We start from the raw sequence: 56,562 nt of genomic DNA, 5'->3' as shown, positions 1-56,562 counted from the left end.
ACGAGCTGCGCGACCGCATCTCCCGCATCGTCGCCCGGGGCGCGCCGCCGGCGCCGCGGGCCGATCCGGCGCGCGGCGAGCTCCCGTTCCACGTCGAGCAGACGCCCGGCGGGCCGCTCTACGTGAGCCGCACCCGCTCGCTCGCGGCGGCCCGCGTCGGCCGCGCCCCGCTCGTCGCCGCGCGCGACGCCGATCCGGCGATGCTCGCGCTGCTCGCGCTCGATCCCGCGCTCGCCGGCTGCGACGTGCGGAAGGCGCTGTTCCTCGACACCGAGACCACGGGCCTCGCCGGCGGCACGGGCACCGTGCCGTTCCTGATCGGCCTCGCCTGGTTCGACCCCGGGGCGGCGAGCGCGGGGCCGCTCGGCGAGCCCTCGTCCGACGGCTTCGTCATGGAGCAGCTCCTCCTGCGCCGCCTCGGCGAGGAGGAGCCGATCCTGCGCCGCCTCGCCGAGCGCCTCGCCGGAGCCTCGATGATCATCACGTACAACGGCAAGGCGTTCGACCTGCCGCTCCTGCGCACGCGCTACGTGATGAACCGCCTGCCGCCGCCGCCGGAGCTGCCGCACCTCGACCTCGTCCACGTCGCCCGCCGCATCCACAAGGCCCGGCTGAAGACGCGCACGCTGATCGCCCTGGAGCACGACGTGCTCGGCCGGGTGCGCGTCGGGGACGTGCCCGGCGGCGAGATCGTCGCGTGCTACGCCCACTTCCTGCGCACGGGCGACGAGGAGGCGCTGCTCGGCGTCGTCGAGCACAACGCGGCCGACGTGCTCGCGATGGTCGCGCTGGTCGGCCTCTACGGCGAGCCCCTCGGCAGCCTCGCCGCCGGCGATCTCGCCGGCGTGGCGGCCACGCTGCGGAGGGCGGGCGCGCTCGAGCGCGCGGCCGAGCTCGCGGACGCGGCCGTCGAGCGCGGCGGCGGCGCGGCGGCGCGCCGCGCGCGCGGCGACATCGCGAAGGCGCGCGGGGACAAGGCGCGGGCGCTCTCGGACTACGAGGCGCTCGCCGCCGAGATCGACGACCCCGCGGTGCGCCTCGAGCTGGCGAAGCTCTACGAGCACCACGTGCGCGCCTTCGCCCGCGCCCTCGACCTGGCCGACCAGGGCACCGCCGAGCCCGAGCCCGCGCAGGCGCGCCGCCGAGCCCGGCTGCGGCGGAAGCTCGATCGCGCGACCGGCGGCGCCGCCGCGCTGGCGCTGCCGTTCGAGCGCGCCGAGGCCGGTGGAGCGGGCGGAGCGCGGCCGGGCGCCCAGCCCGCCGCCGCGCCCGAGCGCGAGGGGAAAGAGTGAGCGGGCCCCCCGCGGCCCCGCGGCTCGGGCTCGCCGGCGGGGGCCAGGCGGGGCCGATCGAGAAATCCATCGGTCCGGCTTCTCGCCGGCGCGCGCGTGGGCTAGGGTGGGGGCGATGATTACCGTCGGCTGCGCCGGTTTCCCCGTCCCAGCGACGCGCTATTTCCGCGAGTTCATGTTCGTGGAGGTGCAGGAGACCCATGTGTCCCTCCCGGGACCTGGAACGATCCGGCGCTGGCGGCGCGAAGCTCCGGTCGGCTTTCGCTTCGCCCTGCTCGGTCCGCGCGAGATCGGGCAGGAGGGCTTCAGGGACGGCAAGGTGATCGAGACGGCGCTGAAGAGCATCGAGGCCGTGGCGGACGAGCTCGAGGCGAAGAGCGCCGTCTTCGTCGGTCCCCCGGAGTTCGCGCCGACGCGCGCGAACAAGGCGATCCTGCGCGAGTTCCTGGTCAACGTGAAGAAGCGCTTCGAGCGCGTCGTCTTCGAGCCGCCCCCGGGGTGGGATCCGGACGAGAGCGACGAGCTCACCCAGGAGGTCGGCGCCCTGGCCGCGCGCGATCCGCTGACCGCGGGGCTCTCGCGGCTGAAGGTGGCCTACTACCGCCTGCACGGCCCGGCGGGTCACAAGTCGCGCTACGAGGATCCGGCGATCGAGCGGCTCGCGGAGATCGCGCGCGGCGCGAAGCACGACGACGCGACGTACGTGTTCACGAACGTCGACATGTTCGCCGACGCGAAGCGCTTCAAGAAGGCGATGAAGATCTGACGCGGGCGCGCCGCCCGCGGAGGTGAGGCTCAGCGCGGCGCGGCGCGGCCCAGCGCGCCGCGGAGGTGAGGCTCAGCGCGCGGCGCTGCGGAGGCGCCAGCGCTCCGGCCGCGTGAACAGCGCCATCGCGGCGCTCACGGCCGCGGCGACGTACCACGGGATGTCCTGCACGGTCCCGTAGACGGTCTGCGCGCGCATGAACCGCGCCTCGCCGAGCAGCGACTGCTCCTTGAAGGTGTCGCTGTGCGCGACGACCCGGCCGACCGGGTCGACGATCGCGGAGACGCCGCTGTTCGTGGCGCGCACGAGGTAGCGGCGGTGCTCGATGGAGCGCATCTTCGCGAGCGCGAGGTGGATCCACGGCTCCGTCGTGTTGCCGAACCAGGCGTCGTTCGTGAGGTTGACGAGCAGGTCGGGGTCGCCCGCGGCGACGAGCTTGTTCACGAAGTGCGGCAGGATGTCCTCGTAGCAGATCATCGCCGCGAGCCGGTGCCCGTCCCACTCGAGCGGGGCGAGCGACGTGCCGGGGCTGAAGCGGCCCGAGTTCGGCGACAGCGTGTAGAGGTACGGGACCGCCTCGCCGAGCGGGAGGTACTCCCCGAACGCGAGCAGGTACTGCTTGTCGTAGCGCCCGAGGATCTCGCCCTCGTCGCCGGCCATCAGCGCCGTGTTGAAGCTCACGCCGCGCTCGTTCCGATCGGCCGGGAGCCGGTGGATGACCGTGCCGACCACGGTGGGGACGCCGAGGCGGCTCGTGAGCGACCGCTGGACGTCGTTCTTGTACGACGACTCGCGGAAGGCCTGCGGCACGCCGGCCTCGCTCCACACGACGAGCCCCGCGCCCTGCTTCGCGAGCGCCCGGGTGCGGTCCACGTGGATCTTGAGCGCGTTCCGCCGGTCGAAGAGCGCGAGGTTCGGCTGGACGATCCCGATCTTGATCGGCTCGGCCGCGGCGGCGGCCGCGTCCACGGCGCGAATCCGGATCACGCCGTACACGGCCGCGAGGGCGGGGGCCGCGACGCCCACCGCGACGACCGCGCGGCGGAGCGGGCGGCCGGGTTGCGGGCCGGCGCCGCCGCCCGCGCGCGGCGCGCGATCGAGCCGGAAGCTCACCAGCTCGGCGATGGCGAGGTTGGCGGCGACAAGCACCAGCCCGACGAGGTAGGGGCCGCCGAGATCCGCGACCTGGCCCATGACCGGCGCGTTGTGGACCGAGGCGCCGTAGTACCAGGGGAAGAGCAGCGGATAGACGAGCTCGCTGGTCACGAACGCGAGCGCGAACGCCACGGCGCCCGGCCACCCGCGCGCCTCGGCCCGCCCGTAGAGCCAGCCGCAGAGGGCGATCCGTCCGGCCTGGTAGGCGCAGAGGATGGCCATGAAGAGCGCGCAGAGGATCGTGGGGAATCCGCTGAACACCCGCAGCATCTCGAGCAGCCAGTAGAAGCCGGTCATCGTCATGACGAAGCCGGCGATCCAGCCGAGCAGCGCCGCGCGCCCCGGCGTCTGCCCGCGCAGCGCCACGATCAGCGGGACGAGGCCGAAGAACGAGATCGGCCAGAGGTCCATCCCCGGAAACCCGAGGAAGTAGAACAGGCCGGAGAGCGCCGCGAGCCCGTAGGAGAGGCGCGCGGGCAGCGGCCGCGCCGCGGCGCCGGCGCCCTCGCGCGGCGCGCCCGCGCCGGGCGGCGCTTCCGGCCGAGGGAGGTGTTCGGCCTCTCCGCCGCCGACGCTTGCGCCGGCGGCCTCGCTCTCTTGCTGGTGCGTTGTCGTCATCGGGAGCGCCGGAGGAGCCGGGGGGACGAGAAGCAGCGCGCCGCCGTGACGGCGCGGTCGAACTTGAAGGAGCCGAGCATGGCGGCCCCCCGTATTGGATGGGCGCCGCCGCTCGTCAACCCGCTCGGCGCGAGCGTGGCAACCCGCTCGGCGCGCGTGGCAACCCGCTCGGCGCGCGTGGCAACCCGCTCGGCGCGCGCCGGGCACGAGCTCCGCGAGGGCCGCCGACGGGCTCAGCGAGCGCGGAGGAACAAGCTCGTTGCAAGCGAGCGCCCCAAGCGGACGAACCGGGGCCCGGATCGCGCCGGCGCGCCTGGTCAGGCGGTGGAAAGTAGCGCAGAACGTGCCTGAACCCCGCCGTTCGTGACTACTATCCGCACGCAGAGCCCATGTCGAAGATACTTCACATCGAGGACGATCCCGCGAACCGCCTGCTCGTCCGCAAGCTGCTCCAGAGCGCCGGCTACGAGGTCCTCGAGGCCGCCGACGGGCTCGAAGGGGTGCGCCTCGCCTGCGCGCACCGCCCGGATCTCGTCCTCGTCGATCTGAACATCCCCGGCCTCGACGGGTTCGAGGTCACCCTGCGCCTGCGCGGTGAGGCGTCGCTCGCCGGCGTCCCGATCGTGGCGATCACCGCCGAGGGCGACCGCGACACGAGCCTCGCCGTCGGCTGCGACGGCTTCCTCCAGAAGCCGATCGACGCGCGCTCCTTCTCGGCCGTCATCGCCCGCTACCTCAGCGGCGCGCGCGAGGAGCTCCCCGCGTCGCAGGGGCCGCTCCGGCTGCGCGAGCAGAGCCAGCGCATCGTCGCCCACCTCGAGCAGAAGGTGGCCGAGCTCTCGCGCGCCAACGCCCGGCTGCGCGAGCTCGACGCCGCGCGCACCGAGTTCTACCGCAACATCTCGCACGAGCTCGCGACCCCGATGACCCCGATCGTCGGGTACGTGAAGCTGCTCGCCGACGAGGAGCTCGGCCCGCTCAACAAGGCGCAGAAGAAGGCGCTGCTCGCGATGGAGGACTGCGTGCGCAGGCTCCGGTCGCTCATCGACAACCTGCTCGACGTGACCGGCATCGAGACGGGCCGGATGCGCTTCATGCACTCGGAGTACGACTTCCTCGACACCACGCGGCGCGCCCTCGCGCAGGTGGCCGACCGCTTCGCCGAGGGGAAGGTCCAGCTCGTCGAGGATCTCCCGCGCGGCCCGCTGCCCGCCTGGGGCGACGCGGGCCGGCTGCAGCGGGCGATGATCCAGCTGTTCGAGAACGCCGCGAAGTTCACGCCGGCCGGCGGCACCGCGGGCGTGCGGGTCAGCGTGCTCCAGTCGGGGCACTACGAGCTCTGCGTCGCGGACACCGGGCCCGGGGTCAAGCCCGACCGCCAGCCGCGCATCTTCGAGCCGTTCTACCAGGTCGACGGCTCGGCCACGCGCGCCTACGGCGGCGTCGGCGTCGGGCTCGCGATCGCGCGGCGCACCGCCCGCGGGCTCGGCGGCGACGTGCGCGTCGTCTCGCCCAGCAACGAGGTCATCGAGGGCGAGGCGCTCACCGGCTCCGCGTTCTACCTGACCGTCGCTCGGCGGGCGCCCTTCCAGGACGACGGCAGCTCGCCGGGCCGGCTCGGCCCGCCCTCGTCGCCGCCCATCGATTCGTCGGCCTGATGCGCCCTGCCTCCAGCGTCATCTACCTCGACTGGAACGCCACGACGCCGCCGCACCCCGAGGTCCTCGCGGCGATGCAGGCCGCCGCCGAGGTGGCCTGGGCCAACCCGGCGAGCGTGCACGGACCGGGGCGGCGGGCGCGCGCGTTCATCGAGCAGGCGCGGGAGGCGGTCGCCCGGCTCACCGGCTTCGACGCGCGCGACGTGACCCTCACCTCGGGCGGGACCGAGGCCAACAACCTGGCGCTGCTGCACGCCTTCGGCGACGAGGCTGCGGCAGGCGCGGCCGGTGCGGGCGCGGCCGGGGAGCCGGCCGCGGGAGCGGGTGCGTCCGGGGGGGCGGCCGCCGGGCGGCTCCACGGCGCGCTCGTGGTCTCGCGGATCGAGCACCCGTCGGTGACCCGCGCCGCGGAGGGGCTCGCCGGCCGCGGTGTGCACGTCGCCTGGGTCGATCCCGAGCCGTCCGGCCGGGTCGCGCCGGAGGCGATCGCCGCCGCCATCGACCGGGCGGCGGCGGTCGCGCCGGTGCGGCTCGTCAGCCTCCAGGCGGTCAACCATGAGACGGGCGTCGTCCAGCCGGTCGCCGAGGCGGCGGCGATCGTCCACGCCCGCGGGGCGCGGCTCCACGTGGACGCCGTCCAGGCGGTGGGGCGCCTGCCGCCCGAGGCGTGGGCCGGGGCGGATCTCGTGTCGGTCGCGGCCCACAAGATCCGCGGCCCGAAGGGGATCGGCGCCCTCGCGGCGCGGCCCGGCATCCGGCTCCGGCCCGTCCTGCTCGGCGGCGCCCAGGAGCGCGGGCTGCGGCCCGGCACGCAGGACCCGGTGGCCGCGGCCGGCTTCGCCGTCGCCGCCCGTCGAGCGCTCGGCGCCCCCGCCCGGTACGCGGCGCTCGCCCCGCTCCGCGATCGCCTCGAGGCCGAGCTCACCCAGGTTGGGCGCGCCGCCGGCGCTCCGCCGGTCCGCAACGGGGAGGGCGCGCGCGCCCCCCACGTCGCGAACCTCTCCTGGCCCGGCTGGCGCGGCGACGAGCTCTGCGCCGCGCTCGACCTGGAGGGCGTCGCCGTGTCCAGCGGCGCGGCCTGCAGCGCCGGGACCGCCGAGCCGTCCCCGGTCCTCACCGCGATGCTCGGACCCGAGCGCGCGGCCTCCGCCGTGCGCTTCTCGATCGGCGAGGACACGACCGAAGCCGACCTGGTCGAGGCCGCGCGCCGCGTGGCCCGCGTGCTCGCCCGCCTCCGGTCGCTTCCAGCCGGAAGCTGAGCCGATCCAGCCGCTTGCCGAGAGGCCGTCGATTCTTGAACCATCCCTCGAGCCATTCCGGATTACCGCGCAGAAAAGGGTGAGTCCACAGGGGTAACCCCTCGCAACGACTCAACTTTTCGAGGGGGGTGTGGATTCTTTTTGTCGATCCATTGAATGGATTCAATCGGCCGTCCTGCTGCGAACCTGTTCAGCGATGGCCCCTGTGCTCGAACCTACTTCAGATGCTGCGCGTATCTATGCAAATTTGTTGAGAATTTGTCCGAAATCAGGAATGGTCTTACGGCGCTTCCGGACGACCTCGGAGCGCGCGTTGCGCCGAGCCCGGTCCCATTGCGCGGGATCGATCGCTGGAGATCCCGGGGAGCCCTCGGGAATGGGCCTACGGCGCCGGCTGTGCGATCGCGCAGCGCGCGCGCCGCGCGTCCGCCGAGGCGGCGCGCGGGCGAGGCGACGAGCGCTCGCGCGGGCGAGGCGACGAGCGCTGGCGCGGGCGATGCGACGAGCGCCGGCGCGGGCGATGCGACGAGCGCTCGCGGACTCGGACTACGCGCGGGGCGCGCGGCGCTGCCGGACGACCTCGTAGAGCGCGATCGCGCCGGCGACCGAGGCGTTCAGCGAGGCGATGGGGCCGGTCATGGGGAGCCGGGCCACGTGCTGGCAGACGCGGCGGACCGAGCGGCGCGTGCCCTTGTCCTCGGCGCCGATGACGATCGCGACCGGGCCGGTCAGGGGCAGCTCGCCGAGCTCGACCGGGCCCTGGGCGTCGAGCGCGATCGCGGCGACACCCCGGGCGGCGAGCGACTCCAGCGCGTCGGGCAAGGAGCGGACACGGCAGAGCCTCGCGTGCTCGATCGCGCCTGCGGACGCGCGGAACGTCGCCGGCGTGAGCGGCGCCGAGCTGTGCTCGGGCCACAGGATCGCCCGCGCGCCGAGGGCGACGGCGCTGCGGATCACCGCGCCGAAATTCTGGGGGTCCATCACGCCGTCGAGCGCCACCGTGATGGTGCCGACGCCGGGCTGGCCCTCCTCGACGACCGGGATCGCGTCGACCCCGACGATCTGGAGCTCGGGCGCCGACGCGACGGCGCCCTGGTGGCGGCCGCCGGCGCTGCGGCGATCGAGCTCGCCGCGGGGCGCGCGCTCGGTCGGGATGCCCTGGCCCTCCGCGAGGCGCGCGAGCGCGTCGAGCTTCGGTCCGCCGTCGCGCTGGACGAGGACCCAGCCGACCCGGGCGCCGTGCGCGCGGATCGCCTCGCGGACCGGCTGGAGACCGTAGACGAGTCGGCTCACGTCAGCGCGGGGGGTGGAGCGTGTGCGCGATCTCCTGGACGATGGAGCGCGCCGTGGCGAGCGGATCGGCCGCGTCGCGGATCGGCCGGCCGACCACCAGGAGATCGGCGCCGGCCGAGATCGCGGCCGACGGCGTGGCGATGCGCTTCTGATCATCGGCGCGCGCGCCGTCCTGCCCGGGGCCGAGGCGGATGCCCGGCGTCACGATGAGCTCGCTCTGCCCGAGCGCCGCCCGCAGCGCCGGCACCTCCTGCGGCGAGGTGACGAACCCGTGGATGCCGGCGCCGCGCGCGAGCTGCGCCACCCGCACCACGTGATCCGACGTGCTCCCCTGGATCCCCTGCGCGGCCAGGTCGCCCGCGTCGAGCGACGTGAGCACGGTGACGGCGAGGAGGATCAGATCCTGGGAGCCCGCCGCCTCCTGGGCCGCGCGCCGCAGCATCTCGGCGCCGCCGGCCGCGTGCACCGTCAGGTAGCGGACGCCGTGCGCGGCGGCGCTCGACACCGCGCGGGCCACCGTCTCGGGGATGTCGTGCAACTTCAGGTCGAGGAAGACATCGAGGCCGAGCGACCTGCCGATCTCGATCGCGGCCGGCCCCTCGCGGACGAACAGCTCCAGGCCGACCTTGAGCACGCCGACCGAGGGGGCGACGCGGGTCGCCGCCGCCCGCGCCTCGTCGAGGGTCGCATAGTCGAGCGGGAAGACGAGCCTGCGGCGCGCCTCGTCGAGCGAGCTGCCGCCGAGGCTCGTCCTCTGCCTGACGTAGCCGGTGTTCGTCATGCGGTGATCCCGTCCCCGATCAGAAGCAGCTGCAGAGCGGATCGCCAGGGGCGCAGTTGCAGGGTTTGCTGTTTCCGCCGCTCGCCGGCTGGCCGCCGGACGGCCGCACGCCGCCGCCGCCGCCGCCGCGGCGCAGCTGCTCCTGCTTCTGCTGCTCGGCCTCGAGCTGCTTCTGCAGGGCGAGGCGCGTCGCCTCGTCCTTCGCGCTCGCGAGCTGGTCGCGGAGCCCCGACATCTTGGACTCGGACTCCTTCATCTGCGCCTCGAGCCGCTTGTTCGCCTCCTCGAGCTCGCGGGCGCGCGCGGCCTCGGCGGCGATGCGCGCCTCGTTCTCCTGGGCCGACTTGACCGCAGCGATGGTGATGCCGCCGATCACCAGCACGCTGGCGACGGCGCCGCCGATGAGGAGCTTGCGCAGCTTGTTCTTCGACTCGTCCTGCTGCAGCGCCGCGAGCGAGCGCTCGTGGTGCTGCTGCGCGGCCATCGCCTCGAGCCGCGCCTTCTGCTCGGCCTCGACGCGCGCCTTCTCGATCTCGGCCTGCCGGATCGCCTCGAGCCGCGCCGCCTCCTCGCGGGCGCGGCGCTCCTCGTTGCGGCGGCGCTCCTCCTCGGTGCGGATGCGCAGCTCCTCGGCCTCGCGCGCGGCGCGCTCCGCCTCGACCCGCGCCTTCTCGGCGGCGGCGGCGGCGGCGGCCTTCTGGGCCTCTTCGGTCTTGATGCGATCCTCCTCGAGGTTCATCAGCTCCTTGAGCGAGAACAGGACCGAGCTTTCCTTCTGTTCCGACATGACCTCGTGGCTCCTTCGATCGAGCGCGTGCGGTTGAGCTACCTAGGGGCGGTGCGGAGAACCTGCAGGTCGCCCTGGGAGAGGGCACCGAGCAAGACGATTCTGACCCGCAGCGCGGCTTTCACGCAAATCTTCGCGATCACCGCGACCCTCGCGATGTCGAGGAACCGCGGGGCCGCCGGCCAGATTATCGCCGTGGTGCACGGCAGGTACCAGCGGAAATCGCAGCGCTCCGTCCCTTCCACGCTTCCACGCTCCCACGCTTCCACGCCCAGCGTCCACGCCCGGCGTCCACGCCCCGCTTCCACGCCCTCGACGTCCGTTGTCCGCGCACCTGTGTACCCGCGCCGCCGCGCGCACCTGCGCCACCGAGCGACCTGTACCGTCCAGAGAGGGGCCGCGGGCACGCGCGAGCAGGGAACGCCCGACTCATCAGCGCCACCCGCGGCCGCGGCGCCTCGCGCTACGGTCCCGTTGGATTCTCGGCGGCTCTCCGGTAGGTTCGCGCGCCCATGGCAAACGTCATCAAGGCGCACATCACCGGTACCGTCTGGAAGATCGAGGTCAAGCCGGGCGACAAGGTCGAAGAGGGGACCGTCGTCGTCATCCTCGAGTCCATGAAGATGGAGATGCCCGTCGAGGCCGAGGACGAGGGGACGGTCGAGGAGATCCTCGTCACCGAGGGGGCCGCGGTCACCGAAGGCGCCCCGCTGATCAAGCTGGCCTGACCGCCCGGGCCGGCCGGCGTCCGCGCTTTCCCGGACTTGTCCGCCGCCGCGCCCTCGCCTGCGGGCGCGGCGCCGTGCGCCCGCAGCAAGGGGCGGCGCCGCGCGCCTCCGAGGGCGCGGCGGGCGCTCACTCGCGCCAGAAGAACTTCCAGGGGTTGTGCTTGAGGTCGCGGGCGAGCTCCTGGAGGTCGTCGAACAGTTGCTCGTCCATCACCAGCGCGCCCACCGTCCCCTTGCCGCGCTTGACGTGGGCGAGGACCTCCTGGGCGTCGGCGGTCGCCGACCGCGCCCTACCCGCGATCTCGGCGATGTCGTCGAGCGTCTTCCTGATCTTCGCCTGCTCCGGCTCGCCGCCCACCGTGGTGGAGAGCCGGCGCGCGTTGGCCAGCGTCTCGCGCGCGTCCGCCATGAGCGGCGGCAGATCGCGCGCGGCCGTGCTGCTCACCTGATCGGCGTTCGAGAGGATCCGGTCGATCTGCGGGTTGTTCACGTACTTCTGCCGAGCGTCCTTCACGAGATCGGTGCCGTCGAGGCTGATCTGCTCGACGTTCTCGGCGATGCGATCGAGCCGATCCTGGTTCCGGTGCATGAAGTCGCCGGTGCCCTTCAGCGTCTTCCGGAGCCCGTCGAACGCCTCGCCGACCTCCTCCCGGTGCTCGCGCATGGCCGTGACGGTCGCGTGCAGGAGCTCGTAGCCCTCGGCGAGGAGCATGTCGAGGCGCGGCGGATCCAGCCCCCGGACGACCGCGTTCGCCGGGAGCACCGGCCGATCGGTCGAGCCCGGCTCGATCGCGAGGAACTGCTCGCCGAGCACGCCCTGCGTCGTGACGTAGAACGTGGCGTTGTCGTGGATGCTCTGCTGGTAACGTTCCTCGACGCGCAGCAGGATCCGCACGAGCGGCTCGCGGCGGCCGTCCTTGCCGACCTGGCCGCCGCGGAAGTGGATCTCGCTGAGCTTGCCGACCTCGACCCCGGCGATCTTCACCGGCGCCCCGGTCTGGAGGCCGCCCGGGTTGTCGAACTCGACGTAGAGCGAATACTTCGGCTGGAAGTTGACCCCGCCCATCACGAGGATGAACGTGGCGAGGAGCCCGATCGCCGTGAGTATGAGGATCCCGACTTTGACCTCGATCGATCGCGGGCTTGCCATGGGGTCTTCATCTTCTCCGATCTCGCCGCGGGAGGTGAGGGAAATAGGCCGGGATCCCGCCGCTCTGACGCATTGTTTCCGGCGCGCGTCGTGACGCTTCGCGCTGCCTTTGTCCTGACGCAACCGTCATTCCCTCGCAGGTCGCGATGATTTCGTTCCGGAATGTCAGAAAATCCTTTGGACCCAAAGAGGTCCTCAAGGACGTCTCGTTCGACGTCGAGGACGGCGAGGTGTTCTTCATCATCGGGCAGTCGGGGGTCGGGAAGAGCGTGCTGATCAAGCACCTCGTCGGCTTGCTCTACCCGGACGGCGGGGAAATCTGGCTGGACGGCGAGGAGGTGAGCCGCTTCGACGAGGCCCGGATGTACCCGGTCCGGATGAAGTGCGCGATGGTGTTCCAGCACTCGACGCTGTTCGACTCGATGACGTGCGCCGAGAACGTCGCGCTCCCGCTCCGCAAGCACAAGGGGCTCAAGCCGAAGGAGGCGCTCGCGGAGGCGCGGCGGCGGCTCGAGCAGGTGCACATGCGCGAGTTCGCCGACCGCTTCCCGCCGGAGCTCGGCGACGGGATGCGCAAGCGCGTCGCCATCGCCCGCGCGCTCACGCTCGACCCGCGCTACGTGCTCTTCGACGAGCCGACCACGAGCCTCGACCCGGTGAGCGCGCGGCGCGTCGACAAGCTGATCCGCGAGCTCAGCGACACGCTCGGCGTGACGAGCATCGTCGTGAGCCACGATCTCGTGAGCATCTTCACGATCGCCGACCGCATCGTCATGCTCTATCAAGGGCTCGTCCGCCTGCTCGGGGATCGAGCGATGTTCCAGGGCTCCGAGGACGCGATCGTGCGGCAGTTCATCACCGGCAGCGCGGAGGGGCCGATCGAGTGACGCGCCGGCGCGGCCGCGCGATCCGGCTAGCGGAAGATCAGGAACGCGGCCGCCGAGATCAGCATGTTGAGGACGATGACCGCGAGCGAGGAGTTCACGACCGCCCGCGTCGTCGCCCAGCCCACGCCCTCGCTGCCGCCGAAGGTCGAGAGGCCGGAGTGGCCGGAGACCACCGGGATCGCGGCGCCGTACGCCAAGCACTTGGCGAGGCCGGTGGCGAGGTCGCCCGCGTCGACGAGGCTCACGTTGATGAACGTCTCGGGGCTCACGCCGAACATGCTGTACGCGGTGACCATCCCCGTGGTGAACGCGACCGCGGCGCTCCAGACGATGAGGCACGTCGTCATGAGCAGGCTCGCGATGAACCGCGGCTTGATGAGGTAGTCGATCGGATCGGCCGCGCACATGCGCAGGGCGTCGACCTGCTCGGTCACCACCATCGAGCCGATCTCGGCGGCGATGCCGGCGCCGACGCGCGTGGCGAGCATCAGCGCGCCGATCGAGGCGGCGAGATCGCGGACGAGCAGCTCGAGGTAGGTCGCGCCGAGCATGGTCAGATCCGGGATGACCCGCTTGGCCTGCTGGCCGGCCTGGAAGACCATGATCATCCCGATGAAGCCCATCACGACCGTCAGGAAGAACAGCGATTTGTTGCCGATCTCGTACATCTGCACGAGCACGGCGCCCGGCTCGCGGCGGCCCTTCGCGCAGTAGTAAAGCGTCCTTACGAACACCGAGTAGAGCTCGCGCGCGGAAGCGAGGAGGGACAGCGCGGCGCCGCCGATCGCGGCGACGCCGGACAGCTCGGGCGCGACGTCCCGGAGCTCGCTCGAGGGGGGGCCGGTGGGGGGGCCAGCGCTCGCGCGGTCCGGGAAGCTCGGGTGGGAGGGGGGCATGCGCGGCGCCGTCGATCAGTCGAGCGTGAACGAGACGAAGTAGTCGAGGATGAAGATGCCGGCGGCGGAGGCGACGACGGTCGCGTTGACGGCGCGGCCGACGCCGGGGGCGCCGCCGGTCACGCCGAGGCCGTACTGGCAGCTCGAGAGCGCGAGGACGACGCCGAAGACGACGCTCTTGACGAGGCCGCTCATGACGTCGCCGATGCCGAGGAGCCCGCTCGTGAGGCCGTTGTAGAAGACGGCCGGGGCGACGCCGAGCAGGAGGTCGCCCGTGAACGCGGCGCCGAGCAGGGCGAGCGCGTCGGCGAAGATCACCGAGAGCAGCAGCGTCAGCACCATCGCGAGGAAGCGCGGGGCGATGAGGAAGCTCACCGGGTCGATCGCGAGGACGCGGAGGGCGTCGATCTGCTCGGTGACGACCATGGTGCCGAGCTCGGCGGTGTTGTTGGCGCCGACGCGGCCGTTGATCATGAGCGCCGTGAGCAGCGGGGCGATCTCGCGGAGCGTGCCGAAGCCCGCGCCCCAGCCGAGCAGGCCGTGCGCGCCGAAGCGCTCGACCAGCGGCGCCGCCTGGATGACCATGATCGCGCCGGTGAAGAGCGCCGTCACGACGACGATGGGCATCGACTTGACGCCCATCCTGTAGAGGTTGCGCATGAACTCGGCGCCGTCGACGCGGAGCGTGGCCACGCGCGCCGCGATCTGGCCCGCGAGCACGGCCATGCCGCCGACCGTGGCGGCGATCTGCAGGAACGACGCGCCGACCTGGTGCACGCCCGAGGGGTCCTGCGCGAGCGGCGCGCGCCGCCGCGGCGGGGGCGGCCCGACGGGGGCGGGGAGCGCACCCGGGACGCGCGCGGCGGTGCCTGGGCCAGCAGGGGACGTCATCGGAACGGGGAGCTTAGCCCAAGGCCCCCGGGGAGCGCGGCCCGATCCGACGCGATCCGCGCGCAACGGCCCGGACAGCTACCCAGCCGGGAGATCGTCCCCTACCTGAAAAATACCTGCCTCGCCCCGAATCCGTCCTGTGCGATGGCAAACGCGGACTACCACGCGCGATGCTGGCTCGTCTCCTGCTCGAGGAGCGCGCCCGCAGGGCGGGGCCGCGGCGGCGCGGCGGCCGACGCCCGGTCTCCTGCGGATCGCCCTGTGAGCCTGTGACGACGAGAGACGCGATACAATGTCCCATCCCGAGCGCGCGCACACCTCGACCGGCGAGCTGCCGACTGGCCTCCTCGACGATGGCCGGACGTTCGCCGTCCTCTCCGCGGCGACGTTCGCGCTGAAGGCGATCTTCGTGAAGCTCGCCTACGCCGCGCACCCGATCGACGCGGTGTCGCTGCTCGCGCTGCGGATGGGCATCGCGCTGCCGTTCTTCGTGTGGCTCGCCCGGAGGGAGCGCGACGAGGCCGCCGAGCCCATGACGCCCGGCCTCTGGGGCGGCGTGCTGCTCGTCGGCTTCCTCGGGTACTACCTGTCCAGCCTGTTCGACTTCATCGGGCTCACGTACATCAGCACCGGCCTCGAGCGCCTGATCCTGTTCGTCTATCCGACGCTCGTGCTCCTGATCGGCGCGGTGTGGCTGAAGCAGCCGGTGCGCGGCAAGGCCTGGGGAGCGCTCGCCGTGTGCTATCTCGGCCTCGCGGCGGCCGTATGGCACGATCTCGAGCAAACCGGGGACGCGCGGGCCGTCGCCATCGGCGGAGCGTGGGTGTTCGCGAGCTCGGTGACCTACGCGCTCTATTACATCGGCGTCGGCAAGCTCGCCTCCAGGGTGGGCTCGACGCGCCTCGCCGCGTATTGCGGGGCGACCTCGTGCGTGATGGTGCTCGCGCACTACGCGGCGACGGAGAGCCCCGCCCGGCTGGCGGAGCTCCCGGCCGCGGTGTGGTGGTACGCGGCGGCGATGGCGACGATCAGCACGGTGCTCCCCATCGTCCTGCTCGCGGCGGCGATCCGGCGGCTCGGCGCGGGCCGGGCCGCGACGTTCTCGACGCTCGGCCCGGTGCTCACGATCGCCTTCTCCTGGGTCATCCTGGGCGAGCCGTTCGCGTGGCAGCAGGTCGTCGGGCTCGCGCTCGTCGTCGGCGGCGTGACCTGGCTCGGCAAATCGCGCTGAGCCGGAGCGCCGCCCCGCGGCGGGATCACCCCGCGGGCGCCGCGGGCTGGGGCTCCGGCGCGCTGGTGCCGAAGAGCTCGCTCCGGACGCGCTCGCGCTCGCGCTCCACCTGCTCGGCCGTGGCGCCGAGCCGCACGAGGAGGCGCTCGGTCATCGAGAACGCGACCTCCGCCTCGCCGGTCACGACGACGTCCGCGCCCGCCTTCTTCAGCGCGGGCACCTCGCGCATGTAGAAGGCGCGGGCGAGGACGAACAGCCCGGGATTGAGGCCCTTCGCCTGCTCGATCACCGCGTCCCCGGACGGGCCCGCCGACGTGAACAGCAGGCTGTCTGCCGTCCCGACCCCGGCGCGCTCGAGGATCTCCCGCTGCGTCGCGTCGCCGTAGATCGCGCGGATGCCCTGGCCCTGCAGGTGCTTCACCGTGTCGAGGTTCAGCTCGACGACCGCGGGCTCGATGCCGTTCTCCCGGAGCAGCCGGGTCAGCGTCCGCCCGACCGGGCCGTAGCCGACGACGACCGTGCGGTGGGCGTTCTCGTCCTCCGGAGCGGGCTCCGGGCCGGCCAGCGCCGCGGCGCCGCGGCGCTGGAGGAGCGCCGAGGTCGACCGCGCCATGCGATCCCGGAGGCTGAAGAGCAGGGGGTTCAAGGTGATCGACGCGATCGACGCGACGACGAGCGCCTGCGAGGCCTCGTCCGGCATGATGCCGAGCTGCCGGCCGAGCGTCGCGAGGATGAACGAGAACTCCCCGATCTGCGCGAGCGACAGGGCCACGGCGAAGGCGGTCTGGAGGGGGCGGCGGAGCAGCACCACGACGACGAGCGCGGCGAGCGGCTTGCCGATCAGCACCACGGCGAGCGTCGCCGCGGCGACGTGCCAGCCCATGGCGAGCTGCGTGGGGTCGAGGAGCATGCCGACCGAGACGAAGAACAGCACGGCGAACGCGTCGCGCATCGGGAGCGCCTCCGAGGCGGCGCGCGAGCTGAAGTCGGACTGGCCGACGACCAGGCCCCCCAGGAAGGCGCCGAGCGCCATCGACGAGCCGAAGAGCACCGCCGAGCCGACGGCGACGCCGAGCGCGACCACGAGCACCGTCAGGGTGAAGAGCTCCCGCGAGCCGGTCTTCGCCACGTACCCGAGCAGCACGGGGATGACGCGCTGTCCGACGATGAAGACGAAGGCCACGAGGCCGGCGAGCTTGAGGACCGCGACGCCCACGGACACGGCGATCCCCGTCGCGCCCGCGCCGTCGTCCCCGCCGAGCAGGGCGGGGAGCAGCACGAGCACCAGCACGGTGAAGACGTCCTCGAGCACGAGCCAGCCGATGGCGAGGTGGCCGGCCGGGGTGTGCAGGACGTGGCTGTCGCTGAGGACGCGCGTGAGCACGACGGTGCTCGCCACCGAGATGGCGACGCCGAAGACGAGCGACGCGGCCCACGACCAGCCAGCGGCGCGGCCGACCAGGCCCCCGAGCGCGGTGGCGACGGCGATCTGGATGAGGGCGCCCGGCACGGCGACCTTGCGCACGGCGAGGAGCTCGCGGACGTGGAACTGCAGGCCGACCCCGAACATCAGCAGGATGACCCCGATCTCCGCGAGCTGGTCCGCGAGCGGTTTGTCGGCCACGAACCCCGGCGTGAAAGGGCCGACGAGGATCCCCGCCAGCAGGTAGCCCACGATGGGCGACAGCCTCAGCCGCTGGGTGATGAAGCCGAACGCGAGGGCGGCGGTGAGCCCGCCCGTGAGCGTGAGGATGAGGTCGAGTTCGTGCGGCATGTCGGGGTCTCGTAGCGCGTCTCGCCACCGGCCGCAGCCGTTACCGCGCGACGGGGCGGCGGAACCTGCGCGACATCGTTATCGTCATCGTCGTCATCGTCGTCGTCGTCGTCGTCGTCGTCGTCGTCGTCGTCGTCGTCGCGCTGTCCGCCGGCTCCTCAGTCCGCGGCGTGCTCGCCCCTACTTGCCCACGACGCCGATCGCCTCGTACGCCTCGATGATGTGCGGCTCCTCCCTGGCCTTCGCGATCCACTCCTGCATCGCGGGGAGGGCCAGGATCGCCGCCACGTAGCGCCGAGAGACCGCGTCGAGCTCGACCCCGTACGTGTCGAACCGCGTCGCGACCGGCGCGTACATCGCGTCCGCGACGCTGAAGCGGCCAAACAGGAACTCGCCCCCCTGGCCGAAGCGAGATCGGCAGTCGTTCCAGATCGCTTGGACGCGCGCGATGTCCTGCGACGCGGCCTCGGTGATCGCCACGCCCTGGATCTTGCGCCGCACGTTCATCGGCAGCGCGGTGCGGAGCGCGGCGAAGCTGCTCGCCATCTCGGCGCTCACCGCACGCGCGACGGCGCGCGCGTCGCGCGCCTCCGGCCAGAGCTTCGCCTCGGGGAAGCTCTCCGCCACGTACTCGGCGATCGCGAGCGACTCCCAGATCGTGAGCGCCCCGTGCTTCAGGGCCGGCACCTTGCCCGAGGGCGAGTGGCGCTGGATCTCCGGGGTGCGGACGCCCGGCGCCCGGAGCGGGATCACCACCTCGTCGAACTCGGCACCGGCGTGCTTCAGGGCGAGCCAGGGCCGGAGCGACCATGAGGAATAGGACCTGTTTCCGATGTAGAGAGTGAGCTCAGCCATGCGCAGAGTCTACCACCGCGGCGCGCCCCGGGCGCTCCGCCGCCCTGGCCCTCACCCCGCCGGCTCGCCCCCGAACACCTCGCTCGCCAGCGCCTCCACCGCCATGCGCACGGCCTCGTCGCTCGTGTGGCGCACCCGGAAGCCCAGCGCCGCCAGCTTGCCCGGATCCATCCGCGATCGCGGGACGTCGCCGGGCCACCCGCGCTCGCCGCCCTGATACCGTATCACCGCGTCGGGGTAGGGCGACGCCGCCACGCACAGCTCCGCGATGCGGGAGACGCTCGTCGCGTCCTCGGGCGCGAGGTTGAAGATGTTCAGCCGCTCCCCGGCGCGATCGAAGCCGAACAGGATCCCCTCCGCGCAGTCGCGGACATCGAGGTACGGCTTCGACTGGCGCCCGTCGCCGAGCACTTCGAGCTCGCTGCGGCGGTCGCGGAGCTTCTTCAGGAAATCGAGCGCCGCGCCGTGGGTCCCGCGCGGCCCGACCACGTTGCCGAAGCGGTAGATCCACGCGGTGAGGCCGAAGCACTCGACGTAGGCGCTGATGAGCGCCTCGCCCGCGAGCTTGCTCGCGCCGTAGAGCGAGATCGGCAGGGCGCCGAGATCGCCCTCGGCGCACCGCCGCGCGGTGTCGCCGTAGACCGTCCCGGAGGACGAGAAGATGAGCCGGCTCACCCCCGTGCGCCGCATCGCATCGAGCACGTTGTACGTCGCGATCGTCCCCTGCTCGAGATCGAGCCGCGTCCGCGCGAGCCCCCAGCGCGCCTCCGGGTTCGCGGCGAGGTGCACGACGAGGTCGTGGCCCGCCATGGCCTCGGTGAGGCGCTCGAGGTCGAGGGCGTCCGCCTCGACGAGCGTCGCGCGCCCGGAGGCGAGGTGCGAGGCCACGAACGCGCGGCGCCCGACCGAGAGGTTGTCGTACAGCGTCACGGGGCCGCGCTCGACCAGGCGATCGGTGAGGTGGCTCCCGATGAACCCGGCGCCGCCGACGACGAACGACCTGAGCCCGGTCATCGCCCCCCTCCTTCGGCCGGGCGCTCGACCCGGGCCGCGAACTGCAGTCGATCCTGCGTCACCAGGCGGAACGGCATGTCGTGGATCCGGAGCGGCCACTCGAGGCCGGTGATGCGCCCTCCCGCGCCGCGCACGAGCTCGACCAGCTCGCCCGGCGTGAAGTAGGTGCCGCGCACCTCGACGCCCGGCGCGGCGTTGCCGACGAGGTCCATGAGGAGCAGCACCTTCTCCGAGACCGGGCCGAACCGGAAGTGATCCTTGAGCGCGACGACGCGCGCGGCGACCCGGAGCGCCTCCGCGAGCAGCGCGGCGGGGCGCGCGCAGTGGTGCAGCACGTCGGACAGGAGCACCGCCTCGAACGCCCCGTCGGGGAAGGGGAGGCGCTCGCCGTCGTACGCGACGACCGGGAGCGCCGCGCCGGGGCGCGCCTTCACGTCGACGCCGACGACGCGCTGCGCGCCGACCCGGCGCGCGACCTCGAGCGCGACCGTCCCGTCGCCCGCGCCCACGTCGAGCAGCGACGCCGCGCGGCCCACCTGCGCGGACAGCGCCCGCGCGACGCGCTCCACGCGCGGCACGTGGACCAGGCGATGGTGCATGGAGAACAAGGCGCGCGCGAGGATCGTCATTCCACATCCGAGCCCGGCGCCGCCCGCGCCGGAGAGCCGCGCGACGCTAGTCGAGCGCGCGAGGACGGGCAACGCCCGGGGCCACGCCGCGCGGAGGGCGAGGGGCCGCGTCCTGCGCGCCGGCGCGGCGGGACAACCGTGAGAGCGCGAAAACAACGCCTCTCCAGGACGACCGCCAGGGTGCCCTGGACTTCATGGCTGGCGCGCGGCGACCGGCGACGGCGCGGCGCTCATTCTGCCCGACGCGAAAGGCGAGCTGGCCTGAGACAGCCGCTCTTCCAAGATCTACGACGATGACGCCGCGATGCCCTATGCCCGACGTGAAAGGCGAGCTGCCACGAAACAGCCGCTCTTCCAGGGTCTACGACGATGAGGTGGTGAAGCTCGCTCTCAGAGCCGTTCTCGCCCCGCTCTCGCTTGACCGATTCGCGCCATCGAACATAGCTGACTTGATGATCGGCACGCGCGGAACAGGGCTCATGAAATGCGGTGTGCGCTGGTTCGGTCTGGCTTGCCTCCACATCGCTCTTTCAGGGTGCAGCGGAGAGCTTGGAGTCGAGGGGGCGAGCCAGAACAACGCCCCTCCGGACGGCGCAGCGGCGGGCGAGGCGACGTTCGCGCCCGATGAGCCGACGGAGCTCTGGTTCGTGGAGCTCGAGCGCGCGCCGGCCGCGACGAGCGGCGGGCGCGCGCGCATGAAGGGCCTCGCCGACGAGGAGCGGGCGCTCTTCCGGCGGGCGGCCGAGGAGCGCGGGCTCCGGTACACGCTCCGGTTCTCGTTCGAGGAGCTCTGGGACGGCCTCTCCGTTCGCGTCGCGCGCGGGGGCTCCGCCGCGCTCTCCGAGATGCCCGGGGTCAAGGCCGTCTACCCCGTCGTGCCCGTGGAGCTCGACGTCGTGCGCGCCGCGACCGCGGTCGATCCGGACCTCGCCGTCGCGAGCGACATGTCGGGCGCGGACCTCGTGCGCCGCGACCTCGGCGTGACCGGCGAGGGCATCCGCGTCGGCGTGATCGACAGCGGCGTCGACTACCATCACCCCGATCTCGGCGGCTGCTTCGGCCAGGGCTGCCGCGTGGCGTTCGGCCACGACTTCGTCGGCGACGACTTCGTCGCCGGCGACTCGAGCAATCCGCCGGCGCCCGACGACGACCCCGACGATTGCCTGGGCCACGGCACGCACGTCGCCGGCATCATCGGGGCGAACGGGATCGTGCAGGGCGTGGCGCCGGACGTGACCTTCGGCGCCTACCGCGTGTTCGGCTGCCGCGGCGGATCGCGCGCCGACATCATCCTCAAGGCGATGGAGCGGGCCGCCGAGGACGGCATGCACGTCGTCAACATCAGCATCGGGACGCCGTTCCAGTGGCCCGACTACCCGACGGCGGCCGCGGCGAACGCGCTCGTCGCGCGGGGCGTCGTGGTCGTCGCGTCGATCGGCAACAGCGGCGAGAAGGGGCTCTGGGGCGCGGGCGCGCCCGGCGTGGGCGAGGCGGTCATCGGCGCCGCGTCGATCGACGGCACCCGCGTGACCCGCCTGTCGTTCACCGTGGCGCCGGGCAACGCGGCGATCGGCTACGCGCGCGCGGAGGGGAGCCCGCCCCCGCCGCTCTCGGGGAGCGCCCCCCTCGCGCGCACCGGGACGCCCACGAGCGCGCGCGACGCGTGCGACGAGCTCCCCGCGGGCAGCCTCGCGGGCAAGATCGCGCTCGTCCGGCGCGGCGGCTGCCCCTTCCACGAGAAGGCCGCGCACGCGCAGGCCGCGGGCGCGGCCGGCGTCGTGATCTACAACGACCGAGGCGGCGTGATGAACCCGTCGGTCGCGGCGAGCAGCCCGATCTCGATCCCGGTCGTGGGGATCGCGCAGGCCGACGGCGAGCTGCTGAGCGCGCGCCTCGACGCGGGGCCGCTGACCCACAGCTGGACCGACCGAGCCGTGGCCGCGCAGAGCAGCACCGCGGGCCTCGTCTCCGGCTTCAGCTCGCACGGCCTGAGCGCGGCGCTCTCCTTCAAGCCCGACCTCGCCGCGCCCGGCGGCGCGATCTACTCGACGGTCCCGGTCGAGCAGGGCTCGTACGACACGCTCAGCGGCACGTCGATGGCGGCGCCGCACGTGGCGGGCGCCGTCGCGCTCCTGCTCGACGCGCGCCCGGAGCTCTCGGCGCCGCGCGTGCGCGACGTCCTGCAGAACAGCGCCGTCCCCGCGCCGTGGAGCGGCGATCCGAGCGGGCAGGTGCCCGAGGGCGCGCACCGGCAGGGGGCGGGGGTGATGCGCGTCGACCGGGCGATCCGCGCGACCACCGTGATCAGCCCCGGCAAGCTCGCGCTCGGCGAGAGCGAAGCCGGCCCCGCCGCGCGCACGCTGACGCTCGAGAACTCGGCCGCGCACGACGTCACCTACGACCTGTCGCACGCGCCCGCCGCGTGCGCGACCGGCGGCGATCACTGGAGGCCGACGAGCGCGACCGCCGGCGCCGCGGCCGTCGATTTCAGCGCCCCGAGCGTCACCGTGCCCGCCCACGGCCGCGCGACCGTCACCGTCACGGTGAGGGCGAGCGACGCGCTCGCGGACGGGGGCCTGTTCGGCGGCTACCTCGTGTTCACCCCGCGGGGCGGCGCGGCCGACGGCCCGCTGCGGGTGCCGTACGCGGGCTTCAAGGGCGATTACCAGAGCGTCCCCGTCCTCAAGCCGTCGGGCAGCGAGGCGCCGTGGCTCGGCAAGCTGAGCGGGACGCGCGTGGTCCCCCAGCGGAGCGGCGCGACCTACACGCTGGCGTCGGACGACGTGCCGTACGTGATGGTCCACTTCGATCACGGCGCGGAGCGCGTGACCCTCGACATCGTCGAGGCCGCGACCGCGAAGCCGTGGGGGCGCGCGCTCTCGCTCTCGCACGTCGGCCAGAGCTCGTCGGCGACGGCGGTCACGCGGTACGGGTGGAAGGGCACGACGAAGCTCGACGGGCGGCCGACGGTCGTCCCGGACGGGGACTATCGGATCAAGCTCCGCGCGCTCAGGGCGCTCGGCGATCCGGGCAACGAGGCGCACTGGGACACGTGGACGTCGCCCGTCTTCACGCTCGATCGGCCGTGAGCGGCGCGCTCACGGCGCCTTGTAGACGAGCACCGGCCGGAGCCGGCGGACGACGCGCACGAGCGCGCGTTGCGCCCGCATGACCGCGCCGATGTCCTTGTAGGCCGAGGGCGCCTCCTCGCGGAGCCGGTCGGCGAGGCGATGATCGAACCACACGCCCTCGGCCTCCCGCAGCAGCTGCCGCGCGCCGATGCGGCGGCGCGCCTCGCCCCGCGGCAGCGCGCGCCCGGCGCCGTGCGCCGACGACCCGAGCGCGTCGGGGTGGCCGCGCCCCGCCACGTGGAAGCTCGGGCTCCCCATCGACCCGGGCACGACGCCCAGCTCGCCCTCGCGGAGCCCCATGGCGCCCTTGCGGTGCACCCAGAGCGCGCGCCCGCCGTGCTCCTCGCGCCGGACGTGGTTGTGATCGACCTCGATGCGCGACGGCGCGTCGACCTCGACGCCGAACAGCTCGGCGAAGAGCCCCGCGGCCTCGGCCGCCATCCGGGCGCGGCTCGCCCGCGCGTAGCTCGCGGCCCACGCCGCGTCGGCGAGGTACGCGCGCCCGGCCTCGCTGTCGGCCTCGAGGAAGCGGACCCCCGAGGGATCGCGCGCCGCGAGCGCCTCGTGGTGCTCCCGGATCGCCGGCCCCATGGCGCGCGAGCCGCTGTGCAGGAGCAGCCACAGCGCGCCCTCCTCGTCGCGCTGCACCTCCAGGAAATGGTTTCCCCGGCCGAGCGTGCCGAGCTCCATGCGGCCCTCGCGGCGCTTCATCGCCTCGAGCCGCGGCGCGCCGAGCCGCGCCTCGGCGAGGTCGTCCGGCAGCGGCGGGGCGCCGGCGGCCGGGTGCAGGACGTGCGGGACGCGGCGGCAGAGCCCCGAGAGGAGCCGCGCCGCGCGGTCGCGATCCGCGAGCAGATCGGCGCCCGCGCGGAGCCGCAGCGCGACCATGCCGCACCCGATGTCGCCGCCGACCGCCGCCGGCAGGAGGCGGCGGGCCGTGGCGGTCACCGTGCCGACGCACACGTCGTCGGCCACGTGCGCGTCGGGCATCACCGCGACGTGCGCGACGTCCTCGGTGCGCGCGAGCCGCGCGAGCGAGGCGTCGAGCGCCGCGCCCGCGCCGTCCGGGAGCCACGCGGCGATGCGCGCGCTCACGGCTCCTCCTCCGGCGGCTGCACCTGGAAGGCGAGCGTCGGCGCGCGCTTGCGCGTGATCGCCCCCGCCACCTCCGCGCGCACGTAGCCGGCCACCCGCGCAAGCCGCACCGCCGCCACCTCCGGCGGCGTGCCCGGCCCGACCTGCACGACCACCGCGAGCCGGCTCGCGTCGGGCGCCGGCTCCACCTGCATCACCCAGACGTCCTGGAGGACGTCATCGCGGAGCGCGGCGAGCGCGTCGCTCACCGCCTCCTGCACCTGACGGCAGAGCTGGCGCTCCTTGCGCTGGGCCTGCCGCGCCGCCGTCCCACCGAACAACGAACCTGCATCCACGACGGAGCGCGCGCGTTCGCGGCTCCGCGATCGATCTTTGCTCATGCCATGCTCCCGAGGGCGCGGCGACGCACACACGCGTCTGCCGCGCGGTTTCCAGCGACACGCGAGATGAGCTCGGGGATGTGAGCCTCGCTGGCGCGCTCAGCGGCGCGCCAGAGCGAGGCTCGTCGATGCAATCGGGTGCATGGCGGGCCTCCTTCGCTGCGAAGGGTGCACGAGCGAGGGCAGGCGCGCAAGGCGCGCCGCAGCCGCGCTCCCGCGGGCCGCGCGCGCCTGCCGCTCCGGCGCTCGGCGCCGCGCGTGGAGAGGTCCGGCCATCCCTGGCCGGACCTCTCGCGGGCGGAGCTACATGGCCTGGCGATGCGCCGGCGCGGCAGGCGCGCCGCGGCCGCGCTCCCGCGGGCCGCGCGCGCCTGCCGCTCCGGCGCTCGGCGCCGCGCGTGGAGAGGTCCGGCCATCCCTGGCCGGACCTCTCGCGGGCGGAGCTACATGGCCTGGCGATGCGCCGGCGCGGCGCACTGGCGCTCGACGACCTTCGCGGCGTAGCGGAGCGCCCGGCGCGTGATCGCCGTCATGAGCGGCGAGGTCAGCGCGTCCCAGAAGAACAGCTGCCGCCGCGTCCGCGTGTCGGTCGCGCGGATCCGCACCTCGTACGAGAGCATCGTCCGGCGCTGGCCGTGGGGCGTCACGGCGTAGCTGGCCGCCACCTTCACGTACCCGGGGCAGTCGAACGCCTTGAACTCGGCGGCGGACCGCCTCACGTACAGGCTCTGCGCGTTCATCAGGCGCGCGATCGCGCCGACGACGATCTCGGAGCCCTCCTGCTCGGCGAGCTTGATCTGGCCGTAGTCCTCGACGTTCTGGAGCGACACGCGCGCGGGCGCCGGCAGCGGCGCCAGCCGGAGCCTGCGCCGGGCGCGCCGCGCCTCGGCCACGCGGAGCGCGAGGGCCGCGCGCAGGAGCAGAGAGTGGCTCCTCGCGAAGTCCACCCGCTTCAGCGCGGCGTACGTCGCCTCCGGCGTCGCCATCACGACGATTTGCTCGTTCACGACGATGTCGGCCACCGGCAGGAAAGACTCGATGAGCGTCGGGCATGCGGCGGAGCGCTGCTGTCCCTCGAACGAGCTCTCCGTGATGGCATGTCCCTCCCCCTGCCGGCGTTCACCCTGTTCTGTTGAGATGTTCTGCATGGCGAGCTACCCCCTGCGAGGATCCATTGGGATAGCCTCGACGGATCGCCAGAAGGCGTCTCCCGATGACGGGCGCTCGGAGCACGCGAGATGGCCGAAATACGGCGAGAGCGCTCGAGGCCACAGCGGGAATCACGGCAAGCGTCTGTGCTCTCGATGAAAGAGAGAAAGCCGCCAAGACACACAGGGCGCCAGGAGAGCTCAGAAGCTTTTCTTCTCTTGGCGCCCTTGGCGTCTTGGGGGTTCGTCTTCTCGTCCGATTCTCGTCCGATTCTCGTCCGAGCGCCGCTCCGGGGCGGCGCCGGCGCTCAGCCCCTCGAGCGCCGGGAGGACTCCGCCATGCGGTGGGCGATGCGGAACGCCATCTCGAGCGACTGGCGGTAGTTCAGCCTCGGATCGCACAGGCTCGCATAGCGCCGATCGAGGTCGGACTCCGTGAGCCCCGCCCCGATGCACTCGGTCACGTCGTCGCCCGTGAGCTCGAAGTGGACGCCGCCGAGGTGGGACCCGAGCGCCTCGTGCACCTCGAAGCTCGCCTCGATCTCGGCGAGGATGTCCTCGAAATTCCGTGTCTTGATCCCGCCGGACGTCGTCTGCGTGTTGCCGTGCATCGGGTCGGACATCCAGAGGACCTTGCGCCCCGCCGCGCGCACCGCCTCGATGAGCGGCGGGAGCCCCTCGCGCACCCGGCCCGAGCCCATGCGCACGATGAGCACGATCTTGCCCAGCTCGTCCGCCGGGTTGAGCCGGTCGAGGAGGCGGATCAGCTCGCCGGGGACCGTCTTCGGGCCGAGCTTGATGCCCACCGGGTTCGCCACCCCGCTGAAGAACTCGACGTGCGCGCCGTCGGGCTGCCGCGTGCGCTCGCCGATCCAGGGCAGGTGGGTCGTCAGGTCGTAGTAGCCGGGGCGGCGCGCGACCTTCCGCGTCTGCGCCGACTCGTAATGCAGGTTGAGCCCCTCGTGGCTCGTGAAGAACTCGACCCGCGACAGCTCCCCGACCGGCACCTCGGCGAGCGCCTCCATGAACCGGAGGGCCTCCCCGACCTGCTCGGTCATCCGCTGGTAGCGCTCGCGCAGCTCGCCGGGCAGGTCCGCCCGCTCGAGGAAGCTCAGATCCCAGTACTCCGGGTGATGCAGATCGGCGAAGCCGCCCTCCGACAGGGATCGGATGAAATTCAGGGTGAGCGCCGCGTGCTGGTATCCCGCCACCATCAGGGCCGGATCCGGGCGCCGGGCGGCGGCCTCGAAGGGCGCGCGGTTGATGAGATCCCCGAAATAGCTCGGCAAGCTCACGCCGTCGCGCGTCTCGATCGGGCTGGAGCGCGGCTTGGCGTACTGCCCGGCGAAGCGCCCGAGGCGCACGACCGGCCGGCGGGCGCCGTGCACCAGCACGAGCGACATCTGCAGCAGGATCTTCAGCTTGTTGGTGACGATGTTCGGGCGGCAGTCGTCGAGCGTCTCCGCGCAGTCGCCCCCTTGCAGCACGAACCTCCGGCCGAGCTGCGCCTGGGCCAGGTGGCCTTTGAGCCGCTCGACCTCCCACGAGGTCACGAGCGGCGGCAGCGCCCGGAGCTTCTCGACGGCCGCGTCGACGGCCGCGGCGTCGTCATACGGCATGGCCGCCGCGTTGGGACGTTCACGCCATGAATCTGGCGACCAGGATTGAGCAGGAACGTACATGAGTTGAGCCCTGATATGGCAAGGCTCCCACCCGCGCAACCCTCGGTCAACGCGATCGGCGCGCGCGGGCGATCACCGGCTCTCCGGCGCGTCGGCCGCCCCGGGCGATGGCCCGACGCGCGCCTCGATCGCCTGGATGGCCGCCTTGATCTCCTTCGCGATCGAGGCGCACGGCGCCGCGCAGCGGCTCATCCCCAGGAAGCCGCACCCCTTGCTCTTGCTGGAGACGAGCGGCGTGAGCACGTCGATCGCGCGCCGATCGCCGTCGGCCGCCGCGCGCCCCAGGAGCGCCTGCCGCGCCTTGCAGGAGGGGGCGACGCGGAGCTCGTGCGCGACGCGCAGCGCGGGCGTCGCCCGCGCGAGGACCACGGCCTCGGCGAGCCGCTTCGCGGCGCGCTCCTTCAGCGCAGCGCTGCCGATCGAGAGGTCGTAGAGGAGATCGGCCCCCTGGCTCCCCATGCCGGTCGCCATCAGGTCGAGCGCGGCCGACGCGGCCTCGGGAGGGCCGCCGGCGGCGCTCGAGACGACGCGCTTCACGTCGTCGTCCGCCGCCGCCCCCGGATCGAGCTCCAGGAGCCGCTTCGCCGCCGCGAGCGCGGCGGCGTGGTACGGGGGCGGGAGCGCGTGGCGCTGCATGAGCGCCCGGAAGATCGACGGATCCTTGGGGTAGCGCGCGGCGAGCGCCTCGAGCTGGAGCACGCCGCCCGCGGTCGCGGCGGCGAGCTCGTCGGCGGGGACCGCGTCGCTCGGCCGCGGGGCCACCGGGCGCCGGGGCGCGGAGCCCGCGGGCCCCGCGCGCTCGGCGCTCACGGCAGCCTCGATCCGGGCGAGCGAGCCGTCGTCGCGCAGCAGGGCGGCGCCGAGCACGACGGCCACGACGGCGGCCGCGCCGGCGACCATCCAGCGCGCCGCGGCGGGCGCCCGCGCGAGCAGGGCGGCGCGGCCGGCCGAGGCGCCGCCGCCCGCGGTGAGGACGGTGGTCGCCCCGGGGAGCGACCCCGGTCGATCAGGGGGGCTGCCCTGGCTGGCGCTGGTCCCGGAGGCCTGCGGCGGCATGCCCCGCTCCCCTAACACAGGCGCTGGCTGCGGCCCATGGGCGGCGTCGCCCGGCCTGGCCGCGGGCTCATCGCCGCTCGGCTCGCCACTGGAACAGCGCGGCCGCGAGCGCGGCGGCCACGCTGATCAGGAAGAGCAGCGCGTCCCAGAGCGGCCATGCGATGCCGACGGCGCGCTGCAGGAACACGGCCTCGAGCAGCCGCACGAGCAGCGACGCCACCCCGTAGGCCACGAGGGCGAGCACGACGGGCGTCGTGAGCCGCGGCGCGAGCGCGCTCAGCCTCGCGTCGTCCCGCCAGATGTGGCGGAAGACATAGAAGCCGCCGAGCAGCCCGACGCCGAACAGGGCGCACAGGACCCCGAGCGTGAGCAGCGTGGCGCCCTGGCCCGACAGCGCGGCGCTGTCGCTCTGCGCCGCGCGCGCGAGGCCGGTGAGGCAGCTGACGAGGCCCGCGCCGAGCCACCCGAGGCCGAGGCTCGCCGAGAGGAAGACCATCTGCCGCGTCAGGTACGCCTCGGAGGCGGCCGACCCGGGCAGGCCGAAGGTGTGCGAGAGCGCGTAGGGCCTGCCGAGCGCCACGGACGGGCGCCCGAGCGACGCGCGCGCGCTGGGCGGCTGCGCGGGCAGGGGCGCCTCCTCGAACGGCGCGAGCGCGCTCGCGAGCTCGGCCATCGAGGCGTAGCGGCCCTCCTTCTCCTTCGCCATGGCGCGCTGGACGATGAGCTCCAGCTCCGGCGGGATCTCCGGGTTCACCGTGCGCAGCGCCGGCGGCTCCTCGGTCATGACGGCGAGCAGCATCGCCGTCGGATCGCTGCGCTCGAAGGGGCGCTGCCCGGTGAGCGCGTGGTAGAGGACCGCGCCGACCGCGTAGATGTCGGCCCGCGCGTCGATCTCGTCCCCCTTGGCCTGCTCCGGGGCCATGTAGGCCGGCGTTCCGAGCACCATGCCAGTCCGCGTGAGCGCGGACGGCGCGGAGGTCTTCGAGATGCCGAAATCGAGGACCTTGACCGTGGGGCACGCCGGGTCGCCCGTGAGGAAGATGTTCTCCGGCTTGATGTCCCGGTGCACGACGCCCGCGGCGTGCGCGGCCGCGATGCCGTCGCAGACCTCGCGGGCGATCCGCACCGCCGTGCCGACCGGCAGGCGGCCCCCGGACGCCGCGAGGAGCTCGCCGAGCCCCTGGCCGTCCAGGTACTCGGCGATGATGCACGGCCGGCCGTCGCTCAGCCGGTTCACGTCGAAGATCTCGACGATGTGCGGGTTCCGGACCGACGCCGCCGCCTCGGCCTCGCGCTGGAACCGCGCGAGGATGGTGGGCTGCTGGGCGAGCTCGGGGTGGAGCGTCTTCAGGGCGAAGCGCTTGCCCGGGATGCGGGTGTGGTGCGTCTCGTAGACGCGGCCCATGCCGCCTTCTCCGAGGAGGCGGACGATGCGGTACGCCCCGGCCACCGTGGTGCCGACCAGCGGATCCGCCTCGACCGGAGGCTCGCCCGGCGCGCCCGCCTCGGGCGGAGGCGGTGGACGGACCGTATCGGCGGTCGCGTAGTGCGCCGCCGCTGCGGGTCCCATGGGGACGTTGTGCGGCCGGACCGTCACCGGGGCCACGTCGTGCGCCGCCGCGCTCCCCCCCGGGGGAGGAGGCGGACGGACCGTCTCCGCGGTCGTCGACGGGGCTGCCGCTGCCGCGGCCTGGGCCTGCGCGGCACGGACGGCGGCCAGAGCGGCCTGCCGCTCCGTGTCGCTCATGACGCGGGTGGGGCCCTCGCCCTCCTCGGGCGGGGACGGGGGCGCGCCGCCAGCAGCGCGGGACGCGGGTACGGCAGGGCTGCCCGAGCGACCGGGCGAAAAGCTCGAATCCGACACGCTCAGGGCCTCGCTCCCATGGATCCGGGTCGATCCTCGCCGGAGGCGGGGACCGACGATTCGTCGCCAACGCGCGGGCGAACACCGCGAGGCGACGCTACCACGGATCGCGCCGCGCGGGGCGCCGACCTGCCGAACCGCGATCGGTACGCGATGTCGAGGCGTTCGCGCGGCCGGTCCGGTTATCGCCGCACGGTGGTCGGATGGTCAGCCCGAGGGCTGTTCAACCGGGGCCGGCTTCTGCTTGGCGGCCTTGCGCTGCTCCGCGTCGAGAAGGCCGATCCGCGCCTTCTGGCAGCGCTTCAGGCGCTTCTTCTTGAGCGGGGTGGCGAGCCATTCGTGACGCAGACGGACATTCCACTTGGGAGTATTGGCCATGATCGTAGGACTTTCTCTGCGAGGGGGGCGGAGACTACACAAACGTGCGGGAGCGTCAAGCTGTCAGTGTGGTCGTCCGCTTCGTATTTGTTGCGCTCGCCGCGCAGCGGCGAGGTTTCGCGCTCGCCGCGCAGCGGCGAGGTTTCGCGCTCGCCGCGCAGCGGCGAGGTTTCGCGCTCGCCGCGCAGCGGCGAGGTGGTGGCGACCGCGGGCGCGTCGGCAGCGCGCTCGCACATCGCGATCCGGTGCTGGAGACGGAGCCAGAGCGCGCCAGCGTCGGCCGCGGGGATGGTCGGGAACACGGCCGCGGCGCGGAGCAAGGACGCGGCCGCGGCGTGGAGGGGGCGCTCCGATGCGGTGAGGGCGCGCAGCGCGCTTCGGCGCTCGGACGACTGGCGCGCGACCGCGGCGCGGAAGTCCTCGCGGGCGAGGCGCAGGCGGGAGCGGACCGTGTTCTCCTTGAGCTCGAGCTCGCGGGCGATGTCCGCGACCGCGACGCCGAGCAGCTCGTACATCACGAGGATCACGCGCCGCTCGGGCGCGACCTTCCGGAGCAGCGCCGTCACGATCTCGACGCGGTCGTCGCTCGCGAGCGATTGCTCCGGCGACGGCGTCGGATCGCGCCCGTCGAACGGCCAGGACGCGCCGGCCCCGGACGGGATCTCGCGACGACGGTGAGCGCGCGCGTGATAGTGGCTCATCTTCCGCCACGCGATGCCGAACAGCCATCGCTGCAGCGCCGCCTCGGGCGTGATGCGCAACGGCGGCGGCCCGTCCGTGGGGAGCCCGGTGGAGGGCGCGCCGTGGTAACGCCACGGCTCGTAGCCGGGCAGGGCTCGGTGGGCCGCGAGGAAGATCTCCTGGAGCATGTCGTCGAGATCGTTCGTCTCGACGCCGAGCCAGCGGAGCGCGCGGTGCAGGAACGGCAGGCCCACGGCATAGACCGTCTCGAACGACGGGCGCGCCGGCGGGGGAGGCGGCGAGGACGACGTCATCCGGCCCCCCGCACCTGCGGGAAATCCGCGCCTGTGTAGGTGGGGTAGGGGCGGGGCGCCGGCCGGCCGGCGGGCGGATCGGGCGCCGGGAGCGGGCGCTGCCAGCGCTCGAGCGGCTCGAGCTCGACGAGCATGTCCAGGGAGGTCCGGAGAGAGAGGCGGAAGTCCTCGTCCTCGGCCGCTCGAGCGCCGTGGAAGGCGACGTAGAAGAGCACCGTGCCGAGCTGCGTCACCCGCGGATCCCCCCGGCGCTGCAGGAAGCGATCGGCGAGATCGCACAGGGCATGAAACAGGCGGCCTCCCGGGCGACGACTCCCGGGACCGCACACCTCGAGGGTGGCGCGCCGGCGGGCGCGCCGGGCCATGTTCTGCGTGGAAGGCGCGCGCGACAGCGCCTTCGGACGGCTCCGATTCGGCATGTTCCTGTCCACCGTAAGCTTGAGGTTGAGGACGAACGCGCGCTGCGCGCATCCATCTCCCTGGATTACGGAGAGCGCCTGGAGATGATTTCGTCCTGCGCCGTCGCGCGCCTGCGACGCGGTGACGAGGCGACGGCGGCGCGATGGACCGAGCGGCGTCCGCCCGGCGAGGCGTCAGTCCGGCACGGGCGTGAGCTGCACTTGAAGATGGAGCGGCGGGTCGCCGCTCTTCGCCTCGACGAGGCGATCCCAGGCGAAGTAGCCGGCCTTCTCCACGGTGATGCGGTGCGCGCCGGGCGGCAGCGCGACGCCGCGGGCGGCGACGTAGGCGAGCGCGCCGATGTACTGGTCGTCGATCGTGACCGACGCGTCGGGCACGTTCCCCTTCATCCGCAGCGAGACCGTGGCCGGGGTCCGCGCGACGCACGACGAGAGCCCGAGAAGGAGGAGCGCCAGCGCGGCGCGGGGCCGCCTCGCGTTGCCGCCGGCCATCGTCACTCCCACTCGATGGTCGAGGGGGGCTTCGACGACACGTCGAGCACCACGCGGTTCACGCCGCGCACCTCGTTGATGATGCGCGAGCTCACCCGCGCGACGAGGTCGTAAGGCAGCCGCGCCCAGTCGGCGGTCATGCCGTCGGTCGAGTGCACCGCGCGGAGCGCGATCGCCTCGTCGTAGGTGCGCTCGTCGCCCATCACGCCCACCGAGCGGACCGGGAGGAGCACGCAGAAGCTCTGCCAGAGCGACTCGTAGAGCCCGGCGGCGCGGATCTCCTGGTCGAAGATCGCGTCGGCCTCCCTGAGCACGCGGAGCTTCTCCGGCGTCACCTCGCCGAGGCACCGCACCGCGAGCCCCGGGCCGGGGAACGGCTGGCGGTAGAGGATCTCCCGCGGCATGCCGAGCGCCTCGCCGGCGGCGCGCACCTCGTCCTTGAAGAGCTCCCGCAGCGGCTCGATGAGGCCGAGGTTCATCCGCTCGGGCAGGCCGCCGACGTTGTGGTGGCTCTTGATGACGGCGCTCGGCCCCTTGAACGAGACGCTCTCGATCACGTCGGGGTAGAGCGTGCCCTGGACGAGCCACTTCGCGCCCTCGACGCGCTTCGCCTCCTCCTCGAACACCTCGATGAAGAGGCGGCCGATCACCTTGCGCTTCTGCTCGGGATCCACGACGCCGCGCAGCCCCTCGAGGAAGCGCGCCGACGCGTCGACCGCGTCGAGGTTCATGTGGAAGTGGCCGCGGAACGTCCGCTCGACGGCCTCGGCCTCGCCCTCGCGCAGGAGGCCGTTGTCGACGAAGATGCACGTCAGTCGGTCGCCGAGGGCGCGCTGGCAGAGGACCGCGGCGACCGAGGAGTCGACGCCGCCCGAGAGGCCCAGGATGACGCGGTCGTGCGGGCCGGCCTTCTCGCGGACCGCGGCGATCGCCTCCTCCACGAACGACGCGGGCGTCCACGTCGGGGAGAGGCCGGCGACGTCGAAGAGGAACGCCTGGAGGATCTCCTTGCCGCGCGGGGTGTGGACGACCTCGGGGTGGAACTGCAGGCCGTAGAGCTTGTCGCGCTCGCGGGCGACGGCGCAGAGCGGGCTGCCGGCCGTGGTGCCGAGCGCGACGAACCCCTCCGGCATCGCCGTGAGGCGATCGCCGTGGCTCATCCAGACGTCGATGGAGTCGCCCTCGGCGAAGCGGGAGAAGATGCCGGTCGGGCGATCGATCCGCACGGTGGCGGGGCCGTACTCGCCCCCCGTCTGCGCGCGCTCGACCTTGCCGCCGAGGTGGTGCGCCATGAGCTGGAGGCCGTAGCAGATGCCCAGCGTCGGGACGCCGAGCTCCAGCACCTCGCGGGAGCAGTGCGGCGCGTTGTCCCCGTACACGCTGGCGGGGCCGCCGGAGAGGATGAGCGCGCGCGGGGCGAGCCGGCGCAGCTCGGCGATCGGCACGTCGAAGCGGTGGATCTCGCAATAGACGCCCGACTCGCGCACGCGCCGGGCGATGAGCTGCGTGTATTGAGAGCCGAAATCGAGGATGACGACGAAGTCCCGACGGGGTGAGAGCATGGCTGCCGCTAGCATGGCGGGGCTGGATCCGCCAGCGTCGGACGGGCCGGGGCGCAGGCGAGGCGCTCGCCGCGCGGGCGTCACGGCTGCGCGGGCGTCACGGCCGCGCTGGTGTCACGGCCGCGCTGGTGTCACGGCTGCGTCGTCGGCGGCGGCGGCGTGGGGGCCGGCGGCGCGCCCGTCGGCGGCGCGCCCGGCGACGGGGCGAGCAGCGGCGCGCCCGGCGTCGGCGCCGGCTCGTCCGGCGAGGCCGGCGCCGCGGGCGCGTCGCCCGGGCCACCGTCGTACGCGCGCGGGCGCTCGTACTCGGGCGGCGGACCGGCCGGGAGCGGCTTCGGGGAGGAAGAGGAGCACGCCGCGGCGAGGAGCGCGGCGAGGGCCGCGGCGACCGCGGCGACCTGAGAGGCGTGGCGAGGGCGTGTCATAGCTCGACTCCGCTGCCGCTCCCCCCGGCGTTCCCGGAAGGAACGGGATGCGGCGGCAACTCGGGAGGACCGAACGGATCGGGCGGTATCTGGAGCTCCTCGGGATCGGCGAACGGCGAGGAGGGGACGGAGGGCGCCGGCGGCGCCTCGAGCGGCGCCCCGCGCGCGTTCGGCGCCGCGCGGGGGATGCCCGTGCTCGGCGGGGCGGGCGCGTCCTCGGCGGCGTCCGCGCCCCCGCACGCCGCGGGCGCGAGCGCCGCGAGGAGCGCTCCCGCGAGGAGCGCCGCCCGCCGCGCAGGGCGGGCCGGGCGGGAGCGGGGTGCGAAGGACGCCTGGCTCGAGCTTCGGAGATCGCCGGACACGGCCGGTACGCTAGCACGGAGGCGCAGGAGAACGGTTGGCCCGCGCAGGGAGGCGAGCTAGGTTCCCGCTGTGGAACAGAGCAACGTCGATCTCGAGGGCACGCTGCGCGCCCTCTGCCTGCGCGCCCGGGCGGCCGCCCGGGCCCTCGCCCCCCTGGACCGGGCCCAGAAGGACCGCGCGCTGCGCGCCATCGCCGAGCGGCTGCGCGCCGAGGCCGGCGAGGGCAAGCGCTCCGCCGTGCTGGCCGCGAACGCCGAGGACGTGGCCGCGGCGCGCGCCGCGGGCGTCTCCGAGGCGCTCGTCGACCGGCTCGTGCTCGACGAGGCGCGGCTCGCGTCGATCGCCGGCGCGGTGCTCGAGGTCGCCGCCGCGGGCGACCCGGTCGGGCAGGTCGTCGGGATGGAGCGGCGGCCGAACGGGCTCCTCGTCGGGCAGGTGCGCGTCCCGCTCGGCGTGATCGCGATGATCTACGAGTCGCGCCCCAACGTGACGGTCGACGCCGCGGTGCTCTGCCTGAAGAGCGGCAACGCCGCGATCCTCCGCGGCGGCAAGGAGGCGGCGCGCTCGAACGCGGCGCTCGGCGCGCTGCTCTCGGACGCGGTGCGCTCGGTCGGGCTCCCGGCGGACGCGGTGCAGATCGTCCCCTCGCTCGACCGCGAGGCCACGCGCCTCCTGCTCGGCATGACCGGCCTCATCGATCTGGCCATCCCGCGCGGCGGCGAGGGGCTCATCCGGTTCGTGGCCGAGAACGCGCGCGTCCCCGTGATCCAGCACTACAAGGGCGTGAACCACCTCTACGCCGACGCGGGGTGCGACGTCGACATGGCCCTCCGCCTCGTCGACAACGGCAAGCTCCAGCGCCCCGGCGTCTGCAACGCGCTCGAGTGCCTGCTCGTGCACGAGAGCGTCGCCGCCCCGCTGCTCGCGCGCGTCGCCGCCCTCGCCGAGCGCGGGCTCGAGCTGCGCGGCGACGAGGCCACCTGCGCGCTCGTGCCGTCGGCGCGCAGGGCCTCGGAGGACGACTACGGCCGGGAGTTCCTCGCGCCCATCCTCGCGGTGCGGGTCGTGAAGTCGCTCGACGAGGCGCTCGAGCACATCGGCCGCTACGGGTCGCTGCACACCGAGGTCATCTGCACGCCGCGCTACGATCACGCGCAGCGGTTCGTGCGCGAGGTCGACGCGAGCTGCGTGCTCGTGAACGCGTCGCCCCGGTTCAACGACGGCGGCGAGCTCGGCCTCGGCGCCGAGATCGGCATCTCCACGACGAAGCTCCACGCCTACGGCCCGATGGGGCTCGCGAGCCTGACGGCGCTCAAGTGGATCGCATACGGCGAGGGCCAGACCCGCTGACGCGGGCGAGACGAGGGGCGCCCGGCGACCTCTGGGGCGCAAGAGAAAGCGAGAGAACGTTGGCGACGAAGAAGGACGCAGGCGGAGGGAGCAGCAAGCCGCGGGCGAAGTCGGGATCGAAGGCGGGCGACAGCGCGGAGCCCCGCATTCCGGCGCGGAAGAAGGCGAGCACGGCCAAGGCGGGCGCGGCCGGGCGGGCGTCGTCCGCGGCGAAGCCGAAGCGGCCGGCGTCGCCGCGGATCCGGGCCTCGCACGCGGGCGTCGGCGAGGCCGGCGCGAAGAAGACGGCGCGCCGCGCGCTCGGCGGGGGCGACGCGGTCGAGCCGCTGGACCGCCCGGAGCGGCCGATCCCGGCGGATCGTCCGGCGGCGCGGGCGCGGCGTCCGGCGCGGGACGAGGGCGACGCGCCGCGGCCTGCGCGGGGCGGCGGCGAGGGCTCGGCCAAGGCGATGCTGCCGCTCGCGGGGCGGTCGCCGGCGCGGAGCAAGTCGCCGCTCGCCGGCCCGAAGCGCGCCGCCGCGCGGCGGAGCGCGCCGCCGCCGGCGCCCGAGCCGTCGGCGTCGGCGCGCGAGCTCGCGCTGGCGCTGGCGGCGGCCGGGCTCGACAAGAAGGCGATCGGCGTCGAGATCCTCGAGGTCGTGGGGCGCGTCGACTACGCGGACTACCTCGTGATCATGACCGGCCGCTCCGACCGGCACGTCCACGCGATCGCGACGGGCCTGGAGGAGGCGGTGCGCAAGCAGAAGCTCGCGCCGCTGTCGATGGAGGGCCTCGCCGCGGCGACGTGGGTGCTGATCGATTTCGGCGACGTGGTGGTGCACGTGTTCCAGGAGGAGACGCGCCGCCTGTACGACATCGAGGGGCTCTGGATCGACGCGGGCCGCGTCCCGGTCCCCGCGGAGGCCCCGCCGCCCGGGGCGCAGCCCGCCCCGCGGTTCGATCCGAGCTGAGCGCCCGTGCGCCTCATCGTCGTCGCCGTCGGGCGCGTGAAGGACAAGCCGCTGCGCGCGGCGATCGACGAGTACCTCGGCCGCGTCCGCCGCTACGTCGCGTGCGACGAGATCGAGATCCCGGACGGCCCGCCGGCGAAGGTCGGGCCGCTGCTCGCGCGCGCGTCGGCGGGGGCCAGCGTCATCGCCATGGAGGTGAACGGCAAGCCGCTCGGCAGCGAGGCGTTCGCGGCCGGCGTCGAGCGGTGGGGCTCGCGCGGCAAGGGGGTGGTCGCGTTCCTGATCGGCGGGGCGGACGGGCTGCCGGCCGACGTGTCCGCCGCGGCCGACGATCGGTGGAGCCTGTCGTCGCTCACGTTCCCGCACCGCCTCGCCCGGCTCGTGCTGGTCGAGCAGCTCTACCGCTCGATGACGCTGCTGCGCGGCGAGCCGTACGCGCACTGACGCGCGCCCGGTCCACCGGGCCGGTCACTCCTTGGGCCAGTCGGGGCACGCGAGGTCCATCGGGCCGTTGAACCACCATGCATAGGCGGCCTCGTCGGCCTTCTTGCACTCGCCGAACGTCTTCGCGAAGTACTCGCCCCAGTGGGGCGTCCGGCCGTCGACGTCGGTGAAGCCGTACTCCCTGGCGAGATCCCACGAGCTGAAGACGCGGCCGGACTTCGCCGCGACGTTCGGATCGGCGGCGAGCGCCGCGATGGCGCGGCCCACGTAGAACGGGGTCTCCGACTCGATGAAGTGCGGGTCCTTGGCGGTCGCGTCCCGCCAGTTCTCCTCGGTCACGCCGAAGCCGTCGAGCATCGCCTCCGAGCGCAGGAAGCCGGGGGTGATCGCGAGCGCCGTCATGGCGGGGTGGCGGCGCAGCTCCCAGGCCATGGCGAAGGCGAGGCGGATGACCGACATCTTCGCGAGGTCGTAGAAGAGGTTGCCCCGGTAGCCGAAGCTGTCGCCGTCGGTGACCTCGACGATGAGGCCGCGGTCGCACTCGAGCATGAGCGGCGCCGCGTGGCGGCTCGTGATGATGTGCGAGGTGACGGCCCGATCGAGCAGGAGCTTCCCCTTGGCCAGGGAGAGCTTCCAGAACGGCTGGCCGAACTCGGTGAGCTCGTCGCCGCCCCAGACGTCGTTGACCAGGACGTCGAGCCGCCCTTGCTCGCGCCGGATCCGGGCGCAGAGCGCCTCGACCTGCTCCTCGACGGTGTGGTCGACCTGCGCGGCGACGCCGCGCCCTCCGGCCGCGCTCACGCGCTCGGCGGTCTCCTCGATGGTCTCGGGGCGCTGCCCCGTGGCGGGCCGGCCGCGGACGCTGCGGCCGGTGCAGTAGACCGTCGCGCCGGCCTCGCCGAGCGAGCACGCGATGGCGCGCCCCGCGCCGCGCGTGGCGCCGGCCACGAGGGCGACCTGTCCTTCAAGCGGTCTCATACGCTGTCTCCTCCTTGAGCGCCGGAGCGCGCGGCGGCGCCGGGCGGGTGCGCGCGGCGCTGCGGCTCCGGTCGTCCGGAGACGCTACCGGACGATTCCTGACACCTTCTGTCATGAATTGCGCGTAGGCTGATCGCCGGGTCGGACGGGAGTCGGACGGGAGCGGCGCCGCCCGGGAGCCGCGGAGGGTCAGTCATGCGCGCGGATCGGCTGCTCAGCTTGCTCTTGCTCCTCCAGCAGGCGAAGAGCCGGCAGCTGACGGCCGAGGACCTCGCGCGCCGCCTGCAGGTCTCGGCGCGGACGATCTACCGGGACCTCGACGCGCTGTCGTCCGCGGGCGTGCCCGTCTACGCGAACCGCGGCCCGAACGGCGGGATCGCGCTGCTGGAGGGGTGGCAGACGAGCCTGACGGGGCTGACGCAGGCCGAGGTGCAGGCGCTCTCCGCGGTCGCGGCGCCGGGCGCCCTCGCGGACATCGGGTTGTCGGCGGCGCTGCAGAGCGGGCTCATCAAGCTGTCGGCGGCGCTGCCGGTGGTGCAGCGGTCGATGGCGGAGCACGCGCGGCAGCGGCTCCACGTCGATTCGTCGGGGTGGTTCCAGGGGAGGGACGTGGTGCCGCACCTCGACGTCCTGCGGGAGGGGGTCTGGCAGGATCGCAAGGTGTGGCTCGCGTACCGGGACTTCGACGGGGTGGCGAGCGAGCGGGTGGTGGATCCGTACGGGCTCGTGATCAAGGCCGATCGCTGGTACCTCGTGGCCGGGACGACGGAGCGGGGGCCGAGCGTGTTCCGGGGGGCACGGGTCGAGGGGGCGCGGCTCCTCGACGAGGGGTTCGCGCGGCCGGAGGGGTTCGACCTGCCTTCGTGCTGGAAGGCGTGGTGCGAGCGGTTCGCGGAGCGCCGGGCGAGCTACGTGGCGACCTTGCGCGTGACCGAGGAGGGGGAGGCGGCGCTCCGGCGGATCCGGCCGAGCGGCGAGCACGAGCGGTGGGGGCAGGGGAAGCGCGGGCGCGACGGGACCAGGACCGTGACGGTCGACTTCGAGCGGGAGTCGATCGCGGTCTCGCAGATCGTGGGGCTGGGCCGGGGCGTCGAGGCGCTCGATCCGGCGGCGCTGCGGGCGCGGCTCGAGGCGATCGCGGCGGACCTCCGCGCGGTGTACGGGCCGCGCCGGGCGGCGCGGGCGCGCGCGAGCGCCGGGGCGGCGGCGCCGCCGCGGAGGCGGGGAGGCAGGAAGGCCGCGAGGTAGATGCGCGCGGAGTCGGCTCGCGCGCGGGAGGGGGATGCGGGGGGCGAGGAGGGGTCAGCTCACGGGATGCCGGCGGAGAGGGTCGAGGGACGCGGCGCCGGCGCGAGGGCATGACGGGGAGAGCGTCTCACGGAGAGCTCGCGGTCCGACGCGGCTCACTCCGCGTCGGGACACGAATAGCCGATCTCCCAGCCCTGGACTTGAACGCCGCCCGCGCCGTCGCTCGTCGGATTGAGCTTCACCTGCAGCTCCAGGTAGTCCGCCTGCGCCGCCGGTGGCCCACCGAGCGCGCCGGCGAGCTCGACCGCGCACGGCGGCGTCGAGGTCTCGTCGCACACCTGGGTGTCGGCGGGCGTGGCGTGGGCGGTCGCGGCGAGCGTCACTGTCGCGGCGTCGAGGTCGGCGGGGTCGTCGGCCGCGCGCACGAAGAGCTCGACGCTCGAGTCCTCCGGGGTGACGGTCCGGTACGTGAGGTACTCCCACCGGGCCTTGGTCCCCGGCGGGCAGACGCCGTGGTAGCGCTCCCAGCTCGTGGTGATGGGCGTGAGGGCCTCGGCCGCGCACGGGACGACCGCGCGGACCTTGCCCGGGCCGTCGCGGAGGGCGGTGCACGTCTGCGGGCAGAGCTTGACGCTCGTGTTCGTCGCGTCGGCGAAGTACCAGCCCTGGCCGCAGCTGGCGAGGTCGGCCCGGGGCGTGAGCACGGTCTCGGTGCCGGCGCTGTTCACGTGGACGACCGACACCGAGGCGGGATCCGCGACGCCGGCGAGCGGGACCGCCACGTCGCAGGGGAGCGTTTCGCCGCGGATCGAGACGAGCGCGTCGCGGAGGGTCGTCGCCAGCCCCGTGCCGGCGGTGAGGTTGAACGCCCGCCCGCCGCCGCGCGTCGCGATGAGGTTGATGATCTCCGCGTTCGAGTTGCCGAAGCCTACCGCGTGCACGCGGACGCCGTGGTTCTCGAAGGCATTGCGCGCGAGGTCGGCGATGTGGCTCGGGACGGTGTCGCAGTTCGACGGGACGCCGTCGGTCACGAGCACGACCGCGACCTCCTCCTCGGGGTGGGCGTTCTTGTAGTTGATCGCCCAGGTCGTGGCGCCGTTCAGCGCCGGGTACATGGGCGTATCGCCGCCAGTGCCGGGGCTGGGCATGTAAAGCGCGTTGTAGAGCGCGAGCTCCTGCTGATCCATGGGCGCGGGGTCCGCGCTCAGCCTCCGGGCCGCCGTGCCATCGAAGGGGACGATCGGCCGGTCGCAGTCCCTGACGGCGTCGGCCGGGCAGCTGCCGGCGATGTCGCTGCACGGGCCGGGGTTGTTGTGCGGCCAGAACCGGAGCGCGACGCCGAGCCCCGCCGACGCCGGATCCTCGAAGAACGCCCTGAGGGCGGCACGCGCCGGGTTCCATCGGGAGGCGCTCACGTTGCTTCCCCCGGAGGTCACCATCGATTCGGACCGATCGAGCGCCACGAACAGGGTGGCCGGCCTGATCATCGAGACGCTGGCCGTGGCGATGCAGCCCGGCGACTCGCACATGGCCGACTGATAGATGCTCCCGTTGTTGGCGCACTGGCACTCGGCGATCTGCCCCGGGCCTGGCGGGTTGACGATGAGCTCCATGCCATCGGCGATGCCCGTGCAGCCGGCCACGCTGATGCACTCGCCCGGGGCGATCGGCTGCGCGGTCGTGCAGGCGAGGGTCCCGCCGGTCGGGCTGCAGGAGCTCAGCACGCGGCTCGGGGCCGAGGAGGGGAGCTGGCCCGCGCCCGCGGGATAGCGGTGAATCGCGATGCCCGCGGGCGCCGGCGTGTTGCCGCGGTTGCAGACCGGGATCGTCCCGCCGCAGGGCACGCCGACCGTGAGATCCACGCCGATGCACGCGGGGTTCGTCTGGTTCGGCAGGTAGGGCTTGCAGAGGCCCTGTTGCACGCCTGGCTCGGTGCCGCACGCGGCGCCGCACTCCTGCTCGGCCAGGGCGACGCACGTCGCGTCCCACGAGTTGGTCGGCGTGGTGCACGTCTTGGGGGCGCACCGGGTCGCGACGAGGCCCCTGCACGAGGTGCCCCAGGCCGGCACGCACGCGCCGTCGGTGAGCGTGGTCGGCGTGGGGCAAATCATGCTGGTGGGCCGACTGCACCTGCCGCCGGCTATCAAGGTGCTGCCCGCTCCGATGAGCGCCGCGCAGTCCGCCGAGCTCGTGGGGTGGATCTCGCAGCAGAGCGGGTTTGTCGCGCAGATGTTTTGGATGCACGGATCGCCGCAGGTCGTGGTCATGTTTGTCGCGGTGCCGGTCTGGCAGGCGTCATGTCCACAGTCGGCCGGTATCGTCGGCTGGGTACAGCAGCTCGGCCGAGCGTCGCAGACCTTCGCGACGCAGCCGCTGCAGGTCGTCAGGAGGGGGCCGCCGGTCGCGCACGGGCTGTGGGCGCACGCGCCCTGCGCGGGGTGCTCGCAATATTGATCGAACTGGCAATCCTCGCTGGTCGTGCAGGGCTCGTGCGTGCCCTGCCGCGCGACGGTCTCGGGCAGCTCGTTGATGTCCCCGACCGACCATGCGTACGTCGGGCCGCTCCCTTCGAGGTCGACGGGGCTCCCGCCCGGCGGCCCCTCGAACGACTGGCCGCCGCAGGCGGGGCACGAGCCGCCGCAGTCGACGCCCTTCTCGCTTCCGTTCTGGATCCCGTCGTCGCACGTGACATAGCAGAGCTCGAGCTTCGGCCGCTCCTCGACGACCGACTTCTCGCTGCTGCGGAAATCGGTCCGCTGGACCGGGTCTTCCTCGAGGAGGACGCCGTGATTCGCGGCCTCGCCGCTCGCCCACGCCCGCGCGAGCTCGGTGACGTCGGACGAGCGGAAGCCGGAGCCGCCGCCGGAGGTGAACGAAGCGGCGATCGCCGGATCGAACGCCTCGCCGAAGCTCGCCCAGGTCACGGCGGCCTCCTCCCAGGCGCTCGTGGCGCGGTGGACGCGGACCGTGCTGTCCATCGTCTTGTACGTCTGCGACAGCGACAGGCTCGCCGACACGACCTCGGCGCCCGGGGGCAGGCCGGAGAGATCGAACCGGAGCAGGCTGCGCCGGAGCCCGCCGCCCGCGCTCGTCCCCGTGCTGAGCGTCACGCTCGCGCCATCGTTCCAGCTGGGCGAGCTTTGCCAGAGCACGGCGTCGGCCACGCCCGCCGGCCCGGCGCCGCGCTGGATCGTGGTGCACACCTGTCCTTCGGTCGACAGCGCGAGCGCGGCGTGGTCGACGCCCTCGTCGCTGGCGCCGCCGGGATCGGCGCTACAGCCGGCCGCGAGCGCGCTCGTCACACCGGCGCATAACGTCGTGAAAATCTTTCTTTTATTTCTCATAGACAGAGATTCCCCCTGAAACGCTTCGTGGTGAGCCGCGCCGAGCCCCGCCGGATGCGAGGCCGGCGTCCTGGAGCCTCGCCGTCACGAGCGCTGGTACGACGCGAGCGCGCGGCGTGAATCGCTGAAGAGGTTCAAGACAAATATCCGCTCATCGTCGCGCGGCGCCTTCAGGCATGTCAAGGCCTCGAAGGAGGAGATCCCGTGTCCTGTACGTGGGGGCGGGGGCTCGCGTCGCACCTCGCGCTGCAGCACCGACGGGCGCCGGACTGAAAAGGAATTCAGGTGGGGGCCGCCGACAGGCTCCCGGTTGAAGAAGAATTCGGGTGCGGGGCTGTCGGCAGGCTCCCGGTTGAAAAAGAATTCAGGTGCGGGGCTGTCGGCAGGCTCCCGGTTGAAAAAGAATTCAGGTGCGGGGCTGTCGGCAGGCTCCCGGTTGAAAAAGAATTCAGGTGCGGGGCTGTCGGCAGGCTCCCGGTTGAAAAAGAATTCAGGTGCGGGGCTGTCGGCAGGCTCCCGGTTGAAAAAGAATTCAGATCGAGGCTGCCGGCAGGCTCCGACCTCGGTCCCGCTTGACAACCGGCTCTCCTCCGGCGCTACCGTGCGATCCTCATCATGGCGAGGAGGCACGCGTCGATCACGTCGGCAGCACCGTCTACGCGGCGTCCGGTCGCGCGGCGTCCGGTCGCGCGGCCGGACGTCGCCGCCGCGCGCGGCGGCCGCGCAGCTGCCGCGGGGGCACGATCCCGGTGACCCCCGACGCGCAAGCCGACGCTCTCGCGCGATGCCTCTGGCCGGAGCTGTCGCCGAGGTACGCGAGCGCCCTCCGCGCGGCGGTCGGCTTCGTGCTCGAGCGGTTCGAGCCCCTGGCCATCGTGGCGGCCGGATCGATCGTCCGCGGCCACGGGGATCGGTCGAGCGATCTCGATCTCTTCGTGATCCACCGCGCCCCGTACAAGCAGCGGTTGCAGCGCTGGTTCGGGGAGGACGTCCCCGTGGAGATCTTCGTGAACCCGCCCGCGGCCGTCCGCGAGTACTGGGCCGCCGAGCACCAGGGCGCACGGCCGTCCGCCGCCCACATGATCGCCACGGGCTTTCCGGTCCTCGGGTCTCCGCTCCTCGACGAGCTCCGGGCGGAGGCCGCCGCGTGGCTGGCGAAGCGCTCTGAGCTCACGCCGGAGCAGGACGCGTGGGAGCGGTACAGCGCGGCGACGCTCCTCGAAGACGCCGTCGACGTCGCCGAGCGCGACCCGGTCATGGCCACCGCCCTGCTCGCCGAGGCCGTGCTGGCGATGCTCCGGTACCACCTCCGGGCGCGCAACGGCGTCCTGCCCCGCACCAAGGAGCTCTTCGCCGAGCTCGATCGCAGCGACCCGGACGTCGCCCGGTCCGCGCGCCGGTTCTTCGAGGCCGCCGCCCTGGAAGACCGGACGAGCGCCGCCCACGCGATCGCCGACGCGTGCATCGGCGCGCGGGGGTTCTTTCCCTGGGAGTCCGAGCGGATCCCCGTGGCGGCGCCCGGCGGCGACGCCGGCCCGGGCCCCGGCTGAAGCGGGTGCGCTGCGCAGGCGCCGAGCTCCGGCGCGCCGGCGGAGCTCACCCCCGCGAGATCCGGCCATCGGCAGGGCTCGGGCCGCTCGCGACCTCCGCCGGACAGCGCTCAATCCAGGGGGGATGTCGCCGTCCTGCCACTTGGCTGCGTCGGAGGTGAAGCGCTCTTCCCGGTTCAGAGAATCCCGCGGCGCGGCGTGAATCTCTTCAGATTCACGGTCCCTCGCGCCATTGTCCCGGAGGTCCGCTTTCTCTGCCGCGGAGTCGCCGGCGCGAGCGTCCTTTGGATTCATCATCGGTTTGGGCGTGAAGAAGAGAGAGCGTCGCGCTCGGCGAGATACGCCTGCTATGTCCGGCACGAGATGCTCGATCCCCGAGCGGGCGCGCGAGGCGATCGAGGTGGAGGCCGCCGACGCCGCGATCCTGGAGGTGCGCATGGAGATCGAGGAGGACCTCGGGGAGGCCGTCTACGAGGCCGACATCCGGCGAGGCCGGCGGACCTACGCGTTGAGGAACGACGGGCGCGGCACGCTGATCGCGCGCGACATCACGATGGATATGCTCCCGCCGGGGGCTTACTGGGCCTTGCCCTCGCGGCCCGAGGCGGCTGGATCGTGGAGCTCGACGAGGAGCTGCACGACGGCAAGCTCTCCTATGAAGCGAACATCGTGATCGGGGGTGTGGAGTTCGAAATCTCGGTGGACGCCTACGGCAACGTCGTCGAGGTGAATTACCCGTAGGCTCGGGTGCCAGAGACCCCGCCAGCCCCTCGCCGGCCGCCTGAGCTCTGCTCCCCCGCGGGACGAGGCGGAGCACGCTCGGGCCCGAAGTGTGGCTCAGGGATCGAACGCGGCGATGAAGATGTCCGTCGCGCCGGCGGAGACGAGCGGGCCGCCGCCGAGATCGGCCGTGCCGGTCAGCTGGCCTGTCACCGCGATCCACCCGTCGCGGTGGATCGTCAGGTGGCGCGCGAAGGCGCCGGCGAAATCCTGACTCCAGAGCTCCGCCGCATCTGGATCGAGCTTCGTGAGGCGAAAGCCCTGGCCTGCCGCGCCCTCGGAGATCTCGACGATGTTGCCGCCCGGATCCAGGGCGAGGCGTTTGGCGTGGGGGGCGACCCTGCTCCACAGATGCTCGCCCGCGGGCGTCAGCTTGGCCACGAACGTCGACCCGGGGGGCAACGGTCCTCCTCCGAGGTCGATCGCCTCCGCGACATAGCCGGAGAAGAGGATGTTGTCCGACGCGTCGATCGCGACGCTGCTGGCGGAGCCGCCGCCCAGCACCGTGATGTCCTCGCCCTCGAAGATCTTGCTCCAGAGCAGGGCGCCGTCTCCGTCGTGCTTCTTCACCACGATGGCCTTGTCGCAGGGGCATCCGGAGCTGTAGCCGTCATGCCGCCAGGCGACCACGACGAGGTGGCCGGCGCTGTCGAACTCGACGCTCCCCTCGATCCCGTCGCCCAGGTCGTTCTGCGCCTCCCAGAGCTGGTTGCCTGACGGGTCGAGCACCTTGACGGCGCTGTTCCCCTCGGGGCTCGGGTGCCCGCTGCTGTGCAGCGAGCCGTACAGGATCGCGACGTTGCCTGCCGCGTCGACGGCGACATCGTACGTCTGGGGCTCCCATGCCACGTCGACAGGCGGATACCCCCTGCTCCAGAGGTGCTCGCCGTCTCCGTCGAGCTTCGCGACGAACAGGGGCTCGGTGTTCTCGATGAAGCTCAGAGCAGGGGCGTGAGGCAGCTGGCCGCCGCCGAGGTCGAGGGTCGCCGGGGGCGTGTCCGAGAAGCTGGGATCCCTCGCGACGTAGGAGCCGGTCAGGAGGACATCGCCGGCGGCGTCGACGGCCACGGCGCCTCCGCGCTCATCGGTGTCGGTTCCGAATCGCTTGCTCCAGATCACGTTGCCGAGCCGATCGAGCTTGACGAGGAAGATGTCCTCGCCGCCCGCGCTCACGAGCGGACCCGCCCCGAAGTCGACGGTCCCGGTGAACCACCCCGCGACGTACAGGTTGCCTGACGCGTCCACGGCGACGCCGTAGCCCGCGTCGTTCCCCGCGGCGCCGAACCGCGCGGACCAGCGCGACGCGCCGGTCGTTTCGCCGTGGCCGCCTTCGCCGCCGTGGCCGCCTTCGCCGCCGCCGTGGCCGCCTTCGCCGCCGTGGCCGCCCTCGCCGCCGCCGCCCTCGCCGCGGCCGCCCTCGCCGCCGCCGCGGCCGCCTTCGCCGCCGCCGCCGTGGCCGCCTTCAGCGCCGCCGCCCTCGCCGCCGCCGTGGCCGCCTTCAGCGCCGCCGCCCTCGCCGCCGTCACCGCCCGAGGACACGCTGCTCACCGCATCGCCGCCGCCGGTCCCAGGCTCACCCCCGGAGCCGCCCGCGCCTGCCGATGGGTCACACGCGATGGCGAGGACCAGGACCGCTGAGGCAGCGCCTCTCGTGAGACGGGTCAGGCCGGAGGATGACCTCCGCAGTGCATCACGATGGCTCATGCCGGTTGGTTGCGCGCCGTGGGACAGGGATTCAACCCGTCGACCGCAGCCGGAACGCGCAGCTCCCGGAGGCGATCCGACCCAGGTTGCGCTCGCGACGGTCGCGGAGCTCGCGACGGGCGCGACCCGACCCACGTTGCGACGCGGTCGCTGCGGGCCGAGGAGCTGCCCGCAGTCGACGCCGCCCCCCGGGGTCCTGCGGCGCGTCATCGCGAGCCGGCGCGGACCCTGGGTCGCCACGGCGAGGGCGGCGACGGCGCTGGTCGTCACGCGTGCTCGAGCACCACGCCCTCGATGACGTTGGCGACGTCCTCGCAGCGATCGCTGGCGTTCTCGAGCTGATCGTAGATGTCACGCCATTTCAGCACGAGCAGCGGGTCGTTGCCCTGCTTGAAGAGCGCCGCCAGGGCCACGCGGTAGTGCGCGTCGGCGTCGTTCTCATGGCGGTTGATCTCGACGCAGAGCTCGAGCAGCCGGGCGCCGTCCTTCACGTCCCGGAGCGAGCTCGTGGCCGTGCTCATGGCGTCGCAGGCGGCCACGAGCGACTCCGCGAGGCCGCGCGCCTCCGGCGTCGCACTCTGGATCTCGAAGAGGACGATTCGCTCGCTGGCGGCCTCGATGAAGTCGAGCACGTCGTCGAGCCGGGTGATCAGCGCGTGGATCTCCTCCCGATCGAGCGGAGTGATCCAGGTCTTGTGCAGCGCGGCGAGGCAGCGATGCGTGATCCGGTCCCCCTCGTGCTCGATCTCCTTGATCTTCCTCGCGATGGCCGGGGCGTCCTCGATCCGGTCGAGCATCTCCAGGAGGAGCTTGCTGGCGGTGACGCTCTTCTGAGCGTGCTCGGCGAGGGCGTCGAAGAAGAGGGCGTCCTTCGTCAATCCCATGCCGTGTGATACCTCGGTGTCGCCGGGGGCGTCAATGCGCGCCAACGAGCCCAACACCTCGTCAATCCATGAAAACAATGGCGGTCGCCTCCGCCTCTCGCGAGGCCCGCCGCCGGGGCCACGATCAAGCGCGCTGAAGACGGAACGCGCCTCGTCCACTCTGGAAAGTATTATCGAGTGTCACGAGCGCGAGCTCCCGACGCCGGAGCGGCGCGTCCCGGCGGCGGCCTCGCGCGAGCCGGCCGCATGGCGGCAGGTGCGCTCCTTCGGGAGCGCCTCGTTGGAGAGGTGGTAATCCGGCGGGGCGCCCTTGCGCCACGCCACGCCCTCGGCGCGGGCGACCACGGCGTCCGGTTCTCGAGCGTCAGCGCCTTCGGCCGAAATGGCCCGAAGAGCGCGCTCGGCTCCTCGTCTTGATTCGGGTCTTGATTCATCGTCTCTCGATCCCTTTCGGCCCTCTCGGCGCGCCGCCGCCGGCGAGCGCGCCCGCGGCTCACTCAGGAAAGAACGTCTCGACCGTGAGCGCCGGCGTCCCCTCCGCGTGGACCCCGCCGAGCAGCGCGAGCGTCCCGTTCGGCGCGGGCACCACGGTCGCGCCGCGTCGCGGCTCCCTGAGCGGCAGCTCCTCGACCTGCGCCGCCGCGAGGTCGACCACGAAGCTCCTGGTCAGGCCGCCCTCGCCCGCCTCGGCGCCCACGGCGAGGAGGCGCCCGCCGGGCAGCGCGAACGCCGCGACGTCGACGATCGCCGCCGGCAGCGCGGCCCCCGCGACCTCCGCGGCGGCGCACGCGCCGGCGCACCCGGGCGCGAGCCGCCGCGTCGGCGCCGGGGCGCCGCCTTGCGCGCCGCCGACAAGCACGATCTCGCCGGGCGCCGTCACGGCGGCGCCCGCGCCCTCGACGGCGTCCGGCGGGAACGGCCGCGGCTCGAACGCGGTCGCGCCGTCGGCGAGCACCTCCAGCCCGGCAGCGTCCGCGCCCCCGGCGCTGCCGCCCGCGACCACGAGGCCGACGCCCTCGACCCACACCGCCGCCGCGCCGGCCCGCGCGTGGCGGAGCCTCGCCACCGAGAGCGCCCCGTCCGCGCCGACGACGAGGACCGCGTCCGAGGGCTCGCCCGGCGCCTCCGCCGGCGCCACCCCGCGCGCGGCGCCCACCACGAACGAGCGCCCGTCCGCCGCCTCCACGGTCCGGCCGCCCGCCACCTCCGCGAACGAGCCGAGCCCCGCGGGCAGCGGCGCCTCGGCGCTCTGCCCCGACAGCACGTCGGCCCAGGTCGCGCCCTCGCCATCCACGGTGAGCAGCAGGCTCCCCCGGACGACGAGCGACCGCGCCGCCCTCGGGAGCGCGCCGCTGGAGGCGCTCCCGCCCCACACCGCGACGTCGTACGCGTCGAGCCGCGCCGGGTCGACGTCCGCCGCCGCGTCGCCGTCCGCCGCGTCGCCGCCGGTGAGCACCACGTAGCGCTCCACGAGGGCCGCGCCGGGCGCGCCGACGCGCGACGCCGCGAGCTCGCCCGGGGGCCGCGCCCACCCGCCGGTCCGCTGGGCGAAGAGCGGCAGCACCTCGCCGGTGAGGCCGGCGAGGTAGATCCCCGCGGCCGAGCGCCCGCGCACCACGGTCGCCCCGCCCGCGTCGAAGCCGCGCACCTCGAACGTGTACGCCCGCTCCGCCGGGATCTCGCCGAAATCGAGCTCCCCGCCCGGCGCCGCGGCCGCGGACACGGCGACGTCCCCCTCGGCCGACGTCGCGGTCACCTCGATCCGGGCGACGGGCGGGTCCTCCTGGAAGGCGGCCGCCTCGTGCCCGGGGACGACCTCGATCGTGAGCGGGCGCGGCTCGGAGGCGCAGCCCGGGAGCAGCAGGCCGAGCGCAGGCAGGACGCGGCCCATCGGCGGGATCTTCATGGGGGCGGATCCTTAGCGCCGCGGCCGCGCGAAAGCATCGCGGAGGCGCCGCGCGGCGGCGGGGCTCACCCCGCCATCGCAGGACGCCTCGCGCCCGGCAACACGAAGGCGCTCGCGGGCGCCCGCCCGCCGCGCGCCCCCCGGCGGTAGTGGTCAACTTTGCCCAGAGAGAGTCCACATGAAGGCGGGAAGATCATTAAGGTTTTCTTCCCGCCTTCCCACCTTCATGTTCAAATTTGACCACTACCCCCCGGCGCTGGCCGAGAACTTTCCCCGCGGCCGCCGCGCGTGCGAGGCTGCCCGGCCCGAGCCGAGGCGCGGGCTCGCCGCCGAGCGCTTCCTTCAGCGCGCATCGATGACCGCGCAGCCAGCGAACGGGCCTGGTCGGCAGATGTGGGATAAAGTAAGACACGAAAGTTGTCGCGTCCCGGTCGGGCAGGGTAGACGGGTCGAGGAGGAAGCATGAGGCGCAGCAAAGGCGAGAGCATGGACACCGGGGCGGTGCGGAACCTCGAGGAGATCCAGGAAGAGGATCCCGGGGCTCGCCCGTCGCGTGCGGGCGCGCTGGTGCTGGCCTCGCTGGGCGGGGCGTGCATCGTCTTCGCGGCGGTGGCGCTCCTGCGCGCGCCGGCTCGCGAGAGGCCGGTCAGCGCCGATCCGCTCGGCGATCTGGTCGCGCGCGCGCACCCGGCCGGCGTGAAGCCGGCGCCGCGCCCCGCCACGATCGGGGAGCACGTGACCTTCCCTGCGATCCTGTCCGACGCGGAGCACCCGACCACGGCGCTCGAGGCCGTGCGCGACCCGCGGGCCAAGGCGGCCGCGTCGGCGCAGCCGCCGGCCGATGCGGGTCCGCCGCTCGCCGCGGACCGGCTGCCCGTGGTCCCGCTGCCGGCGCAGCACGTCCTCGGGCCCGCGGGGGGCGAGGTCGCTCCGAACGACACGCTCACCGCGATGGCCCGCCACGTCTCCCGCGAGGAGGGGCCCGAGACCGAGCGCGGCGGGCCGGGCGGCTACCAGCTGCAGGTGAGCTCGTTCAAGGAGCCCGCCGACGCGGAGGGCTTCGCGGCGGCCCTGCGCCGGCGCGGCCACAAGGCGTACGTCGAGCCGGCGTACGTGAAGGGCCGCGGCCTGTGGCACCGCGTGCGGATCGGCCCCTTCAAGTACAAGCGCTCGGCGGTGATCTACCGGCAGGAGTTCGAGGCCAAGGAGCGCCTCGTGACGTTCATCGTCGATCCGCCGAAGACCACGGTGAAGGTGGCCGAGACGCCCGGCGACGACGCGTAGCCTGGGAGATCCGGCGAGGCGTTCACGCGCGAGCGCGCGGCGCGGCGCCGGCTCGCCCGGCGTCAGCCCCGCGGCCGGCGCGGCGCCGCGGGCGGCGCCTCCGCGAGCGCCGCGGCCGGCGTGAGCGCGCAGGACAGGACCCCCTTGGCCCCGGCGAGCTGCCCGGCGAGCCCGGACAGGTCCGCGCCGCGGCCCTTCAGCACCATGACCTGGAGCACCCGGCCCTCGTCGAGGCGGATCAGCAGGCTGGAGACCACCGACCCCGCGTGCTGCTCCTCCAGCTCGGAGATGCGCAGCACGAGCTCCCGCACCTCGGGCGCGTAGACGACGGTCAGCGTCGCCGCCACCTCGGCGCCCTCGTCCCACGCGGCGCGCGTCAGGTCGGCGCGGACCAGGTCCCGCAGCGCCTCCGAGCGGTTCTCGTATCCCTGCGCGGTGATGCGCCGATCGAACTCGGCCAGCAGCGCTCGATCCATCGCCACGCCGAAGCGGACCAGGTCGCTCATCGTGGGCGCAGGCTAGCGGGGCATGGGTCCGGGCGGGAAGGGGGCTCGCCGCCCGGAGCGCGCTTCACCGGTGGCGGGGCGAGCGCCCGACCGCACCCACGCGAGCGCTCGCCCGCTCCGCTCGCGCGCCGCTCCGGTCGCGCGCCCCTCCGCTCGCGCGCCGCTCAGCTCTTGCGCCGCTCGAGGTGCCGCCGCGCGGCGTCCTTCACCGGCGAGGTCACGTTCTTGCTCTTCGCGATGCCCCGGAGGTCCGACTCGCGCAGGTGCTGGACCAGCCGCGTCGCGACGAGCACCGGCGTCCTCGGGTTCTCCACGAGGTTCCGCTTCACCGTGTAGCTCTTCATCCACTCCGGCGTGGTCGCGATGATCCGCAGCACCTCGTCCGAGATGTTCCGGTTGCGGCTGATGAGGACGACCTCCTCCTCCTGCATCTGCGGGCTGCGCACGGCGGCGCTCGCCACGAGGCGGTTCGAGTCGCGCACGAGCAGCATGCGCTCCTCGCGCGAGCCGAGCATCGCCCGCCGGATCCGCTGCGACATGGTCATGTCGGCGAGCCGCTTGTAGAGCGGGACGTACTGCGCCTTGAGCTCCTCTTTCCCCTCCTCGTCCTCGACGTGTGTGTCGACCGGCTCGTCGGCCGCGAGCGCCTCGGAGAGCGCCTGCGTCTCGACGAATATCACGTCGTCCGGCGTGGGCTCCGGCGACGGCTCGGCGATGAGCTCGTCCTTGATCGCGATGCTGACCTCGCGCCACGCGGGGATGCCCGTGAGCTCGACCCCGTTGCGGGCGGCGAGGTCGACGAGGCGGTCGGCCGTCGACATCCGCGTGTTCTTGTTGAGGTAGAGCCGCTCGATGACGCGCGGGCTCTTGAGCAGCCGCTCCTCGTTCACGGCGATGAGCTCGGTCACCGCCTCGCTCCCGGTGCGCGCGAGCTCCTCGAGCGTGTCCCCGGCGATGCCCGGCATCGCGCAGAGCCGCTCGACGACCGGGAGGCGGTCCGCGTAGAGGCGGGCCAGCCGGTCGATGACGGCCGGCTGCAGCTCCCCGCCGAGCGCGCCCTGGAGGAGCGGATCGGGGAGCGCCGACAGCGTCTTCTCCGCCGTCTCGCGGGCGGGCTCCTCCTCGCGCGACGCGAGCAGCACGAGCAGCGTCACCACGTCGCCCGGCTTGAGCCCGGGGGCGATGCCGCGCGCGGCCATCTCGCGGAGCTTCTGCGGCGCCCCTGGCTGCGCCATTTTCTGCGCCGGCGGCGAGAGGACGGAGGCGTCGATCGGCGCGATCATCGCGCGGTCCTCCCCGCCGCCGCCGCCGCCGCCGTGGGCGCGCGGCGGCGGGGCGAGCGCGTCGCCTGCCGGGCGGCGGAGCTCGGGATCTCGGGTGACGCCGGCGCGCGCGGCGCGGGTTTCGTCGGTTGCGCCGGTGACGCGAGCGAAGCGACGGGCATGCGGTCCTCCCCGGCGGGCATTGCTGCCCTGCGATCTGCGGATTATCCTGAGGCCGCTGTGTGCCTGAAAGGCGCGGCGATCGTCAACGGAGAACGAACAGCGCAGGTCGAGCGCGCCGCCTGTCGAAACGAGCCCGAGGTCCAGGGGGGCAGGGTACCGGCACGCCCGTCACATCCAGCACACCGAAGAGGAGCGCGACATGGGGATTTTCGATTTCGTGAAGAGCGGCGTCCGCGAGATGATGATCGCGCGCCCGGACGCGGCGAAGCATCTCATCGTCTACAAGCACCCGGACCAGAACGTCCCCTTCTGGTCGCAGCTGACCGTCGACAGCGATGAGTGTGCCCTCTTCTTCAAGGACGGGCGGTACGTCGGTTACCTGCCGACGGGGCGCCACACGCTCCAGACCCAGAACATCCCGTTCCTGAACAACCTCGTCAACAAGTTCACGGGCGGGGACGTCTTCATCGCCGAGATCTTCTTCGTCAAGACGCAGCCGGTCCGCGGCGTGCCCTTCGGCGGGCCGCTGGAGTCGATGGAGGACCCGATCCTCTACGAGTTCGTGACGCCGCGCATCTTCGGTGAGTTCTCGCTGGTCGTGGTCGATCCGGTGCGGTTCGTCGTCGGCTACCACGGCCAGTGTGGCGGCAGCGGCGACAACGACGTCGTCCTGAGCTGGATCAAGGGCAAGTTCTTCATGAGCGTGAAGACCGTGATCGGCCAGGTCTGCGCGCAGCAGCAGAAGAGCCTGCTCAACCTCGGCGGCATGAGCATGGAGCTCGGCGCCCGCATCGTGCAGTCGGCGCCGAACCTCGAGGAGATCGGCTGCAAGATCCTCGAGATCGGCAACTTCAACATCAACTTCTCGGCCGAGGACCAGAAGCTCCTCCGCGAGGCGAACAAGGCCCGCGGCGAGGCGCGCCGGGGCATCGGCGTCGCGCAGGACACCGCCCGCGCGAAGCAGTTCGAGCTCGATCAGCGGTTCCAGCAGGACGCGCGGTACGTGCAGCAGCTGGCGGGCAACTGGCAGAATTACGCCGCCGGCCAGGCGATGATGGGGGCCGGCCAGGGCATGGCGCAGGGCGGCGACGGCAGCGGCGTCGCGGGGCTGGGCGCCCAGGTGGCGATCGGCGCCGGCCTGGCGCAGGCGATGAACCCCGCGCTCGCGGCGCAGGGGCAGCCCCAGTTCGTGCCGCCGCACATGCAGCAGCAGGGGTACCCGGGCGCGCCGCAGCCGGGCTACCCGGGCGCGCCGCAGCAGGGGTACCCGGGCGCGCCGCAGCAGGGGTACCCGGGCGCGCCGCAGGCCGCCCCGGCTGCAGGGCCGTCGATCGAGCAGCGCCTGGAGCGCCTCGCAGATCTCAAGAACAAGGGCCTCATCACGGACGAGGAGTTCCAGGCCCGCAAGGCGAAGATTCTCGAAGAGATCTGAGTCTTTCCGGGCGCTCTGGCCGCCGCGCCCCCAGGCCCGTAGGGGGGCGCTCACCGCGTTCGCCACCTGATGCCATCTGATCCGAAACACCGCGCGCGCTTTCGGCTAGACTCGCCGGGGTGCCCGTCACGCTCCGCATGGCCGGGGATGATCCGCCCGAGATGACCGCCGGCGAGTCCGAAGCTGCCGAGCTGTTCCATCGGGAGGACATCCCGCAGCCGCACGGAGGCACCGTGGCCTCGCAGCCGCCGCCGCGCAGCGACGCGCCTTCCGCCCACGGCTCGGTGCCACCGGTGCACGGCTCGGTGCCGCCGGCCTACGGCTCGGTGCCGCCGGTGCGCGGCTCGGTGCCGCCGGCCTACGGCTCGGTGCCGCCGGTGCACGGCTCGGCGCCGCCGGCCTACGGCTCGGTGCCGCCGGTGCACGGCTCGGTGCCGCCGGTGCACGGCTCGGCGCCGCCGCTCTCGCCGCGCGGCTCGGCGCCTCCGGCGCGCATCTCGGCGCCGCCGCTCTCGTCGCGCGGCGAGGGGCACCTCGCGTTGCCGCCGCTGCCGCCGCTGCCGGCGCGCGGCGACGGGTTCCCGGCGCGCCGCGGGAAGGTGAAGCAGGTCCCGCGCGCGCGCCGCTGCCCGACCTGCAAGCTGACCTTCTCCGGCGACTCCCGCTTCTGCCCGTTCGACGGCGACCCGCTCGCCGACGCGCCCGACTGGAACCCGTCGGCCGATCCGCTGCTCGGGCGCACGATCGACGGCCGCTACGACGTGCAGGCGGTCGTCGGCGAGGGGGGCATGGGGACGGTGTACGAGGTGCGCCACAAGTCGCTCGGCCGCCTCTTCGCCCTCAAGGTGCTCCGGCGCGACATCGCGCAGGACGCCGAGCTCGTCGCCCGCTTCATCCAGGAGGCCAAGGCGGCGGCGGCGATCGGCCACCCCAACATCGTCGCGGTGAGCGACTTCGGCGCCCTCGAGGTCGAGCCAGGGCAGCCGGAGCTGCCCTTCTTCGTCATGGAGTTCCTCACCGGGACCTCCCTCGCGGCGCTCCTGCGCACCGAGCGGACGCTGCCGGCCCCGCGGGTCGGGGAGATCATGCTCCAGTGCGCCGCGGCGCTCGGCGCCGCGCACGCGGCGGGCGTCATCCACCGCGATCTCAAGCCCGACAACGTGTACCTCGTCCGCAACGGCGACCAGGAGTTCGTGAAGCTGCTCGACTTCGGCGTCGCGAAGGTCGCCGGCGGCAAGCGGCTCACCCGCATCGGCATGGTGTTCGGGACGCCGCACTACATGAGCCCGGAGCAGGCGGAGGGGAAGCGCATCGACGCGCGCGCCGACATCTACGCGCTCGGCGTCCTCATGTACGAGTGCTTCGCCGGGCGCGTCCCCTTCGAGGCGGACACGTACATGGGCGTGCTGACCAAGCACATGTACATGTCGCCCGAGCCGCTCGAGCAGGTGATGCCCGACGCCTCCGCGCTCAGCGCGTTCGGTCCGATCGTCATGCGCTGCCTCGCGAAGAACCCCGAGGAGCGCTTCTCCTCGATGGCCGACCTCGCCGCGGCCATCGAGCTCGCCATCGACGCGCCGAGCCGCGCCACCGCCGCCATGCTCCAGGACGAGACCCCGCGCCGCGAGGCCCTGAAGCTGCGCGAGCACGACGAGATGCTCGGCGCGGTCCAGGTGCCCAGGGAGCCGTCCGAGCCGCTCTCGATGGGCGCGCGCGTCGCGATCGCGCTCGCGGCGATCCTCGTGCCCATCGCGATCGCCCTCGGGGTCCGCGCGCTCCGCACCTCGGCGCGCGAGGCGCCGCCCGAGGCCGCCGCCCCCGGCGCCCTCCACGCGGCGACGGCGGCCGGGGCCGTGCCCGACGAGCCGCCGCAGCCGCCGCCCGCGGCCCCGGCCCCGAGCGCGGCGGCCGCGCCGCTCGCGCAGGAGCTCGCGCAGGATCCGGAGCCGCCCCGCCCGCACGGCACGGCCTCCGCCGTCCCCGCGAAGCCGGCCGCGCCGACGGCCCGCCCCGCCGCGCCGCCGGTGTCCCCCTCGAGGCCGACGATGACCGGCGATATCATCGATCCCTGGGAGCGCTGATCGCGCGCGCGGCCCACGACGA

Annotated in this window: 49 protein-coding genes (1 of these 49 running past the window's edge); 17 read left to right on the top strand and 32 right to left on the bottom strand. The window is 73.6% G+C overall.

Going from position 1 to position 56,562, the window contains the following annotated elements; all coding sequences use genetic code 11:
* Together WMF20_RS21340 and WMF20_RS21335 are read left to right on the top strand one after the other, a co-directional pair.
* Positions 1–1,292, top strand: the 3' portion of a protein-coding gene (locus WMF20_RS21340) for a ribonuclease H-like domain-containing protein (RefSeq protein WP_437616330.1). The gene continues 313 nt to the left of window position 1, outside the view; 1,292 of the gene's 1,605 nt are visible here — the last part of the coding sequence; the start codon falls outside the window, past its left edge; its stop codon occupies positions 1,290–1,292.
* A gap of 115 nt (positions 1,293–1,407) precedes the next feature.
* Complete coding sequence (locus WMF20_RS21335) at positions 1,408–2,058, top strand: DUF72 domain-containing protein (RefSeq protein WP_129576110.1); 651 nt, start codon at positions 1,408–1,410, stop codon at positions 2,056–2,058.
* 72 nt (positions 2,059–2,130) lie between these two features.
* Here the strand turns inward: WMF20_RS21335 and lnt are convergent, their stop codons facing one another.
* Positions 2,131–3,831: an apolipoprotein N-acyltransferase gene (lnt, locus tag WMF20_RS21330; RefSeq protein ID WP_437616328.1), complete on the bottom strand. Its 1,701-nt coding sequence runs from the start codon at positions 3,829–3,831 to the stop codon at positions 2,131–2,133.
* A gap of 389 nt (positions 3,832–4,220) precedes the next feature.
* On the opposite strand from lnt, the gene WMF20_RS21325 reads away from it, so the two are divergent.
* Positions 4,221–5,489, top strand: coding sequence for a hybrid sensor histidine kinase/response regulator (locus tag WMF20_RS21325; protein ID WP_129576108.1), 1,269 nt, complete (start codon positions 4,221–4,223; stop codon positions 5,487–5,489).
* On the top strand, positions 5,489–6,748 hold the full coding sequence (locus WMF20_RS21320) for a cysteine desulfurase family protein (RefSeq protein ID WP_437616326.1): 1,260 nt from the start codon (positions 5,489–5,491) through the stop codon (positions 6,746–6,748). The genes WMF20_RS21325 and WMF20_RS21320 overlap by 1 nt, the downstream gene beginning before the upstream one ends.
* Before the next feature lie 546 nt (positions 6,749–7,294).
* On the opposite strand, the gene WMF20_RS21315 is transcribed toward WMF20_RS21320, so the two are convergent.
* The 3 genes from WMF20_RS21315 to WMF20_RS21305 are packed head-to-tail and all read right to left on the bottom strand — an operon-like array spanning position 7,295 to position 9,609.
* The gene (locus WMF20_RS21315) at positions 7,295–8,041 is read right to left on the bottom strand and encodes a TrmH family RNA methyltransferase (protein WP_437616324.1); all 747 of its coding nucleotides are present in this window, start codon (positions 8,039–8,041) and stop codon (positions 7,295–7,297) included.
* A gap of 1 nt (position 8,042) precedes the next feature.
* Positions 8,043–8,822 (bottom strand): orotidine-5'-phosphate decarboxylase, encoded by a 780-nt coding sequence (pyrF, locus tag WMF20_RS21310; protein WP_437616322.1) that lies wholly within the window; start codon positions 8,820–8,822, stop codon positions 8,043–8,045.
* A 19-nt stretch (positions 8,823–8,841) separates the two neighbouring features.
* Complete coding sequence (locus tag WMF20_RS21305) at positions 8,842–9,609, bottom strand: hypothetical protein (RefSeq protein ID WP_129576103.1); 768 nt, start codon at positions 9,607–9,609, stop codon at positions 8,842–8,844.
* Between the two features lie 512 nt (positions 9,610–10,121).
* On the opposite strand from WMF20_RS21305, the gene WMF20_RS21300 reads away from it, so the two are divergent.
* Positions 10,122–10,337, top strand: a complete 216-nt coding sequence (locus WMF20_RS21300) for a biotin/lipoyl-binding carrier protein (protein ID WP_129576102.1) — start codon at positions 10,122–10,124, stop codon at positions 10,335–10,337.
* A gap of 127 nt (positions 10,338–10,464) precedes the next feature.
* Here the strand turns inward: WMF20_RS21300 and WMF20_RS21295 are convergent, their stop codons facing one another.
* A complete protein-coding gene (locus WMF20_RS21295; RefSeq protein ID WP_437616319.1) occupies positions 10,465–11,487 on the bottom strand; it encodes an MlaD family protein in 1,023 nt (340 codons plus the stop codon).
* A gap of 146 nt (positions 11,488–11,633) precedes the next feature.
* On the opposite strand from WMF20_RS21295, the gene WMF20_RS21290 reads away from it, so the two are divergent.
* Entirely contained in the window at positions 11,634–12,374 is a 741-nt protein-coding gene (locus tag WMF20_RS21290) for an ABC transporter ATP-binding protein (protein WP_129576100.1), read from the top strand.
* Positions 12,375–12,400: 26 nt separating this feature from the next.
* Here the strand turns inward: WMF20_RS21290 and WMF20_RS21285 are convergent, their stop codons facing one another.
* Both WMF20_RS21285 and WMF20_RS21280 read right to left on the bottom strand, forming a co-directional pair.
* Positions 12,401–13,270 carry an MlaE family ABC transporter permease gene (locus tag WMF20_RS21285; RefSeq protein ID WP_437616317.1) on the bottom strand — a complete coding sequence of 290 codons (870 nt, stop codon included), beginning with the start codon at positions 13,268–13,270 and terminating at the stop codon, positions 12,401–12,403.
* Between the two features lie 15 nt (positions 13,271–13,285).
* Positions 13,286–14,161 (bottom strand): MlaE family ABC transporter permease, encoded by an 876-nt coding sequence (locus WMF20_RS21280; protein WP_437616315.1) that lies wholly within the window; start codon positions 14,159–14,161, stop codon positions 13,286–13,288.
* Positions 14,162–14,453: 292 nt separating this feature from the next.
* On the opposite strand from WMF20_RS21280, the gene WMF20_RS21275 reads away from it, so the two are divergent.
* Positions 14,454–15,392, top strand: a complete 939-nt coding sequence (locus WMF20_RS21275) for a DMT family transporter (RefSeq protein WP_437616313.1) — start codon at positions 14,454–14,456, stop codon at positions 15,390–15,392.
* 25 nt (positions 15,393–15,417) lie between these two features.
* On the opposite strand, the gene WMF20_RS21270 is transcribed toward WMF20_RS21275, so the two are convergent.
* The 4 genes from WMF20_RS21270 to WMF20_RS21255 form a co-directional block, all read right to left on the bottom strand.
* Positions 15,418–17,166, bottom strand: coding sequence for a cation:proton antiporter (locus tag WMF20_RS21270; RefSeq protein ID WP_437616311.1), 1,749 nt, complete (start codon positions 17,164–17,166; stop codon positions 15,418–15,420).
* A gap of 180 nt (positions 17,167–17,346) precedes the next feature.
* Complete coding sequence (locus WMF20_RS21265; RefSeq protein ID WP_129576095.1) at positions 17,347–18,021, bottom strand: glutathione S-transferase family protein; 675 nt, start codon at positions 18,019–18,021, stop codon at positions 17,347–17,349.
* Between the two features lie 51 nt (positions 18,022–18,072).
* The gene (locus tag WMF20_RS21260; protein WP_129576094.1) at positions 18,073–19,035 is read right to left on the bottom strand and encodes an NAD-dependent epimerase/dehydratase family protein; all 963 of its coding nucleotides are present in this window, start codon (positions 19,033–19,035) and stop codon (positions 18,073–18,075) included.
* Positions 19,032–19,664: a class I SAM-dependent methyltransferase gene (locus WMF20_RS21255; protein ID WP_129576093.1), complete on the bottom strand. Its 633-nt coding sequence runs from the start codon at positions 19,662–19,664 to the stop codon at positions 19,032–19,034. Before WMF20_RS21255 ends, WMF20_RS21260 begins: the two co-directional genes overlap by 4 nt.
* 491 nt (positions 19,665–20,155) lie before the next feature.
* Between WMF20_RS21255 and WMF20_RS21250 the strand changes: the two genes are divergently transcribed.
* Entirely contained in the window at positions 20,156–22,753 is a 2,598-nt protein-coding gene (locus WMF20_RS21250; protein ID WP_437616308.1) for a S8 family serine peptidase, read from the top strand.
* 9 nt (positions 22,754–22,762) lie between these two features.
* Here WMF20_RS21250 and WMF20_RS21245 read toward each other — a convergent pair whose 3' ends face one another.
* The 12 genes from WMF20_RS21245 to WMF20_RS21190 all read right to left on the bottom strand — a co-directional run bounded on the left by WMF20_RS21245 (position 22,763) and on the right by WMF20_RS21190 (position 34,653).
* Complete coding sequence (locus WMF20_RS21245) at positions 22,763–23,890, bottom strand: RtcB family protein (RefSeq protein WP_437616306.1); 1,128 nt, start codon at positions 23,888–23,890, stop codon at positions 22,763–22,765.
* On the bottom strand, positions 23,887–24,210 hold the full coding sequence (locus WMF20_RS21240; RefSeq protein WP_437616304.1) for a ribosome-binding factor A: 324 nt from the start codon (positions 24,208–24,210) through the stop codon (positions 23,887–23,889). Before WMF20_RS21240 ends, WMF20_RS21245 begins: the two co-directional genes overlap by 4 nt.
* 503 nt (positions 24,211–24,713) lie before the next feature.
* A complete protein-coding gene (locus WMF20_RS21235; protein WP_437616302.1) occupies positions 24,714–25,418 on the bottom strand; it encodes a hypothetical protein in 705 nt (234 codons plus the stop codon).
* Between the two features lie 308 nt (positions 25,419–25,726).
* Positions 25,727–27,100: a 3-deoxy-7-phosphoheptulonate synthase class II gene (locus WMF20_RS21230; RefSeq protein WP_437616300.1), complete on the bottom strand. Its 1,374-nt coding sequence runs from the start codon at positions 27,098–27,100 to the stop codon at positions 25,727–25,729.
* A 72-nt stretch (positions 27,101–27,172) separates the two neighbouring features.
* Positions 27,173–28,156, bottom strand: a complete 984-nt coding sequence (locus tag WMF20_RS21225; protein ID WP_437616298.1) for a hypothetical protein — start codon at positions 28,154–28,156, stop codon at positions 27,173–27,175.
* Between the two features lie 67 nt (positions 28,157–28,223).
* On the bottom strand, positions 28,224–29,903 hold the full coding sequence (locus WMF20_RS21220) for a serine/threonine-protein kinase (RefSeq protein ID WP_437616296.1): 1,680 nt from the start codon (positions 29,901–29,903) through the stop codon (positions 28,224–28,226).
* Between the two features lie 419 nt (positions 29,904–30,322).
* Positions 30,323–31,393 (bottom strand): sigma factor-like helix-turn-helix DNA-binding protein, encoded by a 1,071-nt coding sequence (locus WMF20_RS21215; protein WP_437616294.1) that lies wholly within the window; start codon positions 31,391–31,393, stop codon positions 30,323–30,325.
* Positions 31,390–31,812: a hypothetical protein gene (locus WMF20_RS21210; protein WP_437616292.1), complete on the bottom strand. Its 423-nt coding sequence runs from the start codon at positions 31,810–31,812 to the stop codon at positions 31,390–31,392. Before WMF20_RS21210 ends, WMF20_RS21215 begins: the two co-directional genes overlap by 4 nt.
* 174 nt (positions 31,813–31,986) lie before the next feature.
* On the bottom strand, positions 31,987–32,304 hold the full coding sequence (locus WMF20_RS21205; RefSeq protein ID WP_129576083.1) for a PEGA domain-containing protein: 318 nt from the start codon (positions 32,302–32,304) through the stop codon (positions 31,987–31,989).
* A gap of 2 nt (positions 32,305–32,306) precedes the next feature.
* A complete protein-coding gene (gene guaA / locus WMF20_RS21200; protein ID WP_129576082.1) occupies positions 32,307–33,881 on the bottom strand; it encodes a glutamine-hydrolyzing GMP synthase in 1,575 nt (524 codons plus the stop codon).
* 116 nt (positions 33,882–33,997) lie between these two features.
* A complete protein-coding gene (locus WMF20_RS21195) occupies positions 33,998–34,291 on the bottom strand; it encodes a hypothetical protein (RefSeq protein WP_437616289.1) in 294 nt (97 codons plus the stop codon).
* Positions 34,288–34,653, bottom strand: coding sequence for a hypothetical protein (locus tag WMF20_RS21190; RefSeq protein ID WP_272829014.1), 366 nt, complete (start codon positions 34,651–34,653; stop codon positions 34,288–34,290). The genes WMF20_RS21195 and WMF20_RS21190 overlap by 4 nt, the downstream gene beginning before the upstream one ends.
* A gap of 70 nt (positions 34,654–34,723) precedes the next feature.
* Here WMF20_RS21190 and WMF20_RS21185 point away from each other — a divergent pair, with 70 nt between their 5' ends.
* Genes WMF20_RS21185 through WMF20_RS21175 form a run of 3 tightly spaced genes read left to right on the top strand, consistent with a single transcriptional unit; the run spans position 34,724 to position 37,398 of the window.
* Positions 34,724–36,004 carry a glutamate-5-semialdehyde dehydrogenase gene (locus tag WMF20_RS21185; RefSeq protein WP_129576080.1) on the top strand — a complete coding sequence of 427 codons (1,281 nt, stop codon included), beginning with the start codon at positions 34,724–34,726 and terminating at the stop codon, positions 36,002–36,004.
* A 59-nt stretch (positions 36,005–36,063) separates the two neighbouring features.
* Entirely contained in the window at positions 36,064–36,954 is an 891-nt protein-coding gene (gene rsfS / locus WMF20_RS21180) for a ribosome silencing factor (RefSeq protein ID WP_437616287.1), read from the top strand.
* A 6-nt stretch (positions 36,955–36,960) separates the two neighbouring features.
* Positions 36,961–37,398 (top strand): 23S rRNA (pseudouridine(1915)-N(3))-methyltransferase RlmH, encoded by a 438-nt coding sequence (locus WMF20_RS21175; protein ID WP_437616285.1) that lies wholly within the window; start codon positions 36,961–36,963, stop codon positions 37,396–37,398.
* A gap of 24 nt (positions 37,399–37,422) precedes the next feature.
* Here WMF20_RS21175 and WMF20_RS21170 read toward each other — a convergent pair whose 3' ends face one another.
* Positions 37,423–38,376, bottom strand: coding sequence for an SDR family oxidoreductase (locus WMF20_RS21170; RefSeq protein ID WP_437616283.1), 954 nt, complete (start codon positions 38,374–38,376; stop codon positions 37,423–37,425).
* Between the two features lie 195 nt (positions 38,377–38,571).
* Between WMF20_RS21170 and WMF20_RS21165 the strand changes: the two genes are divergently transcribed.
* The gene (locus tag WMF20_RS21165) at positions 38,572–39,624 is read left to right on the top strand and encodes a helix-turn-helix transcriptional regulator (RefSeq protein ID WP_437616281.1); all 1,053 of its coding nucleotides are present in this window, start codon (positions 38,572–38,574) and stop codon (positions 39,622–39,624) included.
* A gap of 155 nt (positions 39,625–39,779) precedes the next feature.
* On the opposite strand, the gene WMF20_RS21160 is transcribed toward WMF20_RS21165, so the two are convergent.
* Positions 39,780–42,926, bottom strand: a complete 3,147-nt coding sequence (locus WMF20_RS21160; protein WP_437616279.1) for a DNRLRE domain-containing protein — start codon at positions 42,924–42,926, stop codon at positions 39,780–39,782.
* A 126-nt stretch (positions 42,927–43,052) separates the two neighbouring features.
* Complete coding sequence (locus tag WMF20_RS21155) at positions 43,053–43,547, bottom strand: hypothetical protein (protein WP_437616277.1); 495 nt, start codon at positions 43,545–43,547, stop codon at positions 43,053–43,055.
* A gap of 170 nt (positions 43,548–43,717) precedes the next feature.
* Here WMF20_RS21155 and WMF20_RS21150 point away from each other — a divergent pair, with 170 nt between their 5' ends.
* Entirely contained in the window at positions 43,718–44,518 is an 801-nt protein-coding gene (locus WMF20_RS21150; RefSeq protein ID WP_207217927.1) for a nucleotidyltransferase domain-containing protein, read from the top strand.
* A gap of 349 nt (positions 44,519–44,867) precedes the next feature.
* Positions 44,868–45,191, top strand: a complete 324-nt coding sequence (locus WMF20_RS21145) for a hypothetical protein (protein ID WP_437616275.1) — start codon at positions 44,868–44,870, stop codon at positions 45,189–45,191.
* 164 nt (positions 45,192–45,355) lie between these two features.
* Here WMF20_RS21145 and WMF20_RS21140 read toward each other — a convergent pair whose 3' ends face one another.
* The 4 genes from WMF20_RS21140 to WMF20_RS21125 all read right to left on the bottom strand — a co-directional run bounded on the left by WMF20_RS21140 (position 45,356) and on the right by WMF20_RS21125 (position 49,792).
* Positions 45,356–46,846: an SBBP repeat-containing protein gene (locus WMF20_RS21140; protein ID WP_437616273.1), complete on the bottom strand. Its 1,491-nt coding sequence runs from the start codon at positions 46,844–46,846 to the stop codon at positions 45,356–45,358.
* 422 nt (positions 46,847–47,268) lie between these two features.
* Positions 47,269–47,886 carry a DUF47 domain-containing protein gene (locus WMF20_RS21135; RefSeq protein WP_437616271.1) on the bottom strand — a complete coding sequence of 206 codons (618 nt, stop codon included), beginning with the start codon at positions 47,884–47,886 and terminating at the stop codon, positions 47,269–47,271.
* A 180-nt stretch (positions 47,887–48,066) separates the two neighbouring features.
* A complete protein-coding gene (locus WMF20_RS21130; RefSeq protein WP_437616269.1) occupies positions 48,067–48,231 on the bottom strand; it encodes a hypothetical protein in 165 nt (54 codons plus the stop codon).
* Positions 48,232–48,379: 148 nt separating this feature from the next.
* Entirely contained in the window at positions 48,380–49,792 is a 1,413-nt protein-coding gene (locus tag WMF20_RS21125; protein WP_437616267.1) for a hypothetical protein, read from the bottom strand.
* Between the two features lie 462 nt (positions 49,793–50,254).
* On the opposite strand from WMF20_RS21125, the gene WMF20_RS21120 reads away from it, so the two are divergent.
* Positions 50,255–51,076: an SPOR domain-containing protein gene (locus WMF20_RS21120; protein WP_437616265.1), complete on the top strand. Its 822-nt coding sequence runs from the start codon at positions 50,255–50,257 to the stop codon at positions 51,074–51,076.
* Positions 51,077–51,138: 62 nt separating this feature from the next.
* Here WMF20_RS21120 and nikR read toward each other — a convergent pair whose 3' ends face one another.
* Positions 51,139–51,582 (bottom strand): nickel-responsive transcriptional regulator NikR, encoded by a 444-nt coding sequence (gene nikR, locus WMF20_RS21115; protein WP_437616263.1) that lies wholly within the window; start codon positions 51,580–51,582, stop codon positions 51,139–51,141.
* A gap of 164 nt (positions 51,583–51,746) precedes the next feature.
* The gene (locus tag WMF20_RS21110) at positions 51,747–52,865 is read right to left on the bottom strand and encodes a hypothetical protein (protein ID WP_129576065.1); all 1,119 of its coding nucleotides are present in this window, start codon (positions 52,863–52,865) and stop codon (positions 51,747–51,749) included.
* A gap of 361 nt (positions 52,866–53,226) precedes the next feature.
* Between WMF20_RS21110 and WMF20_RS21105 the strand changes: the two genes are divergently transcribed.
* The gene (locus WMF20_RS21105) at positions 53,227–54,459 is read left to right on the top strand and encodes an SPFH domain-containing protein (protein ID WP_437616261.1); all 1,233 of its coding nucleotides are present in this window, start codon (positions 53,227–53,229) and stop codon (positions 54,457–54,459) included.
* Positions 54,460–54,578: 119 nt separating this feature from the next.
* On the top strand, positions 54,579–56,540 hold the full coding sequence (locus WMF20_RS21100) for a protein kinase domain-containing protein (RefSeq protein WP_437616259.1): 1,962 nt from the start codon (positions 54,579–54,581) through the stop codon (positions 56,538–56,540).
* The last annotated feature ends 22 nt before the right edge of the window (positions 56,541–56,562 follow it).

The sequence above is a fragment of the Sorangium sp. So ce834 genome (assembly GCF_051521425.1).
In the GTDB taxonomy this organism is placed as follows: domain Bacteria; phylum Myxococcota_A; class Polyangia; order Polyangiales; family Polyangiaceae; genus Sorangium; species Sorangium cellulosum_D.
Note: the sequence above shows the minus strand (reverse complement) of the source record. Positions and strands in the feature narration are given on the sequence as shown.

Coding starts and splice junctions, on each gene's coding strand:
- WMF20_RS21335 (WP_129576110.1), top strand. CDS start 1,408: ATGATTACCGTCGGCTGCGCCGGTTTCCCCGTCCCAGCGACGCGCTAT.
- lnt (WP_437616328.1), bottom strand. CDS start 3,831: ATGACGACAACGCACCAGCAAGAGAGCGAGGCCGCCGGCGCAAGCGTC.
- WMF20_RS21325 (WP_129576108.1), top strand. CDS start 4,221: ATGTCGAAGATACTTCACATCGAGGACGATCCCGCGAACCGCCTGCTC.
- WMF20_RS21320 (WP_437616326.1), top strand. CDS start 5,489: ATGCGCCCTGCCTCCAGCGTCATCTACCTCGACTGGAACGCCACGACG.
- pyrF (WP_437616322.1), bottom strand. CDS start 8,822: ATGACGAACACCGGCTACGTCAGGCAGAGGACGAGCCTCGGCGGCAGC.
- WMF20_RS21305 (WP_129576103.1), bottom strand. CDS start 9,609: ATGTCGGAACAGAAGGAAAGCTCGGTCCTGTTCTCGCTCAAGGAGCTG.
- WMF20_RS21300 (WP_129576102.1), top strand. CDS start 10,122: ATGGCAAACGTCATCAAGGCGCACATCACCGGTACCGTCTGGAAGATC.
- WMF20_RS21295 (WP_437616319.1), bottom strand. CDS start 11,487: ATGGCAAGCCCGCGATCGATCGAGGTCAAAGTCGGGATCCTCATACTC.
- WMF20_RS21290 (WP_129576100.1), top strand. CDS start 11,634: ATGATTTCGTTCCGGAATGTCAGAAAATCCTTTGGACCCAAAGAGGTC.
- WMF20_RS21285 (WP_437616317.1), bottom strand. CDS start 13,270: ATGCCCCCCTCCCACCCGAGCTTCCCGGACCGCGCGAGCGCTGGCCCC.
- WMF20_RS21280 (WP_437616315.1), bottom strand. CDS start 14,161: ATGACGTCCCCTGCTGGCCCAGGCACCGCCGCGCGCGTCCCGGGTGCG.
- WMF20_RS21275 (WP_437616313.1), top strand. CDS start 14,454: ATGTCCCATCCCGAGCGCGCGCACACCTCGACCGGCGAGCTGCCGACT.
- WMF20_RS21270 (WP_437616311.1), bottom strand. CDS start 17,166: ATGCCGCACGAACTCGACCTCATCCTCACGCTCACGGGCGGGCTCACC.
- WMF20_RS21265 (WP_129576095.1), bottom strand. CDS start 18,021: ATGGCTGAGCTCACTCTCTACATCGGAAACAGGTCCTATTCCTCATGG.
- WMF20_RS21260 (WP_129576094.1), bottom strand. CDS start 19,035: ATGACCGGGCTCAGGTCGTTCGTCGTCGGCGGCGCCGGGTTCATCGGG.
- WMF20_RS21255 (WP_129576093.1), bottom strand. CDS start 19,664: ATGACGATCCTCGCGCGCGCCTTGTTCTCCATGCACCATCGCCTGGTC.
- WMF20_RS21235 (WP_437616302.1), bottom strand. CDS start 25,418: ATGCAGAACATCTCAACAGAACAGGGTGAACGCCGGCAGGGGGAGGGA.
- WMF20_RS21230 (WP_437616300.1), bottom strand. CDS start 27,100: ATGTACGTTCCTGCTCAATCCTGGTCGCCAGATTCATGGCGTGAACGT.
- WMF20_RS21225 (WP_437616298.1), bottom strand. CDS start 28,156: ATGCCGCCGCAGGCCTCCGGGACCAGCGCCAGCCAGGGCAGCCCCCCT.
- WMF20_RS21220 (WP_437616296.1), bottom strand. CDS start 29,903: ATGAGCGACACGGAGCGGCAGGCCGCTCTGGCCGCCGTCCGTGCCGCG.
- WMF20_RS21215 (WP_437616294.1), bottom strand. CDS start 31,393: ATGACGTCGTCCTCGCCGCCTCCCCCGCCGGCGCGCCCGTCGTTCGAG.
- WMF20_RS21210 (WP_437616292.1), bottom strand. CDS start 31,812: ATGCCGAATCGGAGCCGTCCGAAGGCGCTGTCGCGCGCGCCTTCCACG.
- WMF20_RS21205 (WP_129576083.1), bottom strand. CDS start 32,304: ATGGCCGGCGGCAACGCGAGGCGGCCCCGCGCCGCGCTGGCGCTCCTC.
- guaA (WP_129576082.1), bottom strand. CDS start 33,881: ATGCTAGCGGCAGCCATGCTCTCACCCCGTCGGGACTTCGTCGTCATC.
- WMF20_RS21195 (WP_437616289.1), bottom strand. CDS start 34,291: ATGACACGCCCTCGCCACGCCTCTCAGGTCGCCGCGGTCGCCGCGGCC.
- WMF20_RS21170 (WP_437616283.1), bottom strand. CDS start 38,376: ATGAGACCGCTTGAAGGACAGGTCGCCCTCGTGGCCGGCGCCACGCGC.
- WMF20_RS21165 (WP_437616281.1), top strand. CDS start 38,572: ATGCGCGCGGATCGGCTGCTCAGCTTGCTCTTGCTCCTCCAGCAGGCG.
- WMF20_RS21145 (WP_437616275.1), top strand. CDS start 44,868: ATGTCCGGCACGAGATGCTCGATCCCCGAGCGGGCGCGCGAGGCGATC.
- WMF20_RS21135 (WP_437616271.1), bottom strand. CDS start 47,886: ATGGGATTGACGAAGGACGCCCTCTTCTTCGACGCCCTCGCCGAGCAC.
- WMF20_RS21125 (WP_437616267.1), bottom strand. CDS start 49,792: ATGAAGATCCCGCCGATGGGCCGCGTCCTGCCTGCGCTCGGCCTGCTG.
- WMF20_RS21120 (WP_437616265.1), top strand. CDS start 50,255: ATGAGGCGCAGCAAAGGCGAGAGCATGGACACCGGGGCGGTGCGGAAC.
- nikR (WP_437616263.1), bottom strand. CDS start 51,582: ATGAGCGACCTGGTCCGCTTCGGCGTGGCGATGGATCGAGCGCTGCTG.
- WMF20_RS21110 (WP_129576065.1), bottom strand. CDS start 52,865: ATGATCGCGCCGATCGACGCCTCCGTCCTCTCGCCGCCGGCGCAGAAA.
- WMF20_RS21105 (WP_437616261.1), top strand. CDS start 53,227: ATGGGGATTTTCGATTTCGTGAAGAGCGGCGTCCGCGAGATGATGATC.